We start from the raw sequence: 57,239 nt of genomic DNA on the forward strand, positions 1-57,239 counted from the left end.
AGACCACCTTGCTGCGCCACATGCTTGACAACGCCCAGGGCCGCCGCATTGCGGTGATCGTCAACGAATTCGGCGAACTGGGCATCGACGGTGAAATCCTCAAGCAATGTTCCATCGGCTGCACTGAGGAAGAAGCCAACGGCCGCGTCTACGAGCTGGCCAACGGCTGCCTGTGCTGCACCGTGCAGGAAGAGTTCTTCCCAGTGATGCGCGAATTGGTGGCCCGTCGCGGTGACCTCGACCATATCCTCATCGAAACCTCCGGCCTGGCCCTGCCAAAACCGCTGGTTCAAGCCTTCCAGTGGCCGGAAATCCGCAGCGCCTGCACCGTGGACGCCGTGATCACCGTGGTCGACAGCCCGGCTGTAGCCGCCGGCACCTTTGCTGCGTTCCCGGACCAAGTGGATGCCCAGCGCAAGCTCGACCCGAACCTGGACCACGAATCGCCCCTGCACGAGCTGTTCGCCGACCAACTGGCCAGCGCCGACCTCGTTATCCTGAACAAATCCGACCTGATCAGCCCTGAAGACCTGGCCCGTGTGCGCCTGGAAGTCGCGGAAGAGCTGCCACCAGCCGTCAAGATCATCGAAGCCAGCAGCGGTCGCCTGCCCCTGGACGTGCTGATCGGCCTGGGTGCTGGCTCCGAAGAACACATCGACGGTCGCCACAGCCATCACGATCATCATCATGAAGGTGAAGACGATCACGACCACGACGCCTTCGATTCCATCTCCATCGACCTGCCGCAAGCCGATGAAGCGCTGCTGCTTGACGCCCTGACCCAGTTGGTGGTGCAACACGGCATCCTGCGCGTCAAAGGTTTCGCCGCGATCCCGAACAAGCCGATGCGCCTGCTGATCCAGGGCGTGGGCACGCGTTTCGACAAGCACTTCGACCGTGCCTGGAGCGCTGACGAAGCGCGCATCACGCGTCTGGTGCTGATCGGTCAGGACCTCGACGCCGCTGGCCTCGAAGCGCAACTGCGCGCTGCCCTCAGCGTTTAACCCATGCACCTGCTCAGGACCCAGCCCGGTGGTTTCGTCTCGGACGACAATATCGCCGACCTCGGACAAACCCCCGCTGACCTGGTGATCCTGTGCAGCGGCGATTCCAGCCTGGCGCTGCTGGCCGAAGCGGCCCAGCAGTTGCCGGACGATTACCCCAGCTTTCGCCTGGCCAACCCGATGCAGGTGCAGAACCATGCCTCGGTCGACCTGTATGTCGATGAAGTACTGCGCCACGCCAAGGTCATCCTGATTTCGCTGCATGGCGGCATTGGCTACTGGCGTTACGGCATCGAGCGGTTGGTGGAACTGGCGGAGCGCGGTGTGCAGCTGATCCTGGTGCCAGGGGATGATCGCCCGGACCCGGAACTCAGCGGACTCAGCACCGTCGGCGCCGAAGCGCGTGATCGCCTCTGGCACTTTCTGCGCCAGGGCGGCCTGGGCAATGCCCTGGATTTTTATCGCTGTCTGGCCAGCACCTATCTGGGCCGTGATTACGCCTGGGCCGAGCCGCAAACCCTGCCGCGCACGGCGATTTATCATCCGCGCCACGCCAACGCCCGGCTGAATCATTGGCAGGCCGACTGGACTGCCGAGTGGCCGGTGGCGGCGGTGCTGTTCTACCGCTCTCATTTGCAGGCGGCGAATACCGGGTTTATCGATGTGTTCTGCCAGCGTTTGCAGGCCGCGGGCCTCAACCCGTTGCCGATGGCGGTGGCGAGTTTGAAAGAACCCGGCTGCCTGGCGGTGGTCGAGGACCTGCTGGACGAGGTGGGCGCGGCGGTGATTCTCAATACCACCGGTTTCGCCCAATCCAGCCCGGAAGCGCCACATCTGCGCCCGTTTCGCCGCAATATCCCGGTAATCCAGGCCATTTGTGCCCAGGACAACCAGCCCGGCTGGGAAGCCAGCGAGCAAGGCCTCGGCCCCCGCGACCTGGCGATGCACATCGCCTTGCCGGAGTTGGACGGGCGCATCATCAGCCGGCCGATCAGCTTCAAGGATTTGGCCTGGCGCAGCGAGCGCAGCCAGTCGGATGTGGTGTGCTACCGCGCCGCACCGGAGCGCATGGATTTTGTTGCTGAATTGGCGCGACGCTGGGTCGAACTGGCGCGGGTGCCGAATGCCGACAAACGCATCGCGCTGATCCTCGCCAACTACCCGACCCGCGATGGGCGTATCGGCAATGGTGTCGGCCTGGATACGCCGGCAGCGGCGCTGAATATCCTGCGCGCCTTGCACGCCGAGGGTTATCCGGTGCCGGATGCGCTGCCGGAAAGCGGCACTGCGCTGATCCACGATTTGCTCGGCGGTGTCACCAACGACCTCGACAGCCTCGATCTGCGGCCCTGCCATCAAAGCCTCGGCCTGGATGACTACGAGGCGATGTTCAGTCGCTTGCCCGAGGCCAATCGCCAGGCCGTGCTGGAGCGCTGGGGCACGCCCCATAACGATCCGATGTTCCGCGATGGCCGCATGATGATCGCCGGCCTGCGCCTGGGCCTGACCTTTGTCGGTATCCAACCGGCGCGCGGTTATCAGGTGGACGCCAGCGCGGTTTACCATGATCCGGACCTGGTGCCGCCCCACGGCTACCTGGCGTTTTATTTCTGGCTGCGTCACACCTATGGCGCCCATGGCGTGATTCATGTGGGCAAGCACGGCAACCTTGAATGGTTGCCGGGCAAGGGCGTCGGCCTGTCGGAAAACTGCTGGCCTGATGCGCTGCTGGGGCCGTTGCCGAATATCTACCCCTTTATCGTCAACGATCCGGGCGAGGGCGCTCAGGCCAAGCGCCGCACCCAGGCGGTGATCATCGATCACCTGATGCCGCCGCTGACCCGTGCCGAAACCTACGGCCCGTTGCGTAACCTTGAGCTGTTGGCCGACGAATATTACGAAGCGCAACTGCTCGATCCGCGACGCGCCCTGGAGTTGCAGAAAGACATCCTCAAGCTGGTGCGCGAAACCCGCATCGACCAGGAACTTGAGCTGGGGAGCGACGCCGACGCTGCCGTGTGGCTGCCGCGCCTGGACACTTACCTATGCGACTTGAAAGAGTCGCAGATCCGCGATGGCTTGCACATTTTTGGCGAATCGCCGGCAGGTCGTCTGCGCATCGACACCTTGCTGGCCTTGCTGCGCATCCCGCGTGGCGATGGCCGTGGCCCGCAATCAAGCCTGCTGCGCGTGCTGGCCAAAGCCTTTGAGTTGGGCTTTGATCCGCTGGACTGTGCTTTGGCCGAGCCCTGGACCGGGCGTCGACCGCTGGTGTTGCAGAAGATCGATCCGCAGTTGTGGCGCACCGCTGGCGATACCCGCGAACGCCTGGAGCTTTATGCGGCGCGATTGATCGAGCAAGCATTGCAAGGGCCGATTGAGCAGTTGGAAGAACCCGGCTGGGAAGAGGTGAAGGCGGTTATTGAAAGCCTGCGCATGGTGGTTGCGCCGCGCCTGGATGCCTGTGGTCCGGCGGAAATGCGCGGATTGCTGGATGCCCTTAGCGGCCGTTTTGTGCCGGCAGGCCCGAGTGGCGCACCGAGTCGCGGGCGTTTGGACGTACTGCCAACGGGGCGCAACTTTTTCACCGTCGACGTGCGCAACCTGCCGACCACCACGGCCTGGCGCATCGGCTTCCAGTCCGCCAACTTGATTCTTGAGCGGCATTTGCAGGACCACGGCGACCACCTGCGCCAGCTCGGCCTGTCGGTATGGGGCACCGCCACCATGCGCACCGGTGGCGACGATATCGCCCAGGCCATGGCCCTGATGGGCGTGCGCCCGGTGTGGGCGACCGGCAGCCAGCGGGTGGATGATTTTGAGATCCTGCCGATCAGTCTGTTGGACCGCCCGCGCGTAGACGTGACCTTGCGGGTGTCGGGTTTTTTCCGCGATGCGTTCGCCAACCTGATCCGCCTGTTCGACGCCGCGGTGCAAGCCGTGGCGGCGCTGGATGAGCCGGATGATATGAACCCGCTGGCGGCCAAGGTGCGCAGTGAGCGTGAGGCGCTGCTCCAGTCTGGCCTGGACGCAGAAGCGGCGGCGAAACAGGCCGGTTGGCGCATCTTCGGCGCCAAGCCCGGTGCCTACGGCGCGGGCGTGCAGGGCGCGGTGGACGGTCGCCTGTGGCAAAGCCGTGAAGACCTGGCCGAGGTTTACCTGAACTGGGGCGGCTATGCCTATGGCGGTTCCGACGAAGGCACCGCCGCCCGCGCGCAATTTGCCCAGCGTTTGAGCCAGGTGCAGGCGGTGTTGCAGAACCAGGACAACCGCGAGCACGACTTGCTCGACTCCAACGATTACTACCAATTCCAGGGCGGCATGCTCGCTGCCGTGGAAACGCTCAGTGGCGACAAGGCTGCCAGCTATCATGGCGACCACAGCCAGCCCGACCTGCCGAAGATCCGCACCCTGAAGGAAGAGCTGAACCGGGTGATCCGCTCCCGCGCCGCCAACCCCAAGTGGATCGAAGGCGTGAAGCGCCATGGCTATAAAGGTGCCTTCGAGATGGCGGCGACCGTGGACAACCTGTTCGCCTTCGACGCCACCACGGCGCTGATTGACGATCACCAATACGCCTTGTTGGCCGACGCTTATTTGCTCGACCCCGACACCCGCGCCTTTGTGCAGCAACACAATCCTGATGCACTGCGCGACATGACCGAGCGCATGCTGGAAGCCCAGCAACGTGGCATGTGGCAGCAACCGGGAGCGTACCGCGAGGCGTTGGAAAACCTGTTGCTGGATATAGAAGAGGATGGCTGAGATGTCACGTCTAGCATGTGTGGCCAGTGAGGTTGCTGTGGCGAGCGTGCTTGTTGTGGCGTGCGGGCTTGCCCCGCGTTGGGCTGCGAAGCGGCCCCAAAAAAAGCGGGAGCGCTGCGCACTCCAACGCGGGACAAGCCCGCTCGCCACAGGGAACCTGCTGAGCGATAAATTTGATCGAGGGTACGCATGACTGACATTCCCCATTTCCCGCTGTCCGCCGTAGTCGGCGCCGATGACCTGAAGCTGGCGCTGTGCCTGACCGCCATCGACCCGAAGATCGGCGGTGTGCTGATCGAAGGCCCGCGCGGCATGGCCAAGTCGACCTTGGCGCGTGGTCTGGCGGATCTGCTGGCCAGCGGTCAGTTCGTGACCTTGCCCCTGGGCGCGACTGAAGAGCGCCTTGTCGGCACGCTGGACCTGGACGCTGCATTGGGCGAAGGCCGTGCGCAGTTTTCTCCCGGCGTATTGGCGAAGGCGGATGGCGGCGTGTTGTACGTCGATGAAGTCAACCTGCTGCCCGATCACCTGGTGGACCTGCTGCTGGACGTGGCCGCCAGCGGCACCAACCTGATCGAGCGCGACGGCATTTCCCATCGCCATTCGGCGCGCTTTGTATTGATCGGCACCATGAACCCGGAGGAGGGCGAGTTGCGCCCGCAACTGCTTGACCGTTTCGGTTTCAACGTGGCGTTGAGCGGGCAGACCTTGCCGACCGAGCGAGGGCAGATCATCCGTCGCCGCCTGGATTTCGACAGCGACCCGGCGGCGTTCTGCGCGCAATGGGAAGCATCGCAGTCAGCCTTGCGCGAACGCTGCACCCACGCGCGCGCGCGGCTCGACACGATTGCGCTGGATGATGAGGCGCTGGCTCAGATCACCGAGCGGTGTTTTGCCGCGGGCGTCGATGGTTTGCGTGCGGACCTTGTCTGGTTGAGGGGGGCCAGGGCCCATGCTGCTTGGCGGGGCGCCAGCGCGATCGCCGACGAAGATATCGACGCGGTTGCCGAGTTTGCCTTGCGCCACCGCCGTCAGGAGCAGGCGCCGCCGGCCAGTCCTCCGAACGAAGGGCAGTCGCCCAAACCCTCCGACACTTCGCCCGGCCAAGGCCAATGGGGCGACATGCCCGCTCAGGCCCTGCCCACGGGGGCGCGCCGGGAAGTCCCCACCTGGCCAAAAAAGCCCTAGGCATTCGCCCCCGACCTGACGCGGGGGCGGATGCCCGCCCCAAGGCCGGGCGACTGGACAGCGGCAGGCACGGCAAGGCGCGCAGCGCGAAACAAGGCTCGATCAATTGGCCGGGCACTTTGCTCGGTGGTCGGCCCCAATCCCGCGAAGACCTGCTGTTTCACCTGCGCAGCCGTTCGGCTCATGAGCTGTGGCTGGTGATTGTGGATGCCTCGGCGTCCACTCGACGACATAGGGCGCTCACCGACGCCAAGGGTTTGTTGGCGCAACTGTTTGATGATGCTTACCGCCAACGGGCGCGGATGGCGTTGTTGACTGCCAGCGGGCACTCGCCCAAATGGCAGGTCCAGGGATTGAAGGCGGCGAAGGGCTTGGCGGGTTGGCTGGATCAGTTGGGCGCGGGCGGTGGTACGCCGTTGCTTGCGGCGTTGACCGAGGCCGGGGCGTGGCTGGCGCAGCGGCGCAAGCGGTATCCGGCTGAACAACAGCGGTTGCTGGTGATTACGGATGGGCGACTCAAGAATATCGACGGGTTGCCGTTGCTGGAGTGTCCTGGTGTGCTGGTGGATATCGAGCGTGGGCCGATCCGGTTGGGTCGGTCACAGGCGCTGGCGGTGGGGCTGCAACTGGATTACCGGCATATCGACGATTAGGTGTTGCCGGGCACGTTCGGCCACAGGTCGGCCACCAGAAACAACCGCTCGGCTTCCTCCCAATCCTCGTCCACTTGAACCATGCGCACCAACAACTGCGCCGGCGCCATCGGATCCAGCTCCGCCAGCCAGCCACGCATCTGTTCTTCACTCCAGACGTGATCCGCCGTGTAATGCGCTGGCGCCAACCACGCATGCCGGGGCAGGGGTTGCCAGCGGCCGGGTTGGCTGCGGCTGACAAACGCTTGCCAATCACGCTGATGCAACCAGCGCCCACGCAAATGGTGCGGATGGGCGCCAGTGGGGGCCTGGGCCTCGCCAGGCCAGGGATACAGCAGATAACCGCCGAGCCACAAATGCGCATCGAACTGCTGGATATCCAATGCCGTCAACGCCTCGCGACTTTCCGCCCGCGCTGAAATGGGCAGTTGGTGCTGGGCCAGATGCGCCAGTTTTCGGTCCAGCCGGTCATGGCAGCCAGGTCCCAACCACTGCGCGGTATCCTGGCCATTGCCGTCCTGCGGCCCGAGATAGAGTTTGATCGCCAGTTCCAGGTGATGCACGCCGTCGCGGTCACGCAGCAGCATGTCCAGCTCGCCCAGGGTATGTCCAGCACGCCGGATTGGCAGGTTGGCCGCCAGCAACTCAACCCCCGGCGCATGCTGCACGGCGAACTGCCACAAGCGTTCGTAATACAGGCCCAGGCGCCGGGTGCGCGACTGGCTCAACCACTGCTGCAAGGTGCTGCTGTCCCGGTCGAGTTGGCGCAACCACTGCTCCAGTAAATGCGGGGCCTGCACCCAATCGCTACCGGCCAGCGGATGGCGTTGCGGCCAAGGTGTCTGCGCCAGCATCGGCGGGGCGAGCATCACCCACGCCAGGTCGCGCACTTCGGGGTGGCGCAGCTGGCGGGGCAGGTTATGCAGATCCGGGAACACAGTCATGGTCCGAGCATAGCCTTTTAAGTGCCGGGCAGGTGGCTGAGAACCATTGTCATCAAGGCGTCACGGCGACAAAGGATTTTGCCTGGGGCGGCCTTTCGCCCATAATCCTTCTTTTTGCCACACCCCACATCCCGCAGGAGCCCCATGGAGCAATTTCGCAATATCGGCATTATCGGTCGCCTGGGCAGTACCCAGGTGTTGGACACCGTCCGCCGGCTGAAAAAATTCCTGCTGGACCGCCACCTGCATGTGATCCTCGAAGACACCATCGCTGAAATCCTCCCCGGCCACGGCCTGCAGACCTCGTCACGCAAGATGCTCGGCGAAGTCTGTGACATGGTGATTGTGGTCGGCGGCGACGGCAGCTTGTTGGGGGCCGCCCGTGCCTTGGCGCGGCATAACGTGCCGGTGCTGGGGATCAACCGCGGCAGCCTGGGTTTCCTTACCGATATCCGCCCGGATGAGCTGGAAGTCGAAGTGGCCAAGGTGCTTGATGGCCATTACCTGGTGGAGAACCGCTTCCTGCTGCAAGCCGAAGTGCGCCGCCACGGCGAAGCCATCGGCCAGGGCGACGCCCTGAATGACGTGGTGCTGCACCCTGGCAAGTCAACGCGGATGATCGAGTTCGAACTCTATATAGACGGCCAGTTCGTGTGCAGCCAGAAGGCTGACGGCCTGATTGTAGCCACGCCCACCGGCTCCACCGCCTATGCGTTGTCGGCGGGTGGCCCGATCATGCATCCCAAGCTGGATGCCATTGTGATCGTGCCGATGTACCCCCATATGTTGTCGAGCAGGCCGATTGTGGTCGACGGCAACAGTGAGCTGAAAATCGTGGTGTCCAAAGACATGCAGATCTACCCGCAGGTGTCGTGTGACGGGCAGAACCATTTCACCTGCGCCCCCGGTGACACCATCACCGTGAGCAAGAAGGCACAGAAGTTGCGGTTGATCCACCCGCTGGACCACAACTACTACGAAGTGTGCCGCACCAAGCTGGGCTGGGGCAGCCGCTTGGGGGGTGGAGGCGACTGATGCTCGATCCCGCGCGTAGCTACGACCTGATTGGTGACGTGCACGGTTGCGCCCACACCCTTGAGCATTTGCTCGACCGGTTGGGCTACCACAAGCAGGGTGGCACCTGGCGCCATCCTTCGCGCATGGCGGTGTTCCTCGGCGATATCATCGACCGTGGCCCGCGCATTCGCGAGGCGCTGCATATCGTCCACGACATGGCCGAGGCCGGCCAGGCGCTGTGCATCATGGGCAACCATGAATTCAACGCCCTGGGCTGGACCACGCCGGCACCGCCAGGCAGTGGCAAGCAGTTTGTGCGCGAGCACAACCCACGGCACGCGCGGTTGATCCACGAGACCCTGACCCAGTTCGAACACCACCCGGGCGACTGGCACGACTTCCTGGGCTGGTTCTACGACATGCCGCTCTTTGTCGACGCTGGGCGTTTCCGTGTGGTGCATGCGTGCTGGGACGAGGGCTTTATCCAGCCGCTGCGCGCGACCTTCCCCGACGGCTGCATCGACCCGCATTTCCTGCAGGCTGCCGCCGTGCCGGGCAGTTTTGCCTGCAACGCCTTCGACCGGTTGCTGCGCGGCACCGACATGCGCCTGCCCGATGGCCTCACGCTGACCGGCGGCGATGGCCTGACGCGCTCGTTCTTTCGCACCAAGTTCTGGGAAGACGACCCCAAGACCTACGGCGACATCGTGTTCCAGCCCGACGCGTTGCCGGAACCGGTAGCGCGTACGCCGTTGTCTTCCACCGAAAAGAATTCCCTGCTGCGCTACGGCGTCGACGAACCCTTGTTGTTCGTCGGTCACTACTGGCGCAGCGGCAAACCGGCGCCGATCCGCGAGAACCTGGCTTGCCTGGACTACAGCGCCGTGCTGTACGGCAAGCTGGTGGCTTATCGCCTGGATCAGGAAACCCGCCTGGATCCGAGTAAATTCGTATGGGTCGACGTTGAGCGCCCCGAGGTCATCAAATGAGTACCGTGGCTGTATTGCGCCTGCCCCTGAGTGTTGACCTGGGCGGCTTTGTCCAGTTGCTGCAACGCATGCAAGTGCCCCACCGCGTCAGCGAAGAGGCGGGCGAGCAGGTGTTGTGGGTGCCGGAAACCATCAGCGACGACGTGCGAGTGCTGTATCAACGCTTTCCAGCGGGTGACCCGGACCAGCAACTGGATATTCCCGAGCAGGCACCGATCAAGCGCCCTGGGTTTCTCCAGCAACTGCGGCACAGCCCGTTAACCGCGTTGGTGCTGCTGGCAAGTATCATCGTGGGCGCCGTGACCCTGCTCGGTGAAAACCTGCAAGCCATGAGCTGGCTGACGTTCCTGCAGTTTCGCATCATCGGCGAGTACATTCAGTTCACGCCGCTGGCCGATAGCCTGGCAGCGGGGCAGTGGTGGCGCCTGGTCACGCCGATGCTGATCCACTTCGGCATCCTGCACCTGGCCATGAACGGCATGTGGTACTGGGAGCTGGGGCGGCGCATCGAAGCGCGCCAGGGCAGCATCAACTTGCTGGGCCTGACGCTGTTGTTCAGCCTGGTGTCGAACTACGCTCAATACGTTTTTGGCGGCCCTGGCCTGTTCGGTGGGTTGTCCGGCGTGCTGTATGGCCTGCTCGGGCATTGCTGGATTTTTCAATTACTCTCGCCCAACCCGGCCTATCGCCTGCCCCGTGGGGTGCTGGTGATGATGCTGGTATGGCTGCTGCTTTGCCTGTCGGGGCTGGTCTCGATGATCGGTTTCGGCGAAATCGCCAACGCTGCCCATGTCGGCGGCCTGGTTATCGGTTGCCTGACGGGTTTGCTGGGCGGGCTGTACAGCCGCCGCAAAGCCTCTCTTTGATAAGGAAGAGCCTTATGTCCTCTTTTGCTGAAATGATCGAAAACATCACCCCGGATATTTACGAGAGCCTCAAGCTCGCTGTGGAAATCGGCAAGTGGTCTGATGGCCGCAAGCTCTCCGCCGAACAGCGCGAGCTGTCGTTGCAGGCCATGATCGCCTGGGAAATCCAGAACCTGCCGGAAGAGCAGCGCACCGGCTACATGGGCCCGCAGGAATGTGCGTCCAAGTCGGCTCCGGTGCCGAACATCCTGTTCAAGTCGGATGCGATCCATTGATTGAAATTGGTCGCGGTGCAGTCAGCAAAATGTCGGCGCAACTCGGTGAGCCGACCGTTCAATACGCGTTTCGCCTGGGCGATGTCGAGGTGCCGGTCAACCCGTTGATCGGTACCCACGTACGCCTGGAGTACCTCGGTGCCATCCATTGCAGCCATTGCGGCCGCAAGACCAAGACCAGCTTCAGCCAGGGTTACTGCTACCCGTGCATGACCAAGCTGGCCCAGTGTGACCTGTGCATCATGAGCCCCGAACGTTGTCATTACGACGCCGGCACCTGCCGCGATCCGGGCTGGGGCGAAAAATTCTGTATGACCGACCACGTGGTGTACCTGGCGAATTCGTCGGGGATCAAGGTCGGCATCACCCGCGCCACCCAGTTGCCGACGCGCTGGCTGGACCAGGGTGCGAGCCAGGCGCTGCCGATCATGCGCGTGGCGACCCGCCAGCAGTCTGGTTTCGTCGAAGACCTGTTTCGCAGCCAGGTCGCCGACAAGACCAACTGGCGTGCGCTGCTCAAGGGCGATGCCCAAGCCGTCGACCTCAAGCAGGTGCGCGATGAGCTGTTCGCCTCCTGCGCCGAAGGCTTGCTCGGTTTGCAGGAACGCTTTGGCCTGCAGGCTATCCAAGCGGTAACCGACATTGAGCCGATCGAAATCCGCTACCCGGTCGAGCAGTATCCGGCCAAGATCGTCAGCTTCAACCTGGACAAGAACCCGATTGCCGAAGGCACGCTGCTGGGGATCAAGGGCCAATACCTGATCTTCGACACCGGCGTTATCAACATTCGTAAGTACACGGCCTACCAGCTCGCCGTGCATCAGTAGAAGGATGCCACCCATGCGCACCGAACAACCGAAGATGATCTACCTGAAGGACTATCAGGCGCCGGACTACCTGATCGAAGAGACGCACCTGACCTTCGAGTTGTTCGAGGACCACAGCCTGGTCCACGCGCAACTGGTGATGCGCCGCAACCCTGAGCGCGGCGCCGGTTTGCCGCCATTGGTGCTGGACGGCCAGCAGCTTGAGCTGTTGAGCGTGAACCTTGCCGACCAGGAATTGGGCGCTGATGACTACCAGTTGACCGACAGCCACCTGACGGTGCAGCCGACCAGTGCGACCTTTACCCTGGACACCACGGTAAAAATCCACCCGGAAACCAACACCGCCCTGGAAGGCCTGTACAAGTCCGGCAGCATGTTCTGCACCCAGTGCGAGGCCGAAGGTTTCCGCAAGATCACTTATTACCTCGACCGCCCGGACGTGATGAGCACCTTCACCACCACGGTGATCGCCGAGCAGCATCGCTACCCGATCCTGCTGTCCAACGGCAACCCGATTGCCAGCGGCCCCGGTGAAGATGGCCGCCACTGGGCGACCTGGGAAGACCCGTTCAAGAAGCCGGCGTACCTGTTTGCCCTGGTGGCCGGTGATTTGTGGTGTGTCGAAGACACCTTCACCACCATGACGGATCGTGAAGTGGCGCTGCGCATCTACGTCGAGCCGGAAAACATCGACAAGTGCCAGCACGCCATGACCAGCCTGAAAAAATCCATGCGCTGGGACGAAGAAACCTACGGTCGCGAGTACGACCTCGACATCTTCATGATCGTGGCGGTGAACGACTTCAACATGGGCGCCATGGAAAACAAGGGCCTGAACATCTTCAACTCCAGCGCCGTGCTGGCCCGCGCCGAAACCGCTACCGACGCCGCGCACCAGCGGGTCGAGGCGATCGTCGCCCACGAATACTTCCACAACTGGTCGGGCAACCGCGTGACTTGCCGCGACTGGTTCCAGCTGTCGCTCAAGGAAGGCTTCACCGTCTACCGTGACTCGCAATTCTCTGCCGACATGAACTCGGCCACCGTCAAGCGCATCCAGGATGTGGCGTACCTGCGTACCCACCAGTTCGCCGAAGATGCCGGCCCGATGGCCCACGCGGTGCGTCCGGACAGCTTTATCGAAATCTCCAACTTCTACACCCTGACTGTGTACGAAAAGGGCTCGGAAGTTGTGGGCATGATCAACACCTTGCTCGGTGCCGAAGGCTTCCGCAAAGGCAGCGACCTGTACTTCGAACGCCATGACGGCCAGGCCGTGACCTGTGATGATTTCATCAAGGCCATGGAAGACGCCAATGGCGCCGACCTGACCCAGTTCAAGCGCTGGTACAGCCAGGCCGGCACGCCACGCCTGGCGGTGAGCGAGTCCTACGACGCCACGGCGAAAACCTACAGCCTGAACTTCCGCCAGAGCTGCCCGGAAACCCCGGACAAAGTGGAAAAACTGCCGTTCGTGATTCCGGTGGAACTGGGCTTGCTGGACGGGAAGGGCACCGGTATCGCCTTGCGCCTGGCTGGGGAAGCGGTGGCTGGCGCGACATCCCGTGTTATTTCCGTGACTGAAGCCGAGCAGACCTTCACCTTCGTCGATATTCCTGAGCAGCCATTGCCTTCGCTGCTGCGCGGTTTCTCGGCACCGGTGAAGCTGAGCTTCCCGTACAACCGCGATCAACTGATGTTCCTGATGCAGCACGACAGCGACGGCTTCAACCGCTGGGACGCCGGCCAGCAGTTGTCGGTGCAGGTTTTGCAGGAACTGATCGCCCAGCATCAGCAGGGCCAGGCCTTGCACATGGATCAGCGCTTGATCACCGCGCTGCGCAGCGTGTTGAGCGACGAAAGCCTGGACCAGGCCATGGTGGCGGAGATGCTGTCGCTGCCGGGTGAAGCCTACCTGACTGAAATCAGCGAAGTGGCGGATGTGGATGCGATCCACGCCGCCCGTGAATTTGCCCGCAAGCAACTGGCGGACAACCTGCACGAAGCGCTGTGGCTGCGATACCAGGCCAATCGCGAGCTGTCCAAGCAAACGCCGTATGTGGCAGCGGCCGAACACTTTGCCCGTCGCGCCTTGCAGAACATTGCGCTGTCGTACCTGATGCTCAGTGGCAAACCGGAAGTGTTGGCGGCGACTCTCGAACAGTTCGACACCGCCGACAACATGACCGAGCGCCTGACCGCATTGGCGGTGCTGGTGAATTCGCCGTTCGAAGCGGAGAAGGCCCAGGCCCTGGCGGTGTTTGCCGAGAACTTCAAGGACAACCCGCTGGTCATGGACCAGTGGTTCAGTGTGCAGGCCGGCAGCACCTTGCCGGGCGGGCTGGAGCGCGTGAAGGCATTGATGGAACATCCGGCGTTCACGCTGAAGAACCCGAACAAGGTGCGTGCACTGATTGGCGCGTTTGCCGGGCAGAACCTGATCAACTTCCATGCGGCGGACGGTTCGGGTTATCGCTTCCTGGCAGACCTGGTGATCGAGTTGAATGGCTTCAACCCGCAGATCGCGTCGCGCCAGTTGGCGCCGTTGACCCGCTGGCGCAAATACGACAGCGCGCGCCAGGCGCTGATGAAGGCGGAGCTGGAGCGCATTCGGGCTTCGGGTGAGCTGTCGAGCGATGTGTTTGAGGTGGTCAGCAAGAGCCTGGCTTAAGCGGGATCGCTGAATAAAAAAACGGCCTGTTCGACAGGCCGTTTTTTTTCGCCTCAGATAACGGGTGGGCGAGGAGTGTCCAGGCCGTGATCGATGGGGAAACGCTCGGCGATGATGCCGTGCGGTACACCTAGAGGTATAGCGCTGGCGTTGTCGAGACGGCTGACTTGCTCGGCCGACAGTTGCACAGTCAGCGCGCCCAAGGTGCTGTCCAGTTGGGCGCGAGTGCGTGAGCCCAGGATCGGGATCAGTGCGGTGGTGGAGCGGCGCGCCTTTTCTCGCAGCCAGGCGATGGCAACGTGGGTCGGGGAGGCTTCCACTTCGGCGGCGACTGCCAGCAGGTTATCCAACACGGCGGTTTCACGGGCACTGTGTTCGGCGTGCACCAGGATCCCGAGTTTGTTGGCGCGGTTGTCGTCCTGGGTGTTGCGGTACTTGCCGGTGAGGAAGCCGCCACCGAGGGGCGACCACAGGGTGGCGGCCAGGCCCAGGGCTTCGGCCATCGGCAGCAGTTCGCGGTCGGCAGTACGCTCGACCAGGCTGTATTCCACCTGGATGCCGATGATCGGCGCGAAGTTGCGCACTTCGGCCAGCAGGTCGGCGCGGGCAATGCGCCAGGCCGGGAAGTTGGAAAGGCCTGCGTAGTGGATCTTGCCGGCACGGACGAGGTCATCGAGGCCGCGCAGAATCTCTTCCATGGGTGTGACGTTGTCGCTCATGTGCGCCCAGAGCAGGTCGATGCGGTCGGTGTTCAGGCGCTTGAGGCTTTCTTCCACCGAGCGAACCAGATTCTTGCGGTTATTGCCGAGCCTGATCGTGCCTTCATCGGACGGTTGGCTGCGCAGCGTGTATTTGCTGGCGACCACCAGGTTGTCGCGCTCGGAGGCGATGAATTCCCCCAGCAGTTTTTCCGACTGGCCGAACTGGTAGCCGTTGGCGGTATCCAGGAAATTGCCACCGGCTTCAAGGTAACCGTCGAAAATCTGCTTGGACTCATCACGCTCGGCACCATGGCCCCAGCCCGTGCCGAAATTGGCAGTGCCCAACGCCAGTTCAGATACCTGCAGACCGCTGCGGCGGCCAAAGACTTTATTGCGCATACAAGGACTCCTGAGGCAGTGATGTTTCATACATGTTTAGCAACATGTATTTAATATGATAGCTATAATTTATTCGGTCAAGGGCCTTTTTCACTGCTGACGTTTTCTGACAGGGGGCTCTGCTAAGCTGCGGCACTTTTGTTTTTTGGCGGGGCTTTTCGTGTCGCGTACCACTCGTCTACTGACTTTGCTCCAGGCTTTGCGCGGTAAGAAACGCCCGGTGACGGCTGCCGTGCTGGCGGCGCAACTGGAGGTGTCCGAGCGCACGCTTTACCGTGATATCGCGGAATTAACGGCGCTGGGAGCGCCGATTTTCGGCGAGGCGGGGGTGGGTTATGTGTTGCGCAGCGGCTTGTTTCTGCCGCCCTTGATGCTGAACGCCGAGGAAACCGAGGCCATCGTGCTCGGCTTGCGCTACGTGGACCAGCGTGGCGATGAGGTGCTCAGCCGCGCCGCCGCCAACGCCCTGGCAAAAATCGCCGATGTGCTCGATCCCGCCGCCCAGGAAGCCTTGCGCAACCCGACGGTGTTGCCCGGCCCGCCTGGGTTCGGTTACCCGGAGAACCGCGTGCCGCTGAATGTGTTTCGCGAGGCCATCCGCAACCAGGCCAAGTTGCATATCGATTACGCGGACGCCAGCCAGACCCAGAGCCAACGCCTGATCTGGCCCCTGGCCCTGGGTTTCCTGAATGAAGTACGGGTGATTGTCGCCTGGTGTGAGTTGCGTGGCGCGTATCGCACGTTTCGTACCGACCGCGTGTCGAGCGCGCAAGCCCATGGCGAGCGTTATCCGGGGCGGCGCAGCGACTGGCTGCGCGGCTGGCGCAAGCTGATGGAACAGAATGAGTCCGGGCCGTTTACTCCTGACAAAAACTGACACAACCCTGGCTTAGCATGGCGTCACAAATCATCAAGAAAGGAGCTGTGCCATGTCTATTCCTGAGTTGGCACCGGCCATCGTGGCCTACCTCGAAGCCGCCAATGCCCGTGACACCTCGGCGGTCGCCCGCTGTTTTGCCGACGACGCCAATGTGTTCGACGAGGGGCAGCATCAAGTTGGCACTGCTGCCATCGCGCGCTGGATGGAAGACACCGCGCGCCGTTACCAGCCAAGGGTCGAAGTGCTCAAGGTGCAACACCGTACGGGCAAAGTGTTGGTCAGCAATGTGGTGTCCGGCAATTTTCCCGGCAGCCCATTGGAGTTGCGCTACACCTTTCGCTTGAACGAACAGGGCAAGATTTCGCGGCTGGATATTTCCCTGTAGGTCATACTGGCGGGCATGACTTTCGACTCGCCCCTCGCAGCCTACCAACACGCCATCGCTCAACAGGGCTTCGTGGCCGACGACGCCCAGCGCCGCGCGGTGGACGCCCTGCAAACCTGCCATGAAGCCTTGCACCAAGGCCGTACGCCGATCACAGGCGTTTACCTGTGGGGGCCGGTGGGCCGTGGCAAGACCTGGCTGATGGATCAGTTCTACCAAAGCCTGCGGGTGCCGGCGCGTCGTCAGCATTTTCACCACTTCATGGGCTGGGTGCATCAACGCCTGTTTCAACTGACTGGCACGCAGGATCCTTTGCAGGCGCTTGCTCGGGAATTGAGCCGTGAGGTGCGGGTGCTGTGCTTTGACGAACTGTTCGTCAATGACATCGGGGACGCGATTATCCTGGGGCGCCTGTTTCAGGTGATGTTCGAGGAAGGCGTGGTGATGGTCTGCACCTCCAACCAACCGCCCGACCAGCTGTATGCCGATGGTTTTAACCGCGAGCGGTTATTGCCGGGAATTGCGGCCATACAACAGCACATGCAGGTGGTCGCGGTGGATGGGGGAGAGGATCACCGGTTGCATCCGGGTGTGAGCCTTCAACGCTATTGGGTCAATCAGCCCGAGGCGCTGGCCGGCGTGTTCAAGCGATTGGCCGAAGGCCAGCCGACCCGCAGCGGGCCGGTTGCTGTGGGGCATCGCTCCATCGTTGCGGTGCAATCGAGCGACACTGTGCTGTGGTGCCGTTATGCCGATCTGTGCGAGCAACCCTTGGCCGCCATGGATTTCATGCTGATCTGCGATCGTTTCAAGGCGATCCTGCTGGGCGAAGTGCCTAACCTTAGCGCGCAAAAACGACCTGGTCGGATCGCCCGTGGTACCGAAGATGGTGCGCAGCGAGTGGTCGCAGGTGATCGCGAATTGCCCGAGCTGTCGGTGCACGATGACAGCGTGCGGCGGTTTATCGCCTTGGTGGACGAGTGCTACGACCGTAAAGTGCCGTTGTACATTGAGGCGCAGGTGCCGCTCGAACAGCTCTATACCGAGGGTTACCTGGAATTTCCCTTCCGCCGTACCTTGAGCCGCCTGCAAGAAATGCAATTGCAGCGTTTTGCCTGAGGCCTGTGCGAAGAAACCTGCGGAGCGGGCGGTTCCGGCCTTTTTAGGGCGATAACCTGGGCGTTTTCAAACGCCTATTTGTAGTTAATCTCCTTCAGTTAACGGCGCGTCCACGCTTACAATCATGCCTCTCAAAGGGAGCCGAATCCCTTGTTGCCGTTATCGAGGAAGGAAATGGACACCCCTGACATCCTGGTGCTGCAAGCCAGCTACACCAATGCCGTGCATGCCGAAGCCATCGCTTTGGTGCTCAACCATTACGCCGAAGACCCCATGGGGGGAGGGCACAGCCTGGACCCGGATTTGCTGGCGCAGTTGCCGGCAGAATTGGCCAAGCGTGCGCACGCGTTCAGCGTATTGGCATTTGTGAACGGAGAGCCGGCCGGGCTGGTGAATTGTTTTGAAGGGTTCTCGACCTTCGCCTGCCGCCCATTGGTCAACGTGCACGACGTGGTGGTGATGGATCAATTCCGTGGCTTGGGCTTGAGTCAGAAAATGCTGCAAAAGGTCGAGGAAATCGCCCGTCAACGCGGCTGCTGCAAGATCACCCTGGAAGTGCTTGAGGGTAATGAAGTGGCGAAGTCGGCTTATCGCAAGTTCGGCTTTGATGGCGCCAAGTTTGATCCGGCTTATGGTGCAATGTTGTTTTGGAATAAGCCTTTATAAACTATTGGGTTAAACCCGAAATAAAAAAAGGCGCCACTGAGTGGCGCCAAATTAGCCCTTGTCAACGGAGCGGAATGACAAAGGTGTTAACGTTGCCTTAACTTTTTGGTTGCGCTGTATCATTCGCGTTTGGCTGCTTTACATCGCTGGAGGCTGTTTGTTCGGCTGTGCCGTTCGCCTTGTCCTGCATGAACTTGAAGTTGGCATAAAACTCTTTGGAGCGCTCTGCGCCGCCCTCGGCGAAGGCAGCAGCGGAGGTCAGGGTCATCAGGCCAGCAAGCATCAGAGTTGAGAGTTTCATCGTCGGTAGTCCCATAAGTGTGATCGGTGTCTGTTCTCTTAGATCAGACTCGTGGGGCCGATTATGTGCAGGGTCGATTAAGCGAAGCTTAACTGGATAGCGTCCAACCTTAACGATTTCGTTAAGGTTGGAGTGTGCGCGGAGTGTGTTTTAAAGCTTCCAATCCAGTGCAAGCGTTACAGTACGCGGGTCGCCCCAATAAACGCCGTTATAAAAGCCGACGCGTTCGTAATATTTTTTATCAAATAGATTGTTGACGTTGATCGACGCCGAAACCTGCTCGTCAAACTGGTAGCGCGACATCAGGTTGACCACGGTGTAGGCCTGTTGCGTGATTTTCGCGCGCTCGGTCACCAGCCTGTTACCGATGCGTTGCCCTGTAGGCCGGTTGCTGAATTCGTAGATATCGCTTTGCCAGTTGACCGCGCCGCCCACCGTCAGGTTGCGCCATGCCCCCGGCAACCGGTAGGCGCTGGAGACCTTCACCAGGTTGAGCGGTTGCCCGGTGTTGTTGCGCTTGTCCGTGCCATTCACCGAGTGGGTATAGGTGTAGCCTGCCGTCAGGTTCCAGTCCGGCATCACTTCGCCGGCGACCTCCAATTCGAAGCCGTTGACCTTGTTACCTTTGCCGCCGGACTTGTAGTACTCCTCACCGGTGGTCGGGTTTGGTGGCACCGAATAATCCCGTTCGGCAACGTTGTCCTGCTTGCTCCAGAAATACGCGGCCGCGACGTTCAGGCGCTCATTCAACAGACTCCCCTTGAGGCCGACCTCATAGTTGCTGCCCACCACCGGCTCCAGGTATTTGTTGCTGACGTCCTTGAGGCTCTGCGGCTTGAAAATGTCGGTGTAGCTCGCGTAAACGGTGTACTCCGACGTGATGTCGTAAAGCAAGCCAGCGTAGGGCGTCCACATATCGTTGTGGGTCTGGCGGGTCTTGTTGGTTCTGAGTAGCTGATCATTGCCATCGTATTCAGGCGCCGCGCTTTCCAGTTCCCAGCTGCCATAGCGGCTTCCGAGTACCGCATGCAGGCGGTCGGTGAGGCTCAGGCGCGTAGCCAGGTAACCGGCTTTCTGTTGCTTGCTGCTGTGCTCGCCCTTGAGGTCGGTGACGGTGTCGCCGAACTTGCCGATCCCGCCCATGTATTTCCAGTCTTCGATTGTGTAGTAGCTGTCCGGAATGTTGCTGCGCATCACCGGAGACACGTCGCGCTGTGTCGCCTCGCCATACCCCATCATCAGTGCATGTTCGCGGCCCAGCAAGGCGTAGCTGCCGGCGAGGTTGAGGTCGACCGCTTCCATTCTCGAGGTGCCGCGCATGTGGCTCGCCCAGGCGGTCATGCCGCTGCGGTCGTCATTGGGGAAACCCGCGCCGCCGTAGTACACCTTGCCATCCGTGTCGCTTTGGCGATGGGTATAGGCGGCTTTCAAATGCCAGTCACCGCCGAGCCGATGATCGAGGGTGGCGAAGGTGGTCTTGTCCGTCAGCGGCCAGGAGCTCCAGTGCGCCGCCATATTGGTGGAGCGGGACAGCCCGGCCTTGCCTCCCTGGCTGTTCCAGTAGGGCACGGTGCCCCAGGAGGTGCCTTGGACCTGCTTGTTCTGGTAATCAAAGCCTACGGCCAAGACCGTATCGTCTGAGAGGTCGCCTTCAAGGATGCCGTAGGCGACCGCCCGTTGCAGACCGTAATTGTCGCGAAAGGATTGGCTGTCCCGGTAGGCCAGTACCGTCCGCCCGCGCAGCTTGCCGTCAAATGCCAGCGGACCGCCCACGTCTACGTAGCTGTAGTAGTTGTCATAGCTGCCGGCCTTGACCCCGGTTTGCGCCTGCCATTGGGCCGTCGGGCGTTTGCGCACCATGTTGACCGTGGCGGAAGGGTCTCCGGCGCCGGTGGTCAAGCCCGTGGCGCCGCGCACCACTTCGATGTGGTCATAAATGATGGTGTCGGAGTCGGACTTCATATAGCCAAACGTGTTGAGCATCCCGTCAATCTGGAAGTTGCTGATGCCATAGCCGCGCGATGAATAGGACACACGGTCCGAGTCATTGTGCTGGACGTTGACCCCTGTGGTCTGGCGCAACACCTCGGTCAAGGTATTGAGATTGAAGTCGTCCATCTGCTGGCGAGTGATCACCGAGATCGATTGCGGGGTTTCCTTGACGGACAGGTTGAGGCGGGTGGCGGTACTCATGGAGCCGGTGGTGTAGGCCCCGGTGTGTTCGGTGGTGGCGCCCAGGCCTTCGGCGGAGATGCGGGTGGCGCCCAGCTCGAGGGCTTTGTTTTCGGGGTCGGTTTCAGCCAACAGAGCAGGGCTGGTGGCCACACTGAAGAGGCCCAGGGTGAGGGTCATGGAACGGGTGAAAGGCGCGAACATCGCGGAAGACTCCTTGTCGTCTTTGCGGCCTTTCCGGTCGGAAAAGGCCATGGTTCAAAGACGAAAGGAGGGGAGGAACTTTAGGGTTAAACGAGAATGATTGTTATCTTTCTGTTACAGCGCCGGTTTTTCCTGAAGTACAACGTCGGTGGGGCTGACTTTTTTTGGTTTGATCAGGCTGAAGTCGATCAGCGGTTTTTGCTGGCGCAGATAGGGGTTGCCGATCATTTGCGGGCGCGGCGTGAAGCTGTCGCTCACCAGGCTTTTCGTACGGTCCAGCTCTTTGAAGCTCAGCCCGGCAAGGTCCGCCCAGGTGTGAATCAACTGCGAACTGCTGTAGGGCCGCTGTAAATCGCCGGCAAAGCTCCAGTCGTGGGTTTCCCGCCATTTTGGCGAGGCATACGCCATGAAGGGAATGGTGTACATCGGCGCAGTCGGCTTGGCTTCGTTACGGCCCAGGGTCGCGTGGCCCGCCGAGTCGAACACGTCTTCGCCGTGGTCCGACAGGTACAGCAGGAAGCCATTGGGGTCAGTCTTGGCGTAGTCCTTGATCAGGCTCGACACCACGAAGTCGTTGTACAGCACGGCGTTGTCGTAGCTGTTGTAGGTGGGCAACTGATCGTCGGTCACGCCTGCCGGCACGCCCTGGCGGTCGGTGAATTTGTCGAAGGTCGGCGGGTAGCGGTATTGGTAGCTCATGTGGGTGCCCAGCAAGTGGACCACAATGAATTTACGCTCCGCAGGATCCGCCAGCGCCTTGGAAAACGGTGCCAGCACATCGCCGTCGTATTGGCGGGCGTTCTGGTTGCGGTTGTTGTTCAGGTACACCTGTTCATCGGCCTGTTCGGAAAAGGTCGTGAGCATGGTGTTGCGCTTGGTCATGGTCTGCTGGTTGGTGATCCAGTAGGTCTTGTAGCCCGCCTGTTTCATCACGCTGACAATCGACGGCGTCTTCAGGTACAGGTCCGGGTTTTCCTCGTCGGCGAAGGTCAGTACCTGTTGCAACGCCTCGATGGTGTAGGGGCGCGGGGTGATGACATTGTCGAACACCGCCAGTTGGTCGCGCAGTTTGTCCAACTCTGGCGTGGTGTTGCGCGGGTAGCCGTAGAGGCTCATGCGCTGGCGGTTGGTCGACTCACCGATGACCAGCACCAACGTGGACGGCTGGCCGGCCATGGTGTCCTTCAGGTTGGTCAGGGGCGGAATCTGGCTGGCGCTGTCGAGCATGCCTTGCATGTTGTCCAGCTGCTCGGTGTAGCGGCGGTAAGCGACGATCATCTGCCACGGCACGGCGGGTTCGATGCGCGATTCAAAGCGGTCGATGGCATCGTCAAGGGTGTCGCTGCGGGCGATCTGCTTGACCAGCGGGTAACCGACGATGCCCACCAGAATCGCCGTCGCCGCTATCAGTGCCTGACCGCGTGGCAGGTACACCGGTCTTACCCGGGTCCATAGGAAAATGGCGACGGCGGTGTGGGCAACAAACGCCAGCACGATCCACCAGGCGAAATATTGGGTCGCGTATTCACCGGCTTCAGAGATGTTCGACTCGAACATGATGAAGATGACGCTTTGGGAGAATTCCTGCTGATAAATGAAGAAGTAACCCAGGCTGGCCATGGAACAGGCCCACAAGACCACACCGATCAAGGCGGCGAGCAAGCGCGTACGACGGGGGAATATCAGCAGTGGCGCCAACCAGATCGCACTCATGAAAAAGGCCTGGCGGAAACCACTGAAACCGGAGGTGCCACTGAGCTGAATCAGCAGTTGGGTAATACCCGAGAAGTACCAGAAAAACAGAAATAGCCAGCCAAGACCGGCCCAATCAAAGCCTTTCGCAGACTTCGTGCTGCGTTCGAACATCGCCATCCAGCGCTCCAACCCGATATTTTTCAGTCGACACGCAGGGCTGCGCGCAACAGAGGCCACCCTTGCATGGGGTGGCCCTTCGGGCGGGAGTATCGGGAGAGGCGTGTGAAAACTTTGTGAGATTTTTGTAGGCGTAATCTTACAAAGCGATGACAGGGGTTAGCACAGCAGTGGCTGGGCGCCGGAGGGCTGTTCCAACTGGGCTTGGATGATGTGCGTGCGCAGGCGCAAGACTTCTTGCTGCAACTGTTCGCGCTCGTCTTTCAACTGGCGCAACTCGTCGCGTCGAATGGTGACGTAGAGGGTCTGTGGCGGACGATTCATCTGTGCAGTGCTCATTGCTTACCTCGCAAATAGCCGGTGTGTCGCGGTGTGCCAGAACACTTGAGTCGAGGTTCTCGGCAGCAGTCAGGACAATTCTGAATTCTTTTTTCGGGTAATGGAACTTTTTTATTTTTGATGGTCGTGTGACTTTTTGTGCCGTGATGCTGAAATGGTGGCAGCTTTTTTCCATGAAACTACATCGATATCCGCCTGACTAACCCTCATTGGCCTCATTGCGCTATAAACTATGCACACATTTTTTTAGTAGTTAGGAGCATCAGCACATGCAACTGGGGATTATCGGACTAGGCCGCATGGGCGGGAATATTGCACGGCGCCTGATGCTCAATGGGCATACCACCGTTGTTTACGACCGTAACGAAGCCTTTGTGAAAGGCCTGAGCGAAGAGGGCGCCACCGGCGTTGCCGACCTCAAGGCCCTGGTGGCTGGGCTGCAAAAGCCGCGCACCGTATGGGTGATGCTGCCAGCCGGCGCACCGACCGAAGACACCATCAATGAATTGAGCACGCTGCTGGAAGACGGTGACGCCATCATCGACGGCGGTAACACCAACTATAAGGACGACGTTCGCCGCGCCAAGTCCCTGGCGGAAAAAGGCCTGCACTATGTTGACGTCGGCACCTCCGGCGGCGTCTGGGGCCTGGAACGTGGCTACTGCATGATGATCGGTGGCGACGCCGAGACCGTGCAGCGCCTCGATCCGATCTTCAAGAGCCTCGCCCCAGGCCTGGGCAATATCCCGCGCACCAAGGACCGTTCAGACAGCGCTGACCCGCGCGCCGAGCAAGGCTACATCCACGCAGGCCCTGCGGGCTCCGGGCACTTCGTCAAGATGATCCACAACGGCATCGAGTACGGGATGATGCAGGCGTTTGCCGAAGGTTTTGACATCCTCAAGACCAAGAACTCGGAAAACCTGCCCGAAGACCAACGCTTCGACCTGAATGTGGCCGATATCGCTGAAGTCTGGCGCCGTGGCAGCGTGGTCTCGTCCTGGCTGTTGGACCTGACCGCCGACGCCCTGGCCACTGACCCGAAACTCGACGGTTACTCCGGCTCCGTGGCCGACAGTGGCGAAGGCCGCTGGACCATCGAAGCCGCCATGGAACAAGCCGTGCCGGTGCCGGTACTGTCCACTTCGCTGTTCGCACGCTTCCGTTCGCGTCAGCAGAGCACTTACGGTGACAAAATGCTGTCTGCCATGCGCTTCGGCTTTGGTGGCCACGTGGAGACTTCCAAAAAATGACCGCCAACGGCAAGAAACCCAAGGCCGAACCTGCTCCGCCCACCACACTGTTTCTGTTTGGTGCCCACGGTGATCTTGTCAAGCGCCTGCTCATGCCGGCGCTGTACAACCTCAGCCGTGATGGGCTGCTTGGCGACGGCTTGCGCATTGTCGGCGTTGATCACAACGCCATCAGCGACGCCGACTTCGCCAAGAAACTCGAAGACTTCATTCGCACCGAAGCGGCGAGCAAGGTCAGGGGTAATGGCGAAGACGCCTTGGACCCTGGGTTGTGGGCGCAACTGGCCAAAGGCATCAGCTACGTCGAGGGAGATTTCCTCGACGACAGCACCTACGCCGACATCGGCAAGAAGATCGCTGACAGCGGCACGGGCAACGCGGTGTTCTACCTGGCCACCGCACCGCGCTTCTTCAGTGACGTGGTGCAGCGCCTGGGCAGTGCCGGCCTGCTGACGGAAACTGACGACAGCTTCCGTCGCGTGGTGATCGAGAAGCCCTTCGGCTCCGACCTGGCCACCGCCGAAGCACTGAACGCCAGCCTGCTCAAGGTGATGAGCGAGAAGCAGATCTATCGCATCGACCATTACCTGGGCAAGGAAACGGTGCAGAACATCCTGATCAGCCGTTTCTCCAACGTGCTGTTCGAAGCGTTCTGGAACAACCATTACATTGACCACGTGCAAATCACCGCCGCTGAAACCGTCGGTGTGGAAACCCGTGGCAACTTCTTCGAGAAGACCGGCACCCTGCGCGACATGGTGCCCAACCACCTGTTCCAGTTGCTGGCGATGGTTGCCATGGAACCGCCCGCGGCCTTTGGCGCCGACGCCGTGCGCGGTGAAAAAGCCAAGGTGATCGGCGCTGTGCGCCCCTGGTCCCTTGAGGATGCACGGGCCAACTCGGTACGCGGTCAGTACACCGCCGGTGAAATCGGCGGCAAGCCACTGCCGGGCTATCGCGAAGAAGCCAACGTGGCGCCTGACAGCAGCACCGAGACGTTCGTCGCCCTCAAGGTGATGATCGACAACTGGCGCTGGGTCGGCGTACCGTTTTACCTGCGTACCGGCAAGCGCATGAGTGTGCGTGACACCGAAATCGTCATCTGCTTCAAGCCTGCTCCGTATGCGCAATTCCGCGATACAGAAGTGGATGAGCTCAAGCCCACCTACCTGAAAATCCAGATCCAACCCAATGAAGGCATGTGGTTCGACCTGTTGGCGAAAAAGCCTGGGCCGACCCTGGAAATGGCCAACATCCAGTTGGGCTTTGACTACAAGGACTTCTTCGAGATGCAGCCGTCGACCGGGTACGAAACCCTGATCTACGACTGCATGACCGGCGACCAGACCTTGTTCCAGCGCGCGGACAACATCGAGAACGGTTGGCGAGCCGTGCAGCCATTCCTCGATGCGTGGAAGGAAGATGACGGGATCCAGGCCTACAAGGCCGGTGAAGACGGACCGGCTGCGGCCGATGCGTTGCTCGCCCGTGATGGTCGCACCTGGCATAGCCTCGGATGAGTGACGCCGCGATCCATCCCATCCGTTTTATCTTGAGTGACGTGGACGGCACCTTGCTGCATCCCGATCACAGCCTCAGCCAACGCACCGCCGATGCGGTGCGAGCCTTGCGTGACAGCGGGGTGTTTTTCAGCCTGGCCAGCGGGCGCCCGCCCAAGGCGATGCTGCACCTGATCGAAACCTTCGGCATTGATGTGCCCGTGGCTGGTTTTAACGGTGGCACGCTGATCAACCCGGATGGCAGCATCCTGGTTGCCCATCATCTGCCGGCAGAAGCGGCGCTGGTGACCCTGGCGCTGTTCTCGGCGGAGCCGGATGTGGAAGTCTGGGTGTTTGCCGATGGCGACTGGCTGCGCCGCGACCCGCCAGGGCCGATGGTGCAGCGCGAGGCCGATGGCCTGGGCTACGGGCCGATTGTGGTAGAGAGTTTTGAGCCCTACCTGGACCGCGTGGATAAAATCGTCGCGGCCAGCAACAACACGCAATTGCTGGTGGAGCTGGAGGCGCGGTTGCAGCCCAAGGTGCAGGGGCTGGCTCAGGTGTCGCGTTCACAGCCGGTGTACCTGGATGTGACGGCGATGCTGGCCAACAAGGGCGAGGCCTTGAAAACGCTGGCTGCACACCTTGGCGTCCCGATGGAACAGACGGCAGCTATAGGTGATGGCGGCAATGATCCGGCAATGTTTCACGTGGCCGGCTTGTCGATTGCCATGGGCCAGGCTGAAGAAACCGTCAAGCGCCAGGCCAGCGTTGTAACCGGTAGTAATATCGAGGACGGGGCCGCAGAGGCCATTGAACGGTTTATTCTGGCCGCTCAATAAGCGTCACACGCTCTAACACCGAACTTGCGCTTATCTAAACCGATAAGCGCAAGTTGCCGTGCTGGATTACTTCGGCATTGCCCAGGATTGCAACTGGTAGCCACTTTTATCGAGTTCGGCGCGGGCCTGCAACAGCAGGTCTTCCAGTTGTGCCGGGTCGGTATAAGCGCTCGAAGACAGTTGTTTGCTGCCGATACGGTTGTTGGTGCGGTCGATGACGCTCAGGCTCAGGGCGCCATTGCCGTCATGCCAGGCCACGCACTGAAAGGGCTGGAAGGCACGGTCTGCGATCAAAAGAGCTTCGTTGATGCGGAGCGGGGCGTTCATGTGGGGTTCTCTCTCATTGCCCATTCAAGTGAGTGCCGGCGGTTGGGCTGACCGTGCGGCGGGTTACTTGTACTGATGCACGATGGCGGGGTACGGGTCACATGTTAGAGCAACTATTTTCAACTTTTAGTGATTAACGTCATGTAAGCGGCTGTTTTGAAAGCTGAATGAAAGTTTCGGTGTGGCCTGAAGTTTTTGCCCAGATACGCGCAAGTAGCTTTTTGCCGGGACTTATAGCGAATCGGTACAAGGCAGGCGTCAAGACCTTGCTAGTGTTAGCGCCAGGCGTCACAAACCGTTGTTTCTAAATAACTTTAACAATTTTGACGCCAAGGAATAGTCATGGTTGTTACACCTGTGCAGCGTCGCTTGCTCGTGGTCGACCCCTGTGACGACTGCCATGGGCTATTGCCCGGTTTGCGCACCGCCGGGTGGGAGGTGGACAGCTGCACGTTGGAGGGCGTCGGCGACCGGTCCTGCGATGTCGGCCTGCTGCGGCTGCAGCCCTATCACCTGGAGCGTCCGGAAGCTGTCAAGGAGCTGATCGGCCGCAGCGGCACCGAGTGGATCGCCGTACTCAGTCAAGACGTGTTGCGCCTGCAGAACGTCGGCGACTTCGTCTGTGAATGGTTCTTCGATTTCCATACCTTGCCGTTTGATGTCGCTCGCGTGCAGGTCACCCTTGGCCGTGCGTTCGGCATGGCACGCCTGCGGGGCAAGGGCCACACGCCGGTGGACGAGCCTGAGCATGAACTACTTGGAGGCAGCCGACCCATCCGCGAACTGCGCAAGCTGCTCTCCAAACTGGCGCCCACCGAATCCCCGGTATTGATCCGTGGCGACAGCGGCACAGGCAAAGAACTGGTGGCCAAGACCCTGCATCGCCAATCCCAGCGCCACGCCAAGCCGTTTGTGGCGATCAACTGCGGGGCGATTCCTGAACACTTGATCCAATCCGAGTTGTTCGGTCATGAGAAGGGCGCGTTTACCGGCGCCCACCAGCGCAAGGTCGGGCGTATCGAAGCGGCCAACGGCGGTACCCTGTTTCTCGATGAGATCGGCGATCTACCGATGGAGCTGCAAGCCAACCTGCTGCGTTTTCTCCAGGAAAAACAGATTGAGCGCGTCGGCGGCAGTCAGCCGATTCCCGTTGATGTGCGGGTATTGGCCGCGACTCACGTCGACCTGGAAGCCGCCGTGGAGAAGGGCACCTTCCGCGAAGATTTGTATTACCGCCTCAATGTCCTGCAAGTGGTTACTGCCCCCTTGCGTGATCGTCACGGCGACGTGGCGATGCTGGCCAATCATTTTTCACGCTTCTACAGCCAGGAAACCGGCCGCCGCCCGCGCAGTTTCAGTGACGATGCGCTGGTGGCGATGGGCGAACATGCCTGGCCAGGCAACGTGCGCGAGCTGGCCAACCGCGTCCGCCGCGGCCTGGTACTGGCCGAAGGGCGCCAGATAGAAGCCGTTGATCTGGGATTACAGGGCCAACAGGCAATTTCGCCGCCTATGGCTACACTGGAAGACTACAAGCACCGCGCCGAACGTCAGGCGCTGTGCGACGTGCTCAACCGGCACAGCGACAACCTGAGTGTGGCAGCCCGTGTACTGGGGGTTTCCCGACCCACGTTCTACCGGTTGCTGCACAAACACCAGATCCGCTAGGGCGGGTAAACCGAAAAGCCCCGCAACGACCCTTATCGTTGCGGGGCTTTTCCTTGTGTGGTTGTAGTGAGCGGGCTTGCCCCGCGCTGGGTGGCGAAGCCGCCCTAAACTCAGGCTCCTCGGTCTAACAGAAGTATGGAGGCGTTGTTATCGGGGATGCTTCGCCTCCTGGCGCGGGCGGTGCGACGATTCGATAAGCCCGCTCACTATAATCAGAAGTAATACGGGAATTTCAGGCTAAACGTAAAGTCCGGCGCATCATCCGTCATCCCGATCGCCAGGTTCGGCACGATCGTGAGGTTATCCGACGCCGCAATCGTCATGCCCACGTTGAAGTAACCGGCATTGGCATCACTGGAGACCACCGACTGCCAATCCCCGCCATTGGGCTTGAGCTTGCTTTTACGCTGGATCAGGTCGGACACCGAGAACGACATACTCATCTTCTCGTTGAGTGCAAACGCAACACCGACGCCCAGTTGGAAGCTGTCGCCCAGGCTGACCTTGCCGCCGACCTTTTGGTTGACGTCACTGCTGATGTCATCGAACGATTCTTCGAAGTTGTGGGTGTAGGAGAACGAGCCAAACAGCACGGCCGGATCGAACGTCTTGACCAGCGAGATTCCCGGCGTGATCGACCAGACACCGTTACCGGTCGGCAGGTTTTCCGGCACATACAGGTTGTCGTTGGCGGTTGAGCGTACCAACTTGATGCCGAACGGTTCCTTACCGGTAGGCGCCTTGACGCGCAGCGACACCACCGCATCCGGCAGGGTGGGGGTTTCATCCAGGAATTTGTACGCCACACCGAAGTTGACGTCGCCGATGGTCGGGTCGCGGCTGACCGACTCTTCCGAGGTGGCATTGGCATTGTTGCCCGCACCGCCGGACTGGTAAGTCGATTCGCGGTACACCACCGGCACGTTTACATCGAACTGCCAGCGGTTATCGAGGTTGTAGCGACCGGTCAGGTCCAGCGTCCAGTTGTCCGCCTTGATCCTGTCCAGGTTGATATTACCGAGGAAGATCGAGTCCAGTGCCAGGAAACCGTTGAGCGTGAGCTGGCGTGCATCGTAGCGCGCGTAGGTAATACCGGTTTCAAAGCTGAACTTGCCGTTGCCGAAGAAGCCGCTGGCTTCGTTGTAGAGGTTGCTCACGCTTTGCGCGGGCGCCGAATCGTCCTTGAGCGACTGCCCATAAGAACTGCCACCGCCACCCGCCCCGCCGGATGCGGCCGCAGCGCCCGTGCCTGCCACGGTCGCGCCGCCGCTGGCTTTCTGAAAGTCTGCCGGGGATTTGGCCAAGCGTTTGGGCGCGGGCGTCGCGGGTTGGTCCTCCACTTGGCGAACCCGTTGCTCCAATACCGCCAAGGCTTTTTGCTGCACTTCGTACCGCTGCTTGAGTTCCAGAAGCTCCTGTTTGAGGGTCTCGATATCGGCATCTGGCGCGGCATACAGAACGGATGCGGGCAAGAGCGTACTTAAACAGACCACCGCACGTAGCGATAACGATCGATGCATGAAATAAGCCGTCCTTTTCTAATGCGTAAGTGTCGAGGGTCAGCGTAGTTCAATAACCGAGAGTGCGTAGGCCTTTGAGTTGGTCCAGGTTGCAATTCAATGCCGGGTTGTTCAGGCCGTTATTCATCACCACATTGAGTTGGGTCATGTTGGAGACGAAGTTTCTATCGCCGGTCAATACGGTGCCTTGCAGCACCTGGCCGCCGCCAATTTGCTGAAGACTATTGCCTTGGTTGTGGTTGCCCTGGATCGCCATCTGCAAGCCGCCATTGTTGGCCGACACACTCACGCGACCTGCTGCGCTGTCACCCGTGACGGTGCCGCCGGCGACCAGCACCTGGCCGGATTGCACGACATTGGATGGGGCGAAGCCGTTCTCGGTGACGTTGATCCCGACATTGTTGTACGCGGTGTTGCCGTCGCCGGCTGCGCGCACGCTTTGGGTCACGCCAGTGCCTGTGCCCAGGCCGGCGCCTCCGCTGACGTTACCGGTGCCCGCGTTCGGATTGGTGCCCGTACCGGTAGAACCGGTGGTCTGTACGTAGAATTGTGGCGTGATGGTGGAGGAGTCGACTTGCATGCTGGCCTTGCCAGTAATGGTGTCGCCCACGGCATTGGTCCAGGTGCTGCTCATGACTATACCGAAGCTGATAATCCGCCCCGGCATCACATAACGACCGCGCAGCTCGGCCATTTCCGAGTCCTTGAGTTCGATCGGTTTGAACCCCGACGAAGCATAAGCGGGCATTGAGGCTGCCAGACACAAGACCGTCAGCCAACGGGAAGTGTTCATCTTCTGCTCCTGGAGCGTCCTGCCCCTTATTGCGCTTCTTAGAAGAAGTCGCTCTGGATGAAACCGAAGTCCATCAGCTCGGCATCGCCTACGGGCCTGAACTCATTCAACTGGTTCTTGGCGGTCAGTGGCGTGGGCGGGTCGAGCAAGGCGTTGGCCTTGTCGTAACCTTCACCCAGCACGGCGAATACAATGCCATTCCAACCTTTGACGAAGTCATCGTGTGAATAGCGCTTGTGGCCCAGCACCGGGTCGCCGATGTAGACCCAGTCCTTGTCCGCGCGCTGCAACACCACGAAGTGCTTGTAGCCACGAATCTCCAGCAGTACCACCACAGGGATCTTCACGGTCGCCAGGGTATCTGGCCCGATCTTGTAGCCCCGGGCACGCATGCCGATGCTTTCGAGGTAGCGCTTCATGTCCAGCATGGAGAAACCCTGGGTCCGTACCAGGTCCTGGTCTGCGTTGACCAGCATGCCTTTGATGATGTGGTCTTCGTCTACGTCGAGCCAATAGCCCTGGCGCAGGATGGTGGCGAGTGCCGCAGCACCGCAGCTGAAATCGGTTTTCTGTTCCACCAGGTTGGCGAACTTGCGTTCACGGATACTCTCGACCTTCTTGTAGATGACTACACCGCCAGGCATGGCGGAGATCGCCATGGTGCCTGCCCAGGTCGGGCCGGTAAGCAGCATCAAGAGGGTGAGGGTCGCGAGGCGCATGATCGAATGACCTGATGGACACTGGAATAAAAAAGGGCCTTGTTGCCAAGGCCCCGTTGGATCAGAAGCGCACGCCGCTGCTGCAGACGCTGCAACCTTGGCCTACAGAGAAGCTGTTGCTGGCTTGGTTGCCGGCACCGGATTGCAGATTCACACCTACGTTGCCGGAGTTACGGTTGATCGAGTTGTCGAGGCTGGAGTTGTTCGACACATACTGAGGTTTGCCATGATGGCCATACCCGGAAGCGGCGGTGTTGAGGTAGTTGTTGGCGAGCGAGTTTTGCTCGGTGTTGGCGGCCGCTGCGATGTTTTTGCCATCAGCGGTGGTGATTGCCAGGTTGTTTTTGCCTTGGTTGCCTTGACCGGCCTGGCCGTTGTAGCCCACGTTGCCGGAGTTACCGTTGATGCCGTTATCCACGGAGGCGTTGTTTTGAGTGCCTTTGTTGACGAAGTTGTTCAGCCCGCTGTTTTGGTTCACATCGACTACAGCGAACACAGTGGCGAAGTCGCCTTTGGCGCTGGAGATGGCGCCAGAGTTGTCGGCTTGGTTGCCACTGCCTGATTGAACGTTAACGCCGACGTTACCGCTGTTGCTGTTCACGGAATTATCGTTGGACGCGTTGTTTTCGGTCTTGGTGTCGTCGAATTTGTTGCCCGCGCTGTTTTGTACATCGGTAACCACGGAGGCAACCACACCAGTTGGTTGAGGCGCAGGGTGCCAGCCACCTGCTTGAGCAGCAGCAGCCATGAGTGCGGCGAGAGCGAAAACCATTGGTTTCAGAGCCATTTGAGGTTTCATGGTGTTTCTCCTTGCTTCTAATTAGTTGGTTAAGTGTTGGTACTGTCTAACTCGTGCTACCAAGCCGTTACTTGATAGTGATGCCCAGGGTGTTAGCCACTCGGTTCCCCACCCCAGCACTCTGGTTCACCTGAATCACTCCTCGGCTGCCGGTGAAGGCCTGGTCGCTTGTCACGACCTGGCGGCTGCCAGTGGTGGGGGTGAGCCCTGAGTCGGTTGCCAGCGTCGTCGTGTTCTGTTGCAACAGGACGCTGTCGTCGATGCTTTGCGGGCCAGGGTTGACGCTGATCCGCACCGCATTGACTAATTGGTTATTGGCCCCGGCAGACTGGTTGATGCCCAACATGCCGTTGCCATTGCTGAAAGAAGTGCCCTCGATCGCCGCCTTGGCGTTCAGGGACGGGTCCACCTTGCCGTCCATTCTCTGGATATTGCTGGTGGTCGCCTGACCACCCAGCGCGACGGCGCGGTTGTTGGCGGTTTGCTGCTGGTTGCCTGCGGCCTGGTTGATCATCAGGTTGCCGCGGTAGTCTTTACCGCTGTTATTGATCACGGCGGTGTTGTCGGCCATGGCCGAAGCGCTGGTGAGCAGGGCCAGAAGGAACAGGGAGCGGTTCATTGTTTGCCCCCCATCATGCTGCCGATGTTATTCAGGGGCGCCAGGCCACGCTGGATCGAATCGCTGATCTGCCCCCCCATGCTGCCACTGCCCCCGGAGCGGCTGGCGGCTGCGCCGGCGCCCAAGGTGGACATGCTGTTTTGGGTGGCACTCAAGCCGGAGAGGTTGCCGTTGGGCTGGATGGCGCGGGTGATGCTCAAGCCGCTGCTGACGGCGCCGAAGTCTCGGTCACTCAGTTCGCCCGAAAGGGCGCCCAGGATGTCCCGGCTTGGATTGGCATTGGCGGTCTGGGGGTAAGGATCTGGACCAAAGGAAGACCGACCGTACATATGCCCCTGTACGTCGCGCCCGGTGACGATCACGCCGTCACCCGCATGGCTCGGAACCACGATGCTGGCGCTGAGTACACAGCTGATCAGCAGTACGTTCATCGAACCTTGAGTGAGTGTATTCACGGCGGCATTCCTTATTCTTCGCGCTGACCCTAAACAGCGCTGTAAGGGATAGAGCAGAAGCCGTGCCGCTTTTTATTTTGTTTGGTTATTCAAGGAGTTGAAGACGTCGATGGGCGAAGTGATAGCAGCGCTGTTTCAGGAATGAAACAACGCCCCAGCCATTCGCAGCTACCCAGCCACTGCGCAAACGCTTCACTCGGTTGTATCAGCGCTGTAACACCGCCCATGACAAAACGATGAATCCGCTGTGCACGGGCGCTTCAGGGCAAGGGCGTGTTAAAAAAACGGACACTTCAGGCATGACAAAGCCCGCAACTGTGGGCAGAAGCTCAGCCTTTAGGCGTTTTACGCGGGATGGCGTTGAGTACGGGGTTGCCATCCTGATTCTGGGTCAGGTAGACCGGCAAAACCTTGGGCAGGGAGGCAATGAGGTGGTTGACCTCACTGATGTTGTAGATGCCACCGATGCGGATCGCCCCGGTGTTGGCGTCGGCCAGCATCACCGGTTTGGTGAGGTAGCGGTTGATCAGCGGCAACGCATCGGCCAGCGCCAGGTTGTCGAGGATCAGCTTGCCCTGGCGCCAGGCCAGGGCGGTGTCATTCGGGCTGATCGTCCGCACGCGGGGCGTGGCATCACCCTGTTGGTAACTGGCCTGCATGCCGGGCGTCAGCGGCACGCTGCCGTGGACCTGGTCGCTGGCAATCTGCACTGAGCCTTCCAGCAACATCACCCGTACCTGGTCTTCGTATTTCCAGACGTTGAACTGGGTGCCCGTCACCCGAACCTGGCCTGCGCCAGCGTGCACGATAAAGGGATGGGCACTGTCATGGCTGACTTTGAAAAACGCTTCGCCCTTTTTCAGCGTGACCCGACGCTGGTCCTTGTAGTTGCTGTAGACCAACTCGGTGCCCAGGTTGAGTTCCACCTGGCTGCCATCACCCAGGGTGACCAGGCGCAAACCGTTGGCAGCCTCGAAGCGCTCGTAGGAACTGGGCAGCCAACCGGCTTCCCACCCCGTAAAGGCTGCCAGGGGCAGGGCGACCAGGCAGATCGCCGCGGCCACGGCGTAGGTGCGCAAGCGGTTGCGCGGTTTGAGCGGCACCACCACCGGCGTGGGTTCGTGGCGGGGGAGGTGGTCGGCAACGTCCCATATCTCCAGCATCGCCGCGTATTCAAAGGCATGCAGCGGGTGGGAGTCGTGCCACTGTTCAAAAGCCTGACGCTCGCTCGTCGTGCAATCGCCCGCGTGCAGGCGCATGCACCAATGCGCGGCGGCGTCGGTGATGGCGTCATATTCGGCTTCTGAAAGGGACTTTTCGCTCATTAACTCATCCTGATTTCGCACATTCTAACCTCCTGGGGGAGGTGGCGAGAACAGCCATCATGGCGATTGCACATCAATTGGAACTTATTCTCGTTTGGAAATACCTAAAAGATTCAGGACATTCCCACAATGGAGAACGAAAATGTTGAAGAAAACCTTAATCGCCCTGTGTGCAACTTCCGCACTGCTCAGTGCCGGTGCCGCCCTGGCCGATAAACCGGGGGCAGGCTGGATCACCATCGAGAAGGCGATTGAAGTCGCCAAGACCAAGGCCGGTTATGTCGAGGTGTATGCCGCCGAGGCTGATGACAACGGCTATTGGGAAGTCAAAGGGCGCAAGTCCGACGGCACGGTGTATGAAGCGCGTATCGATGGTGCGTCGGGCAACATCCTGCGCGACCAGAAAGACTGATACCCCCTCGGGGGCCTGTTCAGGCCCCCGGATCCAACTGCCTTCCCAGGTGCGTAATCAGAAGGGTCACCGAGTCTGCATTACCCAGGATGATGTCTATTCGGCGGTCTACGTCGCTCATGAAGATTTGCCGGGCAGCGTCCAGTGTCTTGGTGCCGGTCAGATGCAATATCTTGTCGCGTACCTTGGTCGATCCCCTCTGGCCAAAGTCCTCCCAGTGCCCCGCCACGTTGTCGCAGGTTCTAAACAGCATTCTTGTAGGTGTGAGTACGGACAGCGCGGTGCTTTGCAGATTGGACAGCGCCGTGTGCATGCGCAGGCCATCCGTACTGCCACGACGAATCAGGTCATGAAAGGGCCGCATGGAATCCAGGTAGGCGAAGTCTTCAGTCCTCGCCCCCAAGTGGCTCAACTCATGAATCAGGGTGGCCGCACGCGCGTGGTCATCAAGGTCGAACGGTGCGTTAAGGTGGTTTTCATAGACATCCATGCCCGTTATGAAGAAGGGGGTCAGCAAATAGATTTTTCGCTGTGCATCCTCAGGGATTACAAAAGCGACCGAGTCATCTTCGGGCCAACGAGCTGTCCCATAGACGAATCGTTCAGAGTCCAGCGCGAGCAGGTCTTGCTGGGTCAGCGCCTCCATAATTTGCGTGACTCGATCTCGTATTCTTGCGACTTGGCTCGGGTTTAAAGTGACGACGCCGAACATCTCACCGAGGAAGCGACCGACTCTTGAGTTGGGGTCGCGTTGCTGTGCAAATAACGTCAAGTTGCGCTGACATGTATTGGTGTAATACAGCGCGACGTTGAGCGCTCTGTCGATGGCGAGCCCCATCTCCCAGCTCAGCCCGCGAATGGCTGGCAGACCTGCTGCTTCAATATTGATGGAATCGCGCTCTGTTCTGCGGGTGACCACCAAACCTCTAAAACGCGACAGAGTTGGCCCGAAGCGGGGCTCCCGCTCGGACAGGTCCAGTACCCATTGTCCCTGTGCGTTGCGTTCGACAAACGGGCCCAGCTCCCTGGCAACGCTTATGCGCCACCCCGCACCGCTTCTTGCTACGGGGTAAACGCGACCTGCTACAGCGACATAATTGCGGTTATTGATCGGTTGGGTATACACGTGGCTGCGTGAGTCCAATTGCAGGTCGGTCAGCGCCACTGTCACATCCTCGAACCGCCGTAGTTGTGTGCGCACCGGGTGGGTCATGTCCAACGTGTCCACCGTGGTGGCTGGCACGGGGCCTTGCGGGGCGGGGGCGCCGGGCGATACAGGTACGGTGTCCGAGGGGAGCAACGCGTCGAGCTCCTTGCGCAGCGAGGCCAGGGTCGCCAAGCCCTGGATAAATTTGCGCAGGCCTGTGCCGAAGTGCTGCTCTTGCAAGTCTTCGGCGCTGGCCTCGAAGAGCTTGAAGCTACGCCATACCACCAAGGGGAATTTGAGTTTGCCCCCAATAAATTGCAGTGCCATGGGAATGCCTTTGCGCAGCAGGCTGGTAATGCCATCCCACGGGTGTTTGCCCCCCTCCTCGAACTGGCAGGAAAGCATGTCGAGCAACTGCTCGGTGTTGTCGTGGAACAGCTGGCGCAGGAGGTTACCCAGGATGGGGTTCGAGGCGAGTTTGACTGGCTCTGGTTGTTTGTCCCCCCTGATTCGTCGGTTGTTTGAAGCGATTTCGAAACGTCGCCTGATCGGGGTCGCCTAACTGACGAATGATCCACTCCTGCAGCGGACCAGCGGCGTTGATGTCGTCGAGCAGTTTTTCCTCGGTGCCGTACTCCTTTAAGACGCTGATGGGGGCATAAGGCGCATAGAGCACCAGCGGGCCTGTCGCGTTGGCTTTTGGGCCGATCACATAAACACCGCGCACCTTCGCCGGTGTCGCCCCGGGGGTGGCAATCAGTTCCATGGGGCGGATCATCGCCGTGGCGCCGATAACGGCATCCCGGGCAACGGCGTCCGGCATGTCGAAAATTTGCTGGATAAACCCCCAGGACGATGGGCTCAGACGCTCTTCTAGGTATTCCTCATGGGCATGGCGCAGCACTTGCCAGGGCAGTTGATGGCAGAATAGTTTGCGGCGCTGGCGGGCGATGTCGGTGTCGGCGGTGAGGTGGGTCGTGAGCAGGTCGCGGTAGGTTTTGCCGATGTCCAGTTGACGCACCAGTTGCACAATCGCATTGCCATCCAGTGAAGCAGGCAGGGCCTCGGTGGCGCGTGCTTTAGGGGTGAGATTGTCGGGTTGCAGATCGGGCAAATGGCGCTGGGCAAAATCGACCAGGCTTTGGGTATGCCCGTTGAGCACCACCCGTGCGGGGATCAGGATGTTTTCCGGGTCCAGCGCATCGTCGGGGAAACGTGCCTGGAGCAAGGCGCGCAAGCGTTCGGCGACGTGTTCACCCAAGGTCGGCAGGCTGTGCAGGTAATCCTGATTGTCGGGGGCACTTAAGCGATATTGCTCAAGCAACTCGGCATGCAGCAACTGATCCGCGGCCGACGCCATGCCCAGCCAGGCGGGCAGGCCCTGTTGCCGAACCATAGCGGTCGCAATGGCTTTGGCCCTGCCGATATTGGATGGCGCCATCCTGCCCATTTCATCGTCCAGGCGGTCCTGAAGTTGTTTGGGCCCCAGCGACATGGCAAGCCAGTAATCGAGGGAGTCGAGATGGTGAGCGAGGTGGCTCTGTTGGCGGTTGTGTAGAAAATGTTCGTCGATACGCTGTAGTGGCCCCAGGAGATATTCTTGATGAGGCTGGCGAAAGCTGATGGACAGGTTCATCAGCAGTGCGGTGCGACGAGTGGAATTTTTCAGGCGCTGTTCGAGTGCCTTGCGCAGGGTAATCAGCGAAGTGAAAGGCTCATAGCCGTATTGGGGCGTCCACAACACCACCTTGCCTGAAAGATGAGGGTCGAGGCCACCGCGTTCGGTCAGCACAAAGCAGTTGGCCAGTGGATGAAGTTCTTTGCCTTCGTTGAGAGTCACCGTCAACGAGAAGGCGTCCGGTAAAAAGCCTTGCAACCCATGGCGCTTGTCGCGCGTCATGCTGTCAGGGCGCAACACTGTATCCAAGATCGCGTAATGATCCGGGCTCAACGTGTGATTAAGCAGGCGCAACTCGGCCTCGCTGCGCAGTCCGTGCATCAGGGCCTTGATCATCTCGTCGCCGTTATTTTTCAGGAACCGCTTGGGCAGTGTACGGACATCGCACTCCACGAAAGAGGCCGCGACTTGCTTGATTACGGCATTGAACACGTGGCTATTGATGCTATTCCAGCTCATGGCGGCGCCACCTTCGCGGGTGCCGTAAAAGCCGATGCGAGGCGTGCTGCCTATATCCCCAGCAGCATTTGCCAGGTATTGGATGAAATGCTCCAGCATGTTCACCGATGACGACGGCAGGCGTTCTTCTCTGTCCTGTGCTTCGCTGGGGTAGGTATTGATGTAGACATTGCTGGCATCCAGGTCCAGGTAGCGCTTTTTCATTTCCTCGTTCAGGGCTTTTGTCGCAAGGCTGCGCAAGGTGGGGTGCTTGGCGCGTTGTTTGAGCAGCGCGTCTTCATCCGCTTTCAGCGCCTGCAATTGCAGTTTGGCGCGCTCTGCCTGCACCGTAGACGGTCGGCCATTGCCGCTGCTGACCGGGTGCAGGCTCCAACGCCCTTGGGTATCCAGCTCCAGCAGGCGGCTGTCGAGCATATGGCGTATGTCCAGGGAACAGTCGAGCAAGGCAGTCAGGTTCACCGCGCCATCACTGCGGCGGAACAGCGTGAGTGCGTGCTCCAGGTTACTCATTTGCTTGTCGTAAATTCCCCTGACCATCTCCTCGAACACATGGCCCTGCACCGGCTGGCCGCTGACCTGTACGCCGCGCATGGCGAGGTACGCGCTGCGCTCCTCCAGGGACAGAAAGTTGAGCAGTTCGTCCTGGTGCCCGGCGGCCTTGAGCATGCTCAACAGGGTGTCGTTGAGATCATCGACGTCCTTGAGCACTTGCAACCCGCGGGACTGGGTGTACAGGTAGGCGTGTTCGTCACTCATCAGCAGGGTAGCGGCGAGCTCCACATAGTGCTGGTAGGGCGCGTAGATGTTGACCTTCTCGATATGCAAGGTACTGCGCCAGGCGCTACGGGCTGCGCGGGCGGGTAGTAAGACCGCGAGCAGGTCGCGTGCTTCTCCTGAAGAAAGGGCGTTGCTTTCACTCTGGCGCTTGAACAGCAGGTCCACACGGAACTTGTCGCTCATCACTTGCGCGAAGAACTCCATGCGGGACTGTTCCGGGTGAGACTTCTCGTTATCCATGGGGGCGTACCACCATGCTTCCAACAAAAAGCCCAGGATCTTGGTGAGGATTGCAGCGCCATGCTGCACCAGACTTTCCCAGCGTTCCTCGTCTTGCTTGCGTTGGATTGGGGTAAAACTGCGAGTGTCATACTTGGGGTTGACGAAGGTGCGTCTGCGGTCAATTGGCCATGCTGACTTGGCATAATACTGCAGCAGGGTTTCAGCCAAGGTGGCTGAGCCCACCCAGCGAGGTAGGTCGTTTGTGCTGTCATCCGCTGACGCCATGAAACTGTCGACCCGCGTGTCTTTCAGCGTCAGGCCTTCAAGCTGCGAGATTCCTGCGCCAATAGTTTCGAGCACCGCTTCGAGCCATTCGGGCAACTTGGGCAGGGTGCGCAGCGCTTCATGCATGCGTTGCAGATCTTGCGCCTGATTGGCCATGATGGTTTTTTGCTGATCCTGAAACACCCAATGCTCAACCGTGGCGGTGGTGAGGGTAAACGTGCTCTTCGGGGTGAACGCATTGCGCTGTTTTATGGGTAAAAATCTAATTAAATCAATATATAAAAACGGATTTTTCAAGCGTTGTATTAACTCAGAAAGGCAGGCGCCCCGATGGTCGAATACCTCGATACCGCCATACGGGGTGTACAGCACGGCCTTTTTCTCATCAGGGGTGGGGCTCATCATGAACGCGCCGGCGAGTGCAATCGAAGACATGCCTGGCGTTTCCAATATCAGCGTTTCTACGGTCATCGGTTCATCGCGGTCATGGCGCCCGCTATGGTTGGCGATGTAAACCGTGCCGAGCCAGTTGACGTCCTTGAGCGTCAAACCCAATGCTCGCTCGCGGTCGGTGGGTTGCTTACGGGTGATTGGACGCAGGTACTCATCAAAAAAATACGGCGGCGTTACATGGGTCATGGCTGGCTCTCTATCTGGGTGGGGCGCGCGATCAGTGGTGAGCAGCACGTTAAGGTGCGACGGCGCGATGTCGGCGGTAGATAACTGCCGCAAGAGCCCCCCGCGCAAAGTCGATTGACAGCAGGCCGCGGGCGCGTTGTTTAATCACAGGCTTGAGTTACCCGTCTTGTCGCCCCTTCCAATCATAATTCGGAGCTTCAGATGTCTACGCCGTCCAAGGTCGTTGAAGGTTCCAGTGTCTCCCTAGGCTTCAGTGCGCTGGTGGCGTTGCTGCAGCAGGTGTTCGAACGCCATGGCACTTCACCTGAAGTGGCCGCGATCCTCGCCAGCAACTGCGCCAGCGCCGAGCGCGATGGCGCCCACAGCCATGGCATTTTTCGTATTCCTGGTTATATCAGCACCCTGGCCAGTGGCTGGGTGAATGGCCGCGCGGCGCCTCAGGTCACGGATGTGGCGAGTGGGTTTGTGCGGGTGGATGCCGGCAACGGCTTCGCCCAGCCGGCCCTGGAGGCTGCCAGGCCTTTACTGGTGGAAAAAGCCCGCAGTGCCGGAATTGCCTTGCTGGCCATTCACAATTCCCATCACTTTGCGGCCCTGTGGCCGGATGTCGAACCTTTCGCCGAGCAAGGCTTGGTGGCGCTGAGCGTGGTCAACAGCATGACCTGCGTGGTGCCCCACGGCGCTGACCGTCCGTTGTTTGGCACCAACCCCATTGCCTTCGCCGCGCCGCGCGCCGATGGCTTGCCGATTGTGTTCGACCTGGCCACCAGTGCCATCGCCCATGGCGATGTGCAGATTGCCGCGCGTAAAGGCGAGCGTTTGCCGCCGGGCATGGGTGTCGACGGGCTGGGCCAGCCGACCCAGGACCCCAAGGCCATCCTTGAAGGCGGCGCGCTGTTGCCGTTTGGCGGGCACAAGGGCTCCGCGCTGTCGATGATGGTCGAACTGCTGGCCGCGGCGTTGACCGGTGGCAACTTCTCGTTTGAGTTCAACTGGTCCGATCACCCTGGCGCACGCACGCCGTGGACCGGCCAACTGTTGATCGTGATCGACCCCAGCAAGACCGCCGGGCAAAGCTTTGCCGAGCGCAGCCAGGAACTGGTGCGACAGATGCATGCGGCGGGGCTGCGGCGCTTGCCGGGGGATCGGCGGCACCGTACGCGGGCTAAGTCAGAGCAGGAAGGGATCTTGCTGGACGCGCAGGAGTTGCAAAACCTGCGCGCCTTGGCGGCGGGCTGAAAAGGGCTGCGCCATTGGCGCAGCCCTGTTGACTCAGTTACGACGGCCCAACAGCAGGCCGACCACCAGGCCAAAGCCTGCGGAGATGGCAACGGTCTGCCACGGGTGACCACCGATGTAGGTTTCGGTGGCATCCACCACCGGTTTGCTGCGCTCGCGCACGTTGGACACCGAGTCCAGGGCCTGTTTGAGCTTGATGGCGACCTGTTCGCGCAGGGTCTCACCTTCTTCGCCTACCAGAGATGCGCTGCTTTTAAGCAGTTTGTCTGATTCTTCGATCAACGCCGTCAGTTCACTGAAGGCTTGATCCTTGATTTGATCTTCGACGGCTTGGGCGGCAGATTTGCGGGCCATTGTGTGACTCCTTGCAGGTGAATGTGACAGTGAACAATGGAGTGTCGGGCGACGGCAAAAGTTGCAGTTTTTTTGCCGTTGCCCGGTCTTGAGCAAAATCCGAATCAGGAAATTTCGACCTACAGTGTAAGATGTCGCCTATTTGTGCAGCAGGTAAATCAACATGAGCTTCAATCTCGCCAACAAGACCCTCGCCGAACGCGCCGAGCTGGAAGATGAAAAGTCCCGGCTCTACGACCTGTGGCAAACCAACCTGGGCAAGGCCAAGGGCGAGGCAGCACGTCTGTTCGGTGAACGCGCCAAGCGCAAAGGCAAGTGGGCCGAGTGGGTGCGTGCGGAGCTGGACGGCATGTCGCCGCCGGAGTTTTCCAACATGGTGCGCAGCGAAGTCAACAAGTTGATGGCCGCCGCTAAGTAACGCTCGCGACAATCGCTTCACGCACTTTCAGCAGCAGCGGATCGAGCTGCGCCTGGGTGCGCCAGCCCAATTCCACCGGGTAACGCGGTAGCGCCAGTGGGCAAGCCAGTACCCGCAAGCCGGTCATCGCGCCGATGGCCTCGGCGGCGTGACCGGGAATGGTCGCCACCGCCTGGCTGCCCTTGAGCAGAAAAGGCAGCGCAGCAAAGTGGCTGGTGGACGCACACACCTGGCGGCTCAGCCCTTGCGCCGCCAAACCCTCGTCAGTGATCCCGATAAACCCGCCGGACGACACCAGCACATGCTCGCGTGCGACGAACTCGTCCAGGCTGATGCTGGCCTGGTCCGAATCCATGAGGCAACGGTAGTCGCCTTCTCCCAGCACGTGGCGGCTCAGTCGGCCGTGGGCAAAACCACCGGCTGTGATTGCCAGGTCCAGGCTGCGGTCGAGCAGGGCGCCTGCGACGATCTGGCTGTGGGTCTGACGGAAGATCACCCGCAGCTTCGGTGCCCGTCGTGCAATTTCTTCGATGAGACGCCGCCCGTAGGCAATCTCGAAATCATCCGACAGCCCCAGCACTACGGAGCGCCCCTGATAGTGCTGATTGTTCGGGTCGACCATGGCCAGGCTCTGCCGGCAGCGATCCAGTGCTTCACTGATCAGCGGTTTCAACTGGTTGGCCCGCAAGGTCGGCGCCAGGCCACGTCCGGTGCGCACGAACAATTGATCGCCATACACCTCGCGCAAGCGCCGCAAGCCTGCGCTGATGGCCGATTGCGTCACGCCCAGGCGCAAGGCCGCGCGGCTGGCGCTGGACTCGTCATGCAGGGCTTCAAAGGTTTTCAGCAGGTTGAGATCGACCTGGGCGATATTGATTTGGCTCATATCATTCAGCACTGAAGTGGGCTTTATTCATGATCGAGGCTGGCGGGAGAATGGGCAACCCCTGACTTCGGAGTAATCCTGATGCCTGTTTCTACTGTGGCGGCGTTGCAAATCGGTTCCTCGCCTGGCGGCAAGGCTGAAACCCTGGCGCACATTCTCGGCTATGAAGACGAAATCACCCGTAGCGCTGCGCAACTGGTGGTCATGCCGGAGGCGTTGCTCGGTGGCTATCCAAAGGGCGAAGGGTTCGGCACGCAACTGGGTTACCGCCTGCCGGAAGGGCGTGAAGCCTTTGCCCGCTATTTTGCCAATGCCATCGATGTACCGGGGGCTGAAACGCAGGCGCTGGCCGGGCTGTCGGCACGCACCGGCGCCAGCCTGGTTCTGGGTGTGATCGAGCGCAGCGGTAGCACGCTGTATTGCACGGTCCTTTATTTCGAGCCTGCGGGCGGGCTGGTGGCCAAGCACCGCAAATTAATGCCCACCGGTACCGAACGGCTGATCTGGGGCAAGGGCGACGGCTCGACCCTGCCGGTGATCGATACGGCTGTGGGACGTGTCGGCGGCGCGGTGTGCTGGGAAAACATGATGCCGTTGCTGCGCACGGCGATGTACGCCAAGAGCGTGGAGGTGTGGTGCGCGCCGACGGTGGACGAGCGTGAGATGTGGCAGGTGAGCATGCGCCATGTGGCCCATGAAGGGCGTTGCTTTGTGGTGAGTGCGTGCCAGGTGCAGGCGTCGCCCGAGGCGCTGGGCGTGGAGGTGGCCAATTGGCCGGCGCAAAGGCCGTTGATTGCCGGTGGCAGTGTGATTGTCGGGCCGATGGGCGATGTATTGGCCGGGCCGTTGGTGGGCGAGGCGGGGTTGTTGACCGCACAGATCGATACCGATGAGCTGGTGCGGGCGCGGTATGACTATGACGTGGTGGGGCACTATGCCCGGCCGGATGTATTTGAATTGGTCGTAGACGAACGCGAAAAGCCCGGAGTCCGCTTCATCACTGACTGAAACAGGGATTAAAAATGTGGGAGCTGGCTTGTCGGGCCGCCGCATCGCTGCGATAGCGGAGCATCAGCCTCGGATGTGCAAGCTGACACACTGCTATCGCAGGCAAGCCAGCCCCCACATTGGTTTTTCATCGGCTGGGGGATTTGGATTTCAGCCACTCTGCACGTGTCATTTCCCAAATGTCCCGTGGGAAGGTGCCTTCAACAAACTCGCCTTCATCCGTCCTGATCAACCGCATCCCCTCACGCTCGGAAATCCGCCGCGACCCCAGATTGGGCGCCGCCTTGGGCACCCGTAACAACGGCCGCTCCAGCACGCCAAACCAATAGTCGGTCACCGCTGCGCTGGCCTCGTTCATCAACCCTTGCCCCTGCCACTGCGGGCCAAGCCAGAATCCTCGGTTGTTATCCATTTCATCCATCAAGCTGACATTGCCAATCAACTGCTCCGGCGCGCTTTTCAGGCGGATCGACCAGTGCCATTCCTCGCCCCGCGCCATGGCCGGCAGCGCGACGTGTTGCAAGTAGTCGCGGGCGCCGTCGGCCGGGTAGGGCCAGGGCACCAGGGCGTTGAGGTAACGCACCACATCCCAATGGGGGAACTGCTGCTGGATGCCCTCGGCGTCATCCAGGGTCAGTGGGCGCAGGATCAGGCGTTCGGTGAACAAGGTGGGTTGCATGGCAGTTACCAGGTGGCGGTGTTCGGCAAGTCGAGGGTGCCACGGTCTACGAAGCGCATGGTGCCAAACAGCCCACCCGCCAATTTGCCGCGCAACACGTAGGGCAGGTTGTTCAAACTCTGGGTCTGGCTCAGGCCCAGGGTCTGACGCAACACGGAAAATGCCGAAACGCTGACGGGAACCATCAGGACAGTCTCGGAAAAGCGAGGGATGCTCCCGGCCTGATCACTCACTCCCGACGCCAGCGGCCGGCCGTTGACCTCCAGGTCCAGGGCCACGCCGTTGTAGTCGATCGCCGTTTCATTGGGATTTTGCACCCGCAGTTTCACGGCGAAGCGCACTTCCAGGTCCTGGCTTTGCAGGGGCTCGATGCCCACCACGTTGATGTTTACCGGGTCGCGGTTGGGGAACAGCGCGCAGGCGCTCAGGGTCAGCAGCAGTAACGATAGAACCATGAGCTTGCGCATAAAAAGTGTCCCTTATTTCGTGACGTCCGGGTCCTGCATCACTTTGAGGGTCGAGGACTCCGGATCAAATTCATCTTCTTCCAGCTCTATGAACTCTTCCGGCAGGAAAATGTTCAGCAGGATTGCACAGAAAGCCCCCACAGTGATCGGCGACTCGAAGATGTTGTGCAGCGCCTTGGGCAGGTCGCGCAGTACTTCCGGCACGGCAGCTACGCCTAGGCCCATGCCCAGGGAGATCGCCACGATCAGCACGTTGCGGCGGTGCAGTCCGGCTTCGGCAAGGATCTTGATACCCGCCACGGCCACGGTGCCGAACATGATCAGCGTCGCGCCGCCCAGTACCGGCTTGGGCATCAGTTGCAACACCGCGCCGATCATCGGGAACAGCCCCAGCAACACCAGCAGGCCGGCGATGAAGTACGCCACATAGCGGCTGGCCACGCCGGTCAACTGGATCACGCCGTTGTTCTGGGCAAAGGTCACCATCGGCAGGCTGTTGAAAGTGGCCGCCATTGCCGAGTTGAGGCCGTCGGCGAGCAGGCCCGACTTGATGCGCTTGATATACAGCGGGCCCTTGACCGGCTGCTGGGAAATCATCGAGTTGGCGGTCAGGTCACCGGCCGCTTCCAACGGCGAAATCAGGAAGATCACCGCCACCGGGATAAACGCCACCCAGTCGAACGAAAACCCATATTTGAACGGCACCGGCACACTGATCAAGGGCACCTGGGGCAATGCGGCCATGTCCACGCGACCCATCAGCCAGGCCACCACGAAACCCAGGGTCAGGCCGATGACGATGGAGCCCAAGCGCAGGAACGGATTGCTGAAGCGGTTGAGCACCACGATGGTCAGCAGCACCAAGGCCGCGAGGCCCATGTTGGCGGCCGCGCCGAGGTCCTGGGCGCCATAGCCACCGGCCATGTCGGTGACCGCCACCTTGATCAGCGACAAGCCCATCAGGGTAATGATGGTGCCGGTGACCACCGGGGTGATCAGCATGCGCAGCTTGCCGATGAACTGGCTCAGCACCACCTCGATAAACGCGGCGAAAAAGCAGATACCGAAGATCGTCGAGAGAATCTCATCAGTACCGCCGCCCCGGGCCTTGACCATGAAACCCGCGCTGAGAATCACGCTGATAAAGGAAAAGCTGGTGCCCTGCAGGCACAACAGCCCTGACCCTATCGGGCCGAACTTGCGCGCCTGCACAAAGGTGCCCAGCCCCGACACAAACAGCGCCATGCTCACCAGATACGGCACTTCGCTTTCCAGGCCCAGCACGCCGCCGACGATCAGCGTGGGCGTGATGATCCCGACAAAACTCGCCAGCACATGCTGCAACGCGGCAAAAATCGCGGCGGTGAAGTGCGGGCGGTCTTCCAGGCCGTAGATCAGGTCGGATTTATAGCGCGGGCGGGGGGCTTGAGCGTCAGACAAAATACGGGCTCGGGTCAGAAAATGGAGGCGCAGGATGCCAGAAACTGCCGGTCGTCAGAAGTGTAAAAAAATATTTATGACGGGCCTGTGGGAAACCCCAGGGCCTGCCGATATCGAGGATAGGCCCACATACCAACGACAACAGTGGTGACCCAAGGTCAGAACGGCGCGTTGACGCCGACTGATCGTTTCGCAGCAGGGACGCTCGCAAACACTACTTCTGAGAGCCCCCCCTATGTCCCTGCGCCAGTTGAACATTGCCCCTCGAGCGTTTCTCGGTTTTGCATTCATTGCGTTGTTAGTGGTTTTACTGGGGGTGTTTGCGGTCAACCGCATGGCACAGATTCGCCAATCCTCCGTGGACATGACCGCGACCCAACTGCCCAGCGTGACCTCGCTGGGCATCATCACCGAAAACGTACTGCGCTTGCGCATCCTGTCGTTCCGCGTGCTGGTCAACCGCGAGCCGGCCAGCCTGCAAGAGGCCGAAACCCGCATGAGTGTGCTCGCCGACAAGGTCAAGACGGCCCAAGCCAGCTACGCGGCGCTGCCTGCCGGCCCGGAAGAAGCCGCGCTGTACAAAACCTTCGTGGTCACGCTGGACAACTACTTCAAGGCCCAGGCCGACATGCTCGCGCTGTCCAAGCAGGGCAAAGTGGATGAGATGCGCGCACTGATCAACAGCCGCATCAAGGACGGCACCGACCAGATGGGCGAGCAACTGAACAAGCTCATCGCCATCAACGCGGCCGATGCCAAGACCGCCGACGCTGAAGCCGGGCAGAGCTATGACGGCGCGATCACCGGCGTTGTTGCAGTTTCCATCGCTGCCGCATTACTCACCGTGCTGCTGGCCTGGTTGTTGACCCGCAGCATCGTCGCGCCGCTGCGCAAAGCCGTAGCCGTCGCCGAAACCATCGCCAGCGGTGACCTGAGCAAAACCATCGAAGACGACGGCAAGGACGAACCGGCCCGCCTGCTCGGCGCATTGGCCACGATGCAGGCTAACCTGCGCCAGACCATCCAGCACATCGCAGGCTCCGCGACGCAGCTGGCTTCAGCGGCGGAAGAGTTGAGCGCAGTCACCGAAGAGGCGTCCAAGGGCCTGCAACAACAGAACAACGAAATCGACCAGGCTGCCACTGCGGTCAATGAGATGACGGCGGCGGTGGAAGAAGTGGCCCGCAACGCGGTCTCTACCTCTGAGGCCTCGACCCAGTCCAACCAGGCCGCCCGTGAAGGCCGCGACCGTGTGGTGGAAACCGTCGGCGCGATCCAGACCATGACCCAGGACGTACAAAACACCGCCGCGATGATCGAAGGCCTGGCCACCCAAGGCCGCGATATCGGCAAAGTGCTGGACGTGATCCGCGCGATTGCCGAACAGACCAACCTGCTGGCGCTCAACGCCGCCATCGAGGCGGCGCGTGCCGGTGAAGCGGGGCGGGGTTTTGCGGTGGTGGCCGATGAGGTGCGTGCGCTGGCCCATCGCACCGCGCAGTCGACCCAGGAGATCGAGAAAATGGTCGCCGGCATCCAGAACGGCACCGGTGAAGCCGTGCAATCGATGCAGCAGAGCAACCAGCGCACGCAAGACACCCTGGAAATGGCCCGCGCCGCCGGTGTGGCGCTGGAGCAGATCACCCAATCCATCAGCCTGATCAACGAACGCAACCTGGTGATCGCCAGTGCGTCGGAAGAGCAGGCGCAGGTCTCCCGCGAAGTGGACCGCAACCTGGTCAACATCCGCGACCTGGCGACCCAGTCGGCGGCGGGGGCCAACCAGACCAGCGCGGCCAGTCATGAACTGTCGCGCCTGGCGGTGGATTTGAATGGGATGGTGGCGCGGTTCGTTATCTGAATGCGTCAGGAACCTGCTCTTTGTGGTGAGCGGGCTTGCCCCGCGCGAGGCAAGCTCGCTCACCACAGTAGAATCAGTGTTTCCACACGGCGGCATTCACCAGGTTTTTTGGTCGCTCACCCGCCAACGCCTGCAACAGATTATCTACCGCACATTTGGCCATGGCCTCCCGCGTCTCATGGGTGGCCGAACCGATATGCGGCGTCGCCACCACATTATTCAAGCGCAACAACGGCGAGCCGTGATCCAGCGGCTCCTTCTCAAACACATCCAACCCCGCCGCGCGAATGGTGCGCTGTTGCAGCGCCGCCACCAGCGCCGCTTCATCCACCACCTTGCCCCGCGAAATATTGATGAAGATCGTCTCTGGGCCCATCAGTGCGAACTGTTCGGCGCCGATCAGCTTTTCCGTCTCGGCCGTCAGTGGCAGTGTCAGGCAAACAAAATCGGCCTGTTGCAGCAAGTCGTCCAGGCTGCGGTATTGCGCACCAAAACGTGCCTCCACCGCCGGCTTGGGGGAATGGCTGTGGTAGATCACTGGCATGCCAAAGCCAAAATGCCCACGCTGGGCCAAGGCTTCACCGATGCGGCCCATGCCGATGATGCCCAGGGTCTTGCCATGCACATCGCTGCCGAAATGCGCCGGGCCGATGTTTTTGTGCCACTGGCCGGCGCGCACCATGTCGGCCAGTTCCACCACACGCCGGGCGGTGGCGAGGATCAGCGCAAAACCGGTGTCGGCGGTGGTTTCGGTGAGCACGTCGGGGGTGTTGCTGAGCAGGATGCCGCGCGCGGTCAGGTAGTCGATGTCGTAGTTGTCGACGCCGACCGAAACGCTGGCCACGGCTTGCAACTGCGGCGCCAGGTCGAGCAGCGTGGCGTCAAGGCGCAGGCTGGCGCCCAACAGGCCGTGGGCGCCGGGCAGGGCGTCGCGCAGCTTGGCCAGGCCGGTGTCGTCGAGTGCTTCGATCAGCGTGACATCGGCCTGTTCATGCAGGCGGGCCATCAGCGGCGCAGAGAGTTTCTTGTACAACACGACGGACTTTTTCATGCGGTCTTTACCTTCAATTCCAGGTGGGGCACCGGCGTGCGATCACTCGCGCCGGGCTTGAGAAAAATCGTCAGCACCACCGACAGCAGCAACGCGCCGCTCATCAGCAAGTACGAAGCGCCGGGTGAACCGGTGCTGCTATTGAGGTAGCCCACCAGGTACGAGCCGCCGAATGAACCCAGGGCGCCCATGCTGTTGATCAGCGCCATGGCGCCTCCGGCGACGTTGGCCGGCAGGATCTCCGGGACAATCGCGAAAAACGGGCCGTAGGGCGCGTACATGCAGGCCCCGGCGATCACCAGCAAGGTGTAGGACCACCAGAAGTGTTCGGCACCGAGCATGTAGGACGCGTAGAAAGCAATCGAGGCAATCAGCAACGGTGGCCATACGAAACGCTTGCGCTTTTGCAGCTTGTCCGAGCCCCAGGACACCACCAGCATGCCGATCACCGCCGCCAGGTAAGGCAGCGCCGACAGCCAGCCGGCCTCGACCATGTCCATCTGCAAGCCTTGCTTGAGGATCGACGGCAGCCACAGCACAAAGCCGTACACGCCAATGCTCCAGCAGAAGAACTGCAGGGCCAGGATGATCACTTTGGGTGAGCGGAAGGCTTCGGCGTAGTTCTTTACCGCCTTGATCCCGACTTGCTCGGCGGCCAGCGCGGTTTCCAGATCCTGTTTCTCGGAGTCGCTCAGCCACTTGGCATCCTTGGGACGCTCATCGGCCAGCTTCCACCAGATAAACGCCCACAGCACGGCCGGGAGGCCTTCGATGATAAACATCCAGCGCCAGCTGAAATGCTGCACCAGGTAGCCCGACACCACCGACATCCACAGCATGGTCACCGGGTTGCCGAGGATCAGGAAGGTATTGGCGCGCGAGCGTTCGGCACGGGTGAACCAGTGACACAGGTACACCAGCATCGCCGGCATCACGGCGGCTTCGACCACGCCAAGCATGAAGCGAATCACGATCAGCATGTAGGCGTTGGACACCACGCCGGTCAGGGTGGCGAGGCCGCCCCACAGGATCAGGCTGACGAAAATCAGCTTCTTGACGCTGCGCTTTTGCGCGTAGATCGCCCCCGGTACCTGGAAGAAAAAGTAACCAAGGAAAAACAGCGCGCCCAGCAACGACGACATGCCGGGGGTGATCATCAGGTCTTCGGCCATCCCGGAGGCGGCGGCAAAGCCGTAGTTGGCGCGGTCCAGGTACGCCAGGCTGTAGGTGATAAAAACGATGGGCATGATGTACCACCAACGGCGGGTGGCGAGTTTCACGGTGTCCATGGGGTTGCTCCTGAGCTTGTTGTAGTTGTGGCAACAGGGTGGGGTTTAGGCAACGGATCGAATCGGTAACTCTGAACGGGCGGGCAAGCCTTCCATGTCGCCACGGCTTTGCACGGCGCGGCTGCCGATCCAGTTGCCGCGCTGTACCGCCTCGGGAAAGCTGAGGTTTTCCAGTAGGGCGCTGATCATGCCCACGGCAAAACCGTCACCGGCACCGACCGTGTCCACGACCTTGTCCACGCGCACGGCGGCGACAAAGCCCTGGTCCAGGTGAGTGCGGTAGTAGGCGCCGTCCGGGCCGAGCTTGATGGCCACGGCTTCGGCGCCCTGGTCCAGATAGAACGCGGCAATATCGGCCGGGTCATCGAAACCGGTGAGCAGACGGCCTTCGCCCAGGCCCGGCAGAACCCAATCGGCGAGCCCTGCGAGGGCGTTGATTTCGCGGATCATTGTTTGTTGGTTGGCCCACAACGACGGGCGCAGGTTGGGGTCGAACGACACGCTGCGCCCGGCCTTGCGCATCTGCGTCATCAGCTCGACGGACAACTCGCGTGTGGCCTCGGACAACGCGGGCGGAATCCCGGTGGCATGCAGATGGCGGGCCTGCAGCAGCGCAGGACTGATGGCCGCGATGGACAAGTGACTGGCCGCCGAGCCCTTGCGGAAGTACTCCACCTGGGGATCATCACCGGCTTCTTCACGGGACTTGAATTGAAAGCCGGTGGGGTGCAGCGGATCGACCGCCACATGCCGGCAATCCAGGCCTTGCTGGGTCAGCGTGTCGACCACAAAACGCCCGAGGGAATCGTTGCCCACCCGACTCAACCACGCCACGTTGAAACCCAGGCGAGACAAGCCGATGGCGACATTGCTGTCGGCCCCCGCGATGCGTTTGTGAAACTGTGCAACCTGGGCCAAGTCGCCGGTTTGCTCGGCAACAAACATCGCCATGGTTTCACCAAACGAAAGGATATCGATCTCAGACATGAGCATGCTCCACACGAGGTTGGCCCAGCAGGGCGAGGGCGGCGACCTGCTGTGCAGTGACTGCGACCAGGTCATCGCCTTGCAACGGGAATTCCACGGCCCGGCTGATACCTGGAGTCATGTGCTTGAGCAGTTGTTCCCACAAATGCAGGTCGGTGGCGCCGGGCGGCAGGGCGACCAGTTTGCCGTCGGCACGCCGGGCCACGGCCTTGCAGTGCAGGTAATCCACATGCCGGCCCAGCAGGCGTGCGGCGGTGAGGGCGGATTGGTCCTGCCACTGCCAGTTGCCGATATCGAAGGTCATCTTGACCGGCAGGCCCACGCGTTCCACTTCGGTGAAGAAACGCTGCATCGGTTCAATGCGGCCGCCGTGCAGGGTCTGGTCGTTCTCTACCAGCAGCTGAACCGAGTGGCGGTTGAGCAGGGCGTGCAGGCTTTCCAGGTCATTGGTGTCGGTGAAGTAGCCGAGGGAGACTTTCAACCAACGTGAGCCGAACGCCTGCGCCCGATCGAGGGTGGCCGCGAGTTCGGCATTCGCTTGGGCGCGGCCGGCGACCCACAGTTCCAGGGGCGATGAGAACACCGATTCCAGGTCTTGTTGCGCCGCGGCCTGGGCCAGTTCGGTGGGCTGTTCGTCGGTTAAAAGCTCTTCGCGCCATTCGATGCGCTGTGCGCCGGCGGCGGCGAGGACCTCGACAAAACTCAATTGGCCCTGCTGGCGTACCAAGTCGGCGCCGTAGCTGGAAAGGCTGATGGAGACGGGGTATTTATGCATTGTTGTTTACCTCTGAAACCGGTTTCATTTTTTAGCGAAAATCAAACAATGGATTGTGTTGAGCCTCGGATAATCAGTTGGGGCAAGAAATCCAGGGTACGCGTCGGCTCGGTGTCGCCGCGCAAGCGCTTGAGCAGGCAGTCGAACGCCGAGGCGCCAATGGCGTCGGTGGGTTGGGCGAGGGCGGTGATGCCGCTGCCCACCAATGGATACCAATCCAGGTCATCCAGTGCGATCAGGCCTACGTCATCGAACAAGTTGCAGCCCAGATTCTTCAGCGCACGGGTGCAGGCCAGTGCCGCAACGCCGTTGGCACAGAACAGCGCCTTGGGGCCAGGTTTTGCGAGAAAGATTTGCAGGTGTTGTTGCAGCGCGTCATCCAGTTCCAGCACGGCACCGGTCAATTTCGGACGGTTGGCAATCTCAGCCTTGAAACTCTCCAGGCGCTCCAGGCGCGAACTGGTGCCATCGGTGGCTTCGCTCACCAGCAGCACATCGCGATAGCCCTGTTGCTCCAGATGTTCCACCGCCATGCGAACGGCTACCGGGTTATCCAACCCCACCAGATCGCTGTGCAGCGGCGCGACCTTGCGGTCCACCAGCACCAGGGGCATTTCCCGTTGCAGTTCCAGCAGTTGGTCGAGGTGATGGCCGAGGGTGTTCACGATCAACCCTTCGATGTTGTACGAACGCAGGGCCGCCAGATGCTGGCGCTCTTGCTCGTCATCGCGGTCGGTGTTGCACACCACCAGGCTGTAGCCGTGCTGGCGGCAGGCGGTTTCGACGCCGTGCATCACGGCAATGGAATAAGGGTTGCGGATATCGGCCACCAGCATGCCGATCAGCCGCGTGCGGCCACGTTTTAGACCACGTGCCATCTGGTTGGGGCGGTAGCCGAGTTGCTCGATGGCTTGTTCGATGCGCAAGGCAATGGCATCGGAGAGCAGGGCGCGGTCGTCGCCGATAAAGCGCGACACGCTGGCCTTGGATACACCGGCGCGTTCGGCGACGTCGAGCATGGTCACGCGGTTGCGTTGGGCGGCTGAAAAAGGGGTCACGGTAGTGCCTTTCTTATTTGAGTTGGATGCATTGAAACCGGTTTCAGAAAACACCAGGCGGATCACCTCGTCAAGAAAATAATGTGTTATCGAGTCAGGCATACAGGCAGTAAGCCCGACGAGCGGCGAGTTCACCTGTTAGTTCTGACAGTATCCGGATGCGATACGGAGGTGTTCAATTGACTTCAACGAACAGGGTCAACAACGTTCACCGGTCATACGCGCCCACAGAACACGTGTGCGCCTTGGGAGCTTTCCATGAGTACCATCACCACGGGGCAGCCAAACGCGAATGGGCCATCGGGCCCGACAGGCACGTTGGTGCTTGACCCTCCGAAAATCCTTGACGTATTACCCGATGGGTTGCTCCCCGCTCAATACAATTTCACTGATTTGCGGGTTTCAATTGAAAAACCTTGGGCGGTCTTACCCGTTGCCGGCAGACTTCAGTTTGTCGTTTTCGAATGGCATGTTCGTGGCGCCAGTTCCGTTGATGCGCCTGCCATTCAACTGCCTAGCCCGCTGACCGATGCCGATTTCCCTTTGGACTACCTGACGATACCCAAAGAGTTTCTGTTGAACAGCGCTGTTGTGGATGTCGGTTTTCGGATTCATAACACCCGGCCCGATAGTCCGAGTGCCGACTCCTCAGGGAGTACGACGATCGAAATCGATCGTGACAATCCCGGTGGTGGTGCATTACTGCTACCGGCCATTTTCCCTGTTGACCCGATCACCCAGCTTTACCTGGATAACCATCCCCTGGTACCCATGGAAATTCCATCGGGCTATTTAGACCGTAAGGTCGGTGACCAGGTGCTGATGTATTTTTCTGACAAGAACGCGTTGCCAACGGGCATGCCCACGCTGATCTCGCCACCCCTGGTTAGCAGTACCGGACCCATTTTCGTTGATGTACCCCGTGAGGTATTCCGCAGCTACCCGGGCGCTTTGTGGCTTTTTTGTTTTTATCGTTTGAAGGATCGTGCAGATAATGTGAATCCGTTGTTCTCACAGGTCGCGCAGGTTGGCCTGCAAACCGACCTTCCCCCCATCACCTATCGATCACCTCGTTTTCCACAGTCGGAATCTCACCCGAGTCGGTTCATGACCTGCAGTACCCTACCGGCAATCTGGTTCGGGGTTGAGGTGCTGATCGAACCCGATACGAACATCCTCCACGGGGACTTGATTACGATGAGGTTTCAGGGCTACGGGCAATACCCTGATCAGAATCCAGATCCCAATACAGTGGAAACCCTCACGCATTATTGGGATGGGATTGCGGACGCCTCCGGCTACCTTTTCCGAATTCTCGATGTCGAGCGCGTTATTCGGCCATTGAAGGACAGCGCTGGTGGAGAGGCGAGCTTCATGGTGAGGAGAAACGGAATCGACATTGGGCGTTCTTCTTCCAGGTTTGTACCTTTCGATCGGGTGGTACCGGTCTCGCCACCGCCGCCTAGCCCCATTTTCTGCTGGATCTACGGCAACGGACCTGAGCCCTGAGCCTGGCGGCCCAGCCCACAGGTTAATTGCTACTCCAGCAAGATAACGGATGGGCTTCAGATGGAAGTTTCGAAGCAAAACGTATTTGGTCGTCAGTCATTCGGCTGGCGCAAGTGTGTCCCGGTTTCAGTCTCCCGGCAGTAATTCAAGGACTGAACGCGCGAACAAGGCCCTGCATATTGTGCGGTGCCCATTTCAAACAGCAAAGGAGAGACTGAAATGCCCACTACAACATCAGGGACCCTGGTTCTCAATGCTCCGACGATCGATGAGGCGTTGGATGATGCAACCGGACTCATTCCTGCGGTCGTTGCCCCCGTTGGTATCACCTTGCAATTGAGTACTGGCACAGCGTCCAGGTCAACCGACTGGATGGGCATCGAGATTCGCGATACCAGCGTGACGCCGCCGACCTGGACCACCTTGTTGGCGCCGTACCAAATCAACCAGACTCCGGTTCCTCCCCTCATCAGCAGGTTTGTGGCGGCGCCTGTACCTGAATTCAGACATGGCTTTTACGAGCTTAGAAATACCCAGTACCGTAATCAGGCAGGGGTTCCCGGTCCTTCTTTGGATTCCTCCAACCCAGGCGCGTTTCGGGTCGATACCATTGCGGCGTATGCTGTAGCGACATCACGTGAGCAGCCGACTGTTCCGCGCTTTGGGAATGTGCCGGCAGGCCAGGTGATTGATAACCCGTTTCTGAACCAAGAAGGTGGTGTGGAAATTATCGTCCCTGCCAATACCTTTGGTCCGCAGACCGGGCGGTTTGAAGCAGGGGACACGTTTACGGTGTACTTCAGCCCGGTCATGGACCCTAGGCCGGAGTTCGATGTGAGCGGCCCGGTTAATATGCTGCCCACCGGAGGCACCTATTTCCTGCCAGCAGCCAACATCGTGTTAAGTGGGTTGTTCTATATTTTCTATACCATCACCGACCGAGCGGGAAACGTCAGTCGCCCTTCGTTCGTGGACTTTCGTACGGTTGCCTTGTTGGACGACCCTGTCCCCTTGATACCTGTCCTTCCACGGGCGCCTGATGCAATTGGCGGCGCAGATGATTTGCTCGACATTGCCGATTTCGTCGCTGGCATTGACCTGCATATCGAACAGTATCTTAACTTTGCCACAGGGATTGACAGGTTCGAGACGCAGTGGGAGGCACAGCCCTTTGGTCCGCAATCCCCTGCGCTCGCCGGTTTTGATGTGGTCTTCAATAACATGAATGATGCGATCAAAGCTGCGTACACCAATGCGTTAGGTCCGCAGACGGTTCAAGTACGCTATCGGATTGATCGCAATGGCATATTCTTCCTGTCCCCGGTTAAACCGGTGCGCCTCGATTTGTCGGTAGAAGGGCCTGTATTGCCAGGTACGCTCGAACCAGGGGACGTCAATCCCGCACTGAACCTGCCACAGGTATTTGGCGCGAACTCGCGCCCTGAGTTGAATACCTTGCGGATCGGTGACGCGGATCAGCCGGTGGATATTGAGATTGTCCTCTGGAATATTCCGGCATTACCCCACGCGAATAATCGATTCT

51 protein-coding genes (1 of these 51 running past the window's edge) are annotated in these 57,239 nt (G+C 60.4%); 25 read left to right on the forward strand and 26 right to left on the reverse strand.

The features are described 5' to 3' along the window. The 4 genes from cobW to HX823_RS13460 all read left to right on the forward strand — a co-directional run. The coding region (gene cobW, locus HX823_RS13445) for a cobalamin biosynthesis protein CobW (protein WP_177075155.1) at positions 1-1,004 on the forward strand (1,004 nt) is incomplete at its 5' end. Positions 1,005-1,007: 3 nt separating this feature from the next. Beyond that, on the forward strand, positions 1,008-4,769 hold the full coding sequence (gene cobN, locus HX823_RS13450) for a cobaltochelatase subunit CobN (protein WP_177075156.1): 3,762 nt from the start codon (positions 1,008-1,010) through the stop codon (positions 4,767-4,769). 189 nt (positions 4,770-4,958) lie between these two features. Further along, positions 4,959-5,957: an ATP-binding protein gene (locus HX823_RS13455; protein WP_177075157.1), complete on the forward strand. Its 999-nt coding sequence runs from the start codon at positions 4,959-4,961 to the stop codon at positions 5,955-5,957. A 53-nt stretch (positions 5,958-6,010) separates the two neighbouring features. Then, positions 6,011-6,610 carry a VWA domain-containing protein gene (locus HX823_RS13460; protein ID WP_177075189.1) on the forward strand — a complete coding sequence of 200 codons (600 nt, stop codon included), beginning with the start codon at positions 6,011-6,013 and terminating at the stop codon, positions 6,608-6,610. Here HX823_RS13460 and HX823_RS13465 read toward each other — a convergent pair. Further along, the gene (locus HX823_RS13465; RefSeq protein WP_177075158.1) at positions 6,607-7,554 is read right to left on the reverse strand and encodes a DUF1853 family protein; all 948 of its coding nucleotides are present in this window, start codon (positions 7,552-7,554) and stop codon (positions 6,607-6,609) included. The two genes, HX823_RS13460 and HX823_RS13465, sit on opposite strands and share 4 nt — an antisense overlap. A 144-nt stretch (positions 7,555-7,698) precedes the next feature. Here HX823_RS13465 and HX823_RS13470 point away from each other — a divergent pair, with 144 nt between their 5' ends. The 6 genes from HX823_RS13470 to pepN are packed head-to-tail and all read left to right on the forward strand — an operon-like array spanning position 7,699 to position 14,199. Continuing rightward, positions 7,699-8,589: an NAD(+) kinase gene (locus HX823_RS13470; protein WP_038845279.1), complete on the forward strand. Its 891-nt coding sequence runs from the start codon at positions 7,699-7,701 to the stop codon at positions 8,587-8,589. Next, positions 8,586-9,560, forward strand: a complete 975-nt coding sequence (locus HX823_RS13475; protein WP_371317962.1) for a metallophosphoesterase — start codon at positions 8,586-8,588, stop codon at positions 9,558-9,560. The genes HX823_RS13470 and HX823_RS13475 overlap by 4 nt, the downstream gene beginning before the upstream one ends. Continuing rightward, positions 9,557-10,426, forward strand: coding sequence for a rhomboid family intramembrane serine protease (locus HX823_RS13480; protein ID WP_038845283.1), 870 nt, complete (start codon positions 9,557-9,559; stop codon positions 10,424-10,426). The genes HX823_RS13475 and HX823_RS13480 overlap by 4 nt, the downstream gene beginning before the upstream one ends. A 14-nt stretch (positions 10,427-10,440) precedes the next feature. Then, a complete protein-coding gene (locus HX823_RS13485) occupies positions 10,441-10,701 on the forward strand; it encodes a YeaC family protein (protein ID WP_033902243.1) in 261 nt (86 codons plus the stop codon). Then, positions 10,698-11,528, forward strand: coding sequence for a DUF2797 domain-containing protein (locus HX823_RS13490; protein WP_038845285.1), 831 nt, complete (start codon positions 10,698-10,700; stop codon positions 11,526-11,528). The genes HX823_RS13485 and HX823_RS13490 overlap by 4 nt, the downstream gene beginning before the upstream one ends. A 13-nt stretch (positions 11,529-11,541) precedes the next feature. Continuing rightward, positions 11,542-14,199 carry an aminopeptidase N gene (gene pepN / locus HX823_RS13495; protein WP_177075160.1) on the forward strand — a complete coding sequence of 886 codons (2,658 nt, stop codon included), beginning with the start codon at positions 11,542-11,544 and terminating at the stop codon, positions 14,197-14,199. A gap of 53 nt (positions 14,200-14,252) precedes the next feature. Here the strand turns inward: pepN and HX823_RS13500 are convergent, their stop codons facing one another. Then, entirely contained in the window at positions 14,253-15,299 is a 1,047-nt protein-coding gene (locus HX823_RS13500) for an aldo/keto reductase (RefSeq protein WP_177075161.1), read from the reverse strand. 160 nt (positions 15,300-15,459) lie between these two features. Between HX823_RS13500 and HX823_RS13505 the strand changes: the two genes are divergently transcribed. The 4 genes from HX823_RS13505 (at position 15,460) to HX823_RS13520 (ending at position 18,349) form a co-directional block, all read left to right on the forward strand. Continuing rightward, positions 15,460-16,176: a YafY family protein gene (locus HX823_RS13505; protein WP_177075162.1), complete on the forward strand. Its 717-nt coding sequence runs from the start codon at positions 15,460-15,462 to the stop codon at positions 16,174-16,176. A 52-nt stretch (positions 16,177-16,228) separates the two neighbouring features. Further along, positions 16,229-16,564: a nuclear transport factor 2 family protein gene (locus HX823_RS13510; RefSeq protein WP_033897454.1), complete on the forward strand. Its 336-nt coding sequence runs from the start codon at positions 16,229-16,231 to the stop codon at positions 16,562-16,564. A 15-nt stretch (positions 16,565-16,579) separates the two neighbouring features. After that, entirely contained in the window at positions 16,580-17,683 is a 1,104-nt protein-coding gene (gene zapE / locus HX823_RS13515) for a cell division protein ZapE (RefSeq protein WP_177075163.1), read from the forward strand. Between the two features lie 174 nt (positions 17,684-17,857). Further along, positions 17,858-18,349, forward strand: a complete 492-nt coding sequence (locus tag HX823_RS13520) for a GNAT family N-acetyltransferase (RefSeq protein WP_033897456.1) — start codon at positions 17,858-17,860, stop codon at positions 18,347-18,349. A gap of 97 nt (positions 18,350-18,446) precedes the next feature. Here HX823_RS13520 and HX823_RS13525 read toward each other — a convergent pair whose 3' ends face one another. The 4 genes from HX823_RS13525 to HX823_RS13540 form a co-directional block, all read right to left on the reverse strand. Beyond that, positions 18,447-18,650, reverse strand: coding sequence for a hypothetical protein (locus HX823_RS13525; RefSeq protein WP_033897457.1), 204 nt, complete (start codon positions 18,648-18,650; stop codon positions 18,447-18,449). Positions 18,651-18,800: 150 nt separating this feature from the next. Further along, positions 18,801-21,026: a TonB-dependent siderophore receptor gene (locus HX823_RS13530; RefSeq protein WP_177075164.1), complete on the reverse strand. Its 2,226-nt coding sequence runs from the start codon at positions 21,024-21,026 to the stop codon at positions 18,801-18,803. 114 nt (positions 21,027-21,140) lie between these two features. Continuing rightward, a complete protein-coding gene (locus HX823_RS13535) occupies positions 21,141-22,898 on the reverse strand; it encodes a phosphoethanolamine transferase CptA (RefSeq protein WP_177075165.1) in 1,758 nt (585 codons plus the stop codon). 159 nt (positions 22,899-23,057) lie between these two features. Then, positions 23,058-23,237, reverse strand: a complete 180-nt coding sequence (locus HX823_RS13540; protein WP_256348963.1) for a DUF6026 family protein — start codon at positions 23,235-23,237, stop codon at positions 23,058-23,060. A 269-nt stretch (positions 23,238-23,506) separates the two neighbouring features. Between HX823_RS13540 and gnd the strand changes: the two genes are divergently transcribed. From gnd to HX823_RS13555, 3 genes are read left to right on the forward strand one after another with little or no spacing between them, the layout of a single operon-like run. Continuing rightward, positions 23,507-24,490, forward strand: a complete 984-nt coding sequence (gene gnd, locus HX823_RS13545) for a phosphogluconate dehydrogenase (NAD(+)-dependent, decarboxylating) (protein WP_038845296.1) — start codon at positions 23,507-23,509, stop codon at positions 24,488-24,490. Next, positions 24,487-26,010 (forward strand): glucose-6-phosphate dehydrogenase, encoded by a 1,524-nt coding sequence (gene zwf / locus HX823_RS13550; protein WP_038845297.1) that lies wholly within the window; start codon positions 24,487-24,489, stop codon positions 26,008-26,010. The genes gnd and zwf overlap by 4 nt, the downstream gene beginning before the upstream one ends. Continuing rightward, on the forward strand, positions 26,007-26,831 hold the full coding sequence (locus HX823_RS13555; RefSeq protein WP_038845300.1) for a Cof-type HAD-IIB family hydrolase: 825 nt from the start codon (positions 26,007-26,009) through the stop codon (positions 26,829-26,831). The genes zwf and HX823_RS13555 overlap by 4 nt, the downstream gene beginning before the upstream one ends. Positions 26,832-26,897: 66 nt before the next feature. Here the strand turns inward: HX823_RS13555 and HX823_RS13560 are convergent, their stop codons facing one another. Continuing rightward, positions 26,898-27,158 (reverse strand): hypothetical protein, encoded by a 261-nt coding sequence (locus HX823_RS13560; protein ID WP_033897462.1) that lies wholly within the window; start codon positions 27,156-27,158, stop codon positions 26,898-26,900. A 342-nt stretch (positions 27,159-27,500) separates the two neighbouring features. On the opposite strand from HX823_RS13560, the gene HX823_RS13565 reads away from it, so the two are divergent. Further along, positions 27,501-28,826, forward strand: coding sequence for a sigma-54 dependent transcriptional regulator (locus HX823_RS13565; RefSeq protein WP_177075167.1), 1,326 nt, complete (start codon positions 27,501-27,503; stop codon positions 28,824-28,826). Positions 28,827-29,038: 212 nt separating this feature from the next. Here HX823_RS13565 and HX823_RS13570 read toward each other — a convergent pair whose 3' ends face one another. The 7 genes from HX823_RS13570 to HX823_RS13600 form a co-directional block, all read right to left on the reverse strand. Then, a complete protein-coding gene (locus tag HX823_RS13570; protein ID WP_038845303.1) occupies positions 29,039-30,346 on the reverse strand; it encodes a transporter in 1,308 nt (435 codons plus the stop codon). A gap of 49 nt (positions 30,347-30,395) precedes the next feature. Then, positions 30,396-31,139: a hypothetical protein gene (locus HX823_RS13575; protein WP_177075168.1), complete on the reverse strand. Its 744-nt coding sequence runs from the start codon at positions 31,137-31,139 to the stop codon at positions 30,396-30,398. Between the two features lie 38 nt (positions 31,140-31,177). Next, positions 31,178-31,858 carry a C39 family peptidase gene (locus HX823_RS13580; RefSeq protein WP_177075169.1) on the reverse strand — a complete coding sequence of 227 codons (681 nt, stop codon included), beginning with the start codon at positions 31,856-31,858 and terminating at the stop codon, positions 31,178-31,180. Positions 31,859-31,919: 61 nt separating this feature from the next. Continuing rightward, positions 31,920-32,657 carry a hypothetical protein gene (locus tag HX823_RS13585; RefSeq protein ID WP_177075170.1) on the reverse strand — a complete coding sequence of 246 codons (738 nt, stop codon included), beginning with the start codon at positions 32,655-32,657 and terminating at the stop codon, positions 31,920-31,922. Positions 32,658-32,724: 67 nt separating this feature from the next. Continuing rightward, on the reverse strand, positions 32,725-33,276 hold the full coding sequence (locus tag HX823_RS13590) for an adhesin (protein ID WP_177075171.1): 552 nt from the start codon (positions 33,274-33,276) through the stop codon (positions 32,725-32,727). After that, positions 33,273-33,731, reverse strand: coding sequence for a hypothetical protein (locus HX823_RS13595; RefSeq protein WP_177075172.1), 459 nt, complete (start codon positions 33,729-33,731; stop codon positions 33,273-33,275). Before HX823_RS13595 ends, HX823_RS13590 begins: the two co-directional genes overlap by 4 nt. Before the next feature lie 329 nt (positions 33,732-34,060). Beyond that, positions 34,061-35,056, reverse strand: a complete 996-nt coding sequence (locus HX823_RS13600; protein ID WP_177075173.1) for a FecR family protein — start codon at positions 35,054-35,056, stop codon at positions 34,061-34,063. A 142-nt stretch (positions 35,057-35,198) separates the two neighbouring features. Here HX823_RS13600 and HX823_RS13605 point away from each other — a divergent pair, with 142 nt between their 5' ends. Then, positions 35,199-35,468 (forward strand): PepSY domain-containing protein, encoded by a 270-nt coding sequence (locus tag HX823_RS13605; RefSeq protein ID WP_033900369.1) that lies wholly within the window; start codon positions 35,199-35,201, stop codon positions 35,466-35,468. Positions 35,469-35,487: 19 nt separating this feature from the next. Here the strand turns inward: HX823_RS13605 and HX823_RS31980 are convergent, their stop codons facing one another. Continuing rightward, complete coding sequence (locus tag HX823_RS31980) at positions 35,488-37,020, reverse strand: DUF6543 domain-containing protein (RefSeq protein ID WP_256350116.1); 1,533 nt, start codon at positions 37,018-37,020, stop codon at positions 35,488-35,490. 46 nt (positions 37,021-37,066) lie between these two features. Next, entirely contained in the window at positions 37,067-40,675 is a 3,609-nt protein-coding gene (locus HX823_RS13610) for a dermonecrotic toxin domain-containing protein (protein WP_256350117.1), read from the reverse strand. Positions 40,676-40,876: 201 nt separating this feature from the next. On the opposite strand from HX823_RS13610, the gene HX823_RS13615 reads away from it, so the two are divergent. Beyond that, positions 40,877-41,914 carry an Ldh family oxidoreductase gene (locus HX823_RS13615; protein ID WP_177075174.1) on the forward strand — a complete coding sequence of 346 codons (1,038 nt, stop codon included), beginning with the start codon at positions 40,877-40,879 and terminating at the stop codon, positions 41,912-41,914. A 33-nt stretch (positions 41,915-41,947) separates the two neighbouring features. Here HX823_RS13615 and HX823_RS13620 read toward each other — a convergent pair whose 3' ends face one another. Continuing rightward, positions 41,948-42,268, reverse strand: a complete 321-nt coding sequence (locus HX823_RS13620) for a YqjD family protein (RefSeq protein ID WP_003217958.1) — start codon at positions 42,266-42,268, stop codon at positions 41,948-41,950. 163 nt (positions 42,269-42,431) lie between these two features. On the opposite strand from HX823_RS13620, the gene HX823_RS13625 reads away from it, so the two are divergent. Then, the gene (locus HX823_RS13625; protein ID WP_003190904.1) at positions 42,432-42,686 is read left to right on the forward strand and encodes a hypothetical protein; all 255 of its coding nucleotides are present in this window, start codon (positions 42,432-42,434) and stop codon (positions 42,684-42,686) included. Here HX823_RS13625 and HX823_RS13630 read toward each other — a convergent pair. Continuing rightward, complete coding sequence (locus HX823_RS13630; RefSeq protein ID WP_177075175.1) at positions 42,679-43,572, reverse strand: LysR family transcriptional regulator; 894 nt, start codon at positions 43,570-43,572, stop codon at positions 42,679-42,681. The genes HX823_RS13625 and HX823_RS13630 overlap by 8 nt on opposite strands. 81 nt (positions 43,573-43,653) lie before the next feature. Here HX823_RS13630 and HX823_RS13635 point away from each other — a divergent pair, with 81 nt between their 5' ends. Next, a complete protein-coding gene (locus HX823_RS13635; protein WP_177075176.1) occupies positions 43,654-44,580 on the forward strand; it encodes a carbon-nitrogen hydrolase family protein in 927 nt (308 codons plus the stop codon). A 127-nt stretch (positions 44,581-44,707) separates the two neighbouring features. Here the strand turns inward: HX823_RS13635 and HX823_RS13640 are convergent, their stop codons facing one another. The 3 genes from HX823_RS13640 to HX823_RS13650 are packed head-to-tail and all read right to left on the reverse strand — an operon-like array spanning position 44,708 to position 47,166. Further along, entirely contained in the window at positions 44,708-45,259 is a 552-nt protein-coding gene (locus tag HX823_RS13640; protein WP_177075177.1) for a GNAT family N-acetyltransferase, read from the reverse strand. Positions 45,260-45,264: 5 nt separating this feature from the next. Then, positions 45,265-45,726: an LEA type 2 family protein gene (locus HX823_RS13645; RefSeq protein ID WP_177075178.1), complete on the reverse strand. Its 462-nt coding sequence runs from the start codon at positions 45,724-45,726 to the stop codon at positions 45,265-45,267. 12 nt (positions 45,727-45,738) lie between these two features. Further along, on the reverse strand, positions 45,739-47,166 hold the full coding sequence (locus tag HX823_RS13650; protein ID WP_038845326.1) for a nucleobase:cation symporter-2 family protein: 1,428 nt from the start codon (positions 47,164-47,166) through the stop codon (positions 45,739-45,741). Positions 47,167-47,401: 235 nt separating this feature from the next. Here HX823_RS13650 and HX823_RS13655 point away from each other — a divergent pair, with 235 nt between their 5' ends. Then, entirely contained in the window at positions 47,402-49,027 is a 1,626-nt protein-coding gene (locus HX823_RS13655; RefSeq protein ID WP_038845327.1) for a methyl-accepting chemotaxis protein, read from the forward strand. Positions 49,028-49,100: 73 nt separating this feature from the next. Here the strand turns inward: HX823_RS13655 and HX823_RS13660 are convergent, their stop codons facing one another. The 5 genes from HX823_RS13660 to HX823_RS13680 are packed head-to-tail and all read right to left on the reverse strand — an operon-like array spanning position 49,101 to position 54,187. Further along, a complete protein-coding gene (locus HX823_RS13660; RefSeq protein ID WP_038845329.1) occupies positions 49,101-50,078 on the reverse strand; it encodes a D-glycerate dehydrogenase in 978 nt (325 codons plus the stop codon). Continuing rightward, positions 50,075-51,367 carry an MFS transporter gene (locus HX823_RS13665; protein ID WP_033900386.1) on the reverse strand — a complete coding sequence of 431 codons (1,293 nt, stop codon included), beginning with the start codon at positions 51,365-51,367 and terminating at the stop codon, positions 50,075-50,077. Before HX823_RS13665 ends, HX823_RS13660 begins: the two co-directional genes overlap by 4 nt. Before the next feature lie 45 nt (positions 51,368-51,412). Beyond that, complete coding sequence (locus HX823_RS13670) at positions 51,413-52,354, reverse strand: sugar kinase (protein WP_177075179.1); 942 nt, start codon at positions 52,352-52,354, stop codon at positions 51,413-51,415. After that, positions 52,347-53,129, reverse strand: coding sequence for a sugar phosphate isomerase/epimerase (locus HX823_RS13675; RefSeq protein ID WP_177075180.1), 783 nt, complete (start codon positions 53,127-53,129; stop codon positions 52,347-52,349). Before HX823_RS13675 ends, HX823_RS13670 begins: the two co-directional genes overlap by 8 nt. Before the next feature lie 41 nt (positions 53,130-53,170). Then, entirely contained in the window at positions 53,171-54,187 is a 1,017-nt protein-coding gene (locus HX823_RS13680; protein ID WP_177075181.1) for a LacI family DNA-binding transcriptional regulator, read from the reverse strand. Between the two features lie 258 nt (positions 54,188-54,445). Here HX823_RS13680 and HX823_RS13685 point away from each other — a divergent pair, with 258 nt between their 5' ends. Next, positions 54,446-55,696 carry a hypothetical protein gene (locus tag HX823_RS13685; RefSeq protein WP_177075182.1) on the forward strand — a complete coding sequence of 417 codons (1,251 nt, stop codon included), beginning with the start codon at positions 54,446-54,448 and terminating at the stop codon, positions 55,694-55,696. A 219-nt stretch (positions 55,697-55,915) separates the two neighbouring features. Continuing rightward, on the forward strand, positions 55,916-57,239 hold the 5' portion of the coding sequence (locus tag HX823_RS13690) for a hypothetical protein (protein ID WP_177075183.1). It continues 650 nt past the right edge of the window; the window shows 1,324 of its 1,974 coding nt (coding positions 1-1,324); it begins with the start codon at positions 55,916-55,918; its stop codon lies off the right edge, out of view.

It is taken from the genome of Pseudomonas sp. P7759 (genome assembly GCF_013386445.1).
Taxonomy (GTDB): Bacteria; Pseudomonadota; Gammaproteobacteria; order Pseudomonadales; family Pseudomonadaceae; genus Aquipseudomonas; species Aquipseudomonas azotoformans_A.

Excerpts from the sequence above, each read along its gene's own strand:
- cobN (WP_177075156.1), top strand. The coding sequence starts at position 1,008 with ATGCACCTGCTCAGGACCCAGCCCGGTGGTTTCGTCTCGGACGACAAT.
- HX823_RS13455 (WP_177075157.1), top strand. The coding sequence starts at position 4,959 with ATGACTGACATTCCCCATTTCCCGCTGTCCGCCGTAGTCGGCGCCGAT.
- HX823_RS13465 (WP_177075158.1), bottom strand. The coding sequence starts at position 7,554 with ATGACTGTGTTCCCGGATCTGCATAACCTGCCCCGCCAGCTGCGCCAC.
- HX823_RS13470 (WP_038845279.1), top strand. The coding sequence starts at position 7,699 with ATGGAGCAATTTCGCAATATCGGCATTATCGGTCGCCTGGGCAGTACC.
- HX823_RS13480 (WP_038845283.1), top strand. The coding sequence starts at position 9,557 with ATGAGTACCGTGGCTGTATTGCGCCTGCCCCTGAGTGTTGACCTGGGC.
- HX823_RS13485 (WP_033902243.1), top strand. The coding sequence starts at position 10,441 with ATGTCCTCTTTTGCTGAAATGATCGAAAACATCACCCCGGATATTTAC.
- pepN (WP_177075160.1), top strand. The coding sequence starts at position 11,542 with ATGCGCACCGAACAACCGAAGATGATCTACCTGAAGGACTATCAGGCG.
- HX823_RS13500 (WP_177075161.1), bottom strand. The coding sequence starts at position 15,299 with ATGCGCAATAAAGTCTTTGGCCGCCGCAGCGGTCTGCAGGTATCTGAA.
- HX823_RS13510 (WP_033897454.1), top strand. The coding sequence starts at position 16,229 with ATGTCTATTCCTGAGTTGGCACCGGCCATCGTGGCCTACCTCGAAGCC.
- zapE (WP_177075163.1), top strand. The coding sequence starts at position 16,580 with ATGACTTTCGACTCGCCCCTCGCAGCCTACCAACACGCCATCGCTCAA.
- HX823_RS13520 (WP_033897456.1), top strand. The coding sequence starts at position 17,858 with ATGGACACCCCTGACATCCTGGTGCTGCAAGCCAGCTACACCAATGCC.
- HX823_RS13525 (WP_033897457.1), bottom strand. The coding sequence starts at position 18,650 with ATGAAACTCTCAACTCTGATGCTTGCTGGCCTGATGACCCTGACCTCC.
- HX823_RS13530 (WP_177075164.1), bottom strand. The coding sequence starts at position 21,026 with ATGTTCGCGCCTTTCACCCGTTCCATGACCCTCACCCTGGGCCTCTTC.
- HX823_RS13535 (WP_177075165.1), bottom strand. The coding sequence starts at position 22,898 with ATGGCGATGTTCGAACGCAGCACGAAGTCTGCGAAAGGCTTTGATTGG.
- HX823_RS13540 (WP_256348963.1), bottom strand. The coding sequence starts at position 23,237 with ATGAGCACTGCACAGATGAATCGTCCGCCACAGACCCTCTACGTCACC.
- gnd (WP_038845296.1), top strand. The coding sequence starts at position 23,507 with ATGCAACTGGGGATTATCGGACTAGGCCGCATGGGCGGGAATATTGCA.
- zwf (WP_038845297.1), top strand. The coding sequence starts at position 24,487 with ATGACCGCCAACGGCAAGAAACCCAAGGCCGAACCTGCTCCGCCCACC.
- HX823_RS13555 (WP_038845300.1), top strand. The coding sequence starts at position 26,007 with ATGAGTGACGCCGCGATCCATCCCATCCGTTTTATCTTGAGTGACGTG.
- HX823_RS13560 (WP_033897462.1), bottom strand. The coding sequence starts at position 27,158 with ATGAACGCCCCGCTCCGCATCAACGAAGCTCTTTTGATCGCAGACCGT.
- HX823_RS13565 (WP_177075167.1), top strand. The coding sequence starts at position 27,501 with ATGGTTGTTACACCTGTGCAGCGTCGCTTGCTCGTGGTCGACCCCTGT.
- HX823_RS13570 (WP_038845303.1), bottom strand. The coding sequence starts at position 30,346 with ATGCATCGATCGTTATCGCTACGTGCGGTGGTCTGTTTAAGTACGCTC.
- HX823_RS13575 (WP_177075168.1), bottom strand. The coding sequence starts at position 31,139 with ATGAACACTTCCCGTTGGCTGACGGTCTTGTGTCTGGCAGCCTCAATG.
- HX823_RS13580 (WP_177075169.1), bottom strand. The coding sequence starts at position 31,858 with ATGCGCCTCGCGACCCTCACCCTCTTGATGCTGCTTACCGGCCCGACC.
- HX823_RS13585 (WP_177075170.1), bottom strand. The coding sequence starts at position 32,657 with ATGAAACCTCAAATGGCTCTGAAACCAATGGTTTTCGCTCTCGCCGCA.
- HX823_RS13590 (WP_177075171.1), bottom strand. The coding sequence starts at position 33,276 with ATGAACCGCTCCCTGTTCCTTCTGGCCCTGCTCACCAGCGCTTCGGCC.
- HX823_RS13600 (WP_177075173.1), bottom strand. The coding sequence starts at position 35,056 with ATGAGCGAAAAGTCCCTTTCAGAAGCCGAATATGACGCCATCACCGAC.
- HX823_RS13605 (WP_033900369.1), top strand. The coding sequence starts at position 35,199 with ATGTTGAAGAAAACCTTAATCGCCCTGTGTGCAACTTCCGCACTGCTC.
- HX823_RS31980 (WP_256350116.1), bottom strand. The coding sequence starts at position 37,020 with ATGCTTTCCTGCCAGTTCGAGGAGGGGGGCAAACACCCGTGGGATGGC.
- HX823_RS13610 (WP_256350117.1), bottom strand. The coding sequence starts at position 40,675 with ATGACCCATGTAACGCCGCCGTATTTTTTTGATGAGTACCTGCGTCCA.
- HX823_RS13615 (WP_177075174.1), top strand. The coding sequence starts at position 40,877 with ATGTCTACGCCGTCCAAGGTCGTTGAAGGTTCCAGTGTCTCCCTAGGC.
- HX823_RS13620 (WP_003217958.1), bottom strand. The coding sequence starts at position 42,268 with ATGGCCCGCAAATCTGCCGCCCAAGCCGTCGAAGATCAAATCAAGGAT.
- HX823_RS13625 (WP_003190904.1), top strand. The coding sequence starts at position 42,432 with ATGAGCTTCAATCTCGCCAACAAGACCCTCGCCGAACGCGCCGAGCTG.
- HX823_RS13630 (WP_177075175.1), bottom strand. The coding sequence starts at position 43,572 with ATGAGCCAAATCAATATCGCCCAGGTCGATCTCAACCTGCTGAAAACC.
- HX823_RS13635 (WP_177075176.1), top strand. The coding sequence starts at position 43,654 with ATGCCTGTTTCTACTGTGGCGGCGTTGCAAATCGGTTCCTCGCCTGGC.
- HX823_RS13640 (WP_177075177.1), bottom strand. The coding sequence starts at position 45,259 with ATGCAACCCACCTTGTTCACCGAACGCCTGATCCTGCGCCCACTGACC.
- HX823_RS13645 (WP_177075178.1), bottom strand. The coding sequence starts at position 45,726 with ATGCGCAAGCTCATGGTTCTATCGTTACTGCTGCTGACCCTGAGCGCC.
- HX823_RS13655 (WP_038845327.1), top strand. The coding sequence starts at position 47,402 with ATGTCCCTGCGCCAGTTGAACATTGCCCCTCGAGCGTTTCTCGGTTTT.
- HX823_RS13660 (WP_038845329.1), bottom strand. The coding sequence starts at position 50,078 with ATGAAAAAGTCCGTCGTGTTGTACAAGAAACTCTCTGCGCCGCTGATG.
- HX823_RS13665 (WP_033900386.1), bottom strand. The coding sequence starts at position 51,367 with ATGGACACCGTGAAACTCGCCACCCGCCGTTGGTGGTACATCATGCCC.
- HX823_RS13670 (WP_177075179.1), bottom strand. The coding sequence starts at position 52,354 with ATGTCTGAGATCGATATCCTTTCGTTTGGTGAAACCATGGCGATGTTT.
- HX823_RS13675 (WP_177075180.1), bottom strand. The coding sequence starts at position 53,129 with ATGCATAAATACCCCGTCTCCATCAGCCTTTCCAGCTACGGCGCCGAC.
- HX823_RS13685 (WP_177075182.1), top strand. The coding sequence starts at position 54,446 with ATGAGTACCATCACCACGGGGCAGCCAAACGCGAATGGGCCATCGGGC.